The organism is Parachryseolinea silvisoli (assembly GCF_021190955.1).
GTDB lineage: Bacteria > Bacteroidota > Bacteroidia > Cytophagales > Cyclobacteriaceae > Ohtaekwangia > Ohtaekwangia silvisoli.
The window spans coordinates 403,456-461,126 of the sequence record NZ_JAIOAO010000005.1; the positions used below are offsets into that span (position 1 = coordinate 403,456).

Here is a 57,671-nt window from a genome sequence, read left to right on the forward strand (position 1 = left end):
AACCAATTCCGCTTGTTCCGCCGGTTATCAGGATTGTGCTGTTTTTTAATTCCATTTCTTTTAGAATTATTTATGAATGTCCGTTGCAAAAATTCTACCCTTTAAGTTTCCAATGACTGGGCGGCTGCTAAAACACCGAACATGCTTAAGATTGGTGTACGTGTTATATCGTGGTGCCTTTTTACGAATTCCCATCTTTGTGTTTTTGTTGTACAAAGTTGGAATGTATCCAGGCAGCGGACTTAGCCGAATCTACTTTTGTTGTAGCCTAATTTGTTCGTCGTATTTATGCGCCGGCAACACATATTTCACTACCAAAACGCATCGATTTTCACTTAAGTGAAAATTTAGCGTGAGGATTGCACAGACCTTTGATGCGATAAATCAAGTGTCATTTCTTTTAAAAATTATTAAACCATGAATAAAGCTATTCTATATACCACGACATTGCTGCTGATCGCATTAAACGGCTTCGCCCAAAATGAAAAATCAGTCCGTGGTCACGAGAACAATCCGTGGTATTCAACTACAGATACGACCCGGTTGCAGGTAAGCAATACAGAGTGGAAAAAGGTGCTTTCCGCCGATCTGTATGCTGTTGCACGGGAAAAGGATACAGAGCGCCCGTTTACCGGACAATATTGGAAGAGCACAACCCGGGGCACCTACTATTGTGCCGTCTGTGGCAACCTGTTGTTCCGGTCTGATAGCAAGTTTGCCAGTACCTGTGGCTGGCCCAGCTTCTACGAGCCAGGCCGGATAACAGCCGTTCGCTATCAATCGGATGATTCAGAGGGGATGCTGCGAACGGAGGTGTTATGCGGCCGTTGTGATTCCCACCTCGGTCACATCTTTGACGACGGGCCACCGCCTACCCATAAACGGTTTTGTATGAATTCCATTTCACTGGACTTTGAGCCGGATGGCAAAAAGCATTGAGGCCAAGCCGGCGTAACATTTTCCAGCAATTTTAACTTAAGTGAAAATCAGACAACGTGGAAATCGGGAACTTTGCCCCAACAATCAAAATCATCAGATCATGAACACGACGAATGAATTAAATACGATAGAGACCGCTCAATTTGTACAGACGGCAAGGGGCCTTCGGACACTTTATTTCGTGCGTGCCGGCTTTTCGATACTGTGGGTGATCGTAATGACAACGGCTGGCAAAACAAATGCAGCACTGGCCGATGTGCTATTCATTCTTTATCCGGCCTGGGACGCTCTTGCTACCTGGTTTGACATCAGGGCTACTCCTCCTTCAGTACCCAAAACACCGCAGTTCATTAACCTGGCCATCAGCGTTGGCACGACCGTAGCTGTTGCCCTGGCACTGAAAGCAGGTGTACCCACCGCGTTAATGGTATTTGGCGCATGGGCAATCATAACCGGCGTTATCCAACTTATATTAGGGTTGACACGCCGCAAGGCGCTTGGCGGACAATGGCCCATGATCATCAGTGGAGGACAATCGACTATCGCCGGTATATCCTTTATCGCACTAGCCCACGCACCTACAATGGGTATCAGTAGCCTGGTTGGCTATGCAGCGTTCGGCGCTTTTTACTTTGTCCTTTCGGGTATCCGGCTTTCAAAAACGATTAAGGCCTCGCAGGCTTCATAATAACGCTGCTTACGAATGAACTATGCCGGCGGCCGGCATTTTTTAATGTTCCTGCTATCGCACCGGATCAATTCATCCTTTACTATCTATGAAATTTAAAATTATAGTAGTCGTCATGCTGTTAAGCAGCGCCTGCGCCTATGCACAAAATATGTTCAATATGTCCAGCCTTCCTCCGGCTGACACAATGCGGGAAGAAGCTCAGGAACTGGCTATTCGTTACCCCTCTCTCCGTCAGGTCTCGATCACTGCCAGTATTTTTGGTTCTGGGACTTTCGACTCAGACTTACATGAAAAGTCTTTTGCCAGCGGCAAAAGCCAGAACGCACGTATCAGTTCCTTTTTCGCGATACCCATAACCCAGTGGAACGGCAACGTGATCAGCGCCACGATTTACCATAATCAACAGTTTTTTAACGTAAGCGAGGTGAATAATCCGTTACCTGGAACGCCGGTGAGCAATGGTGATTTCAACGAAAGCACACTTGGCTTATCGCTCAACTTTTCGAGAACCGATGCCATTTTCCATACACCAGTAGTATACTCTGCTGTCTTCACCGCCATCTCCGATAATTTGAAAAGCGTAAAACGATTCAACTTTAATGGCAGTATAGTCTTTCCATTAAAGCATACGGCGGATGTTTCTCTTTCTTTGGGGGCATTGGTCCAGATCGATCCTTCTGCTCCGTTTCCGGTACTACCCCTTGTTAACTATTACCGGCGATTGACCAACACCGGGTTACACCTGATACTCGATTTGCCACAAAGCGTGACATTGAAGCAGCCCGTATCAAAAAATGCCTGGATCTATGTTGGAAGTACAGCCAATACCTTCACGTCGTTTTATCGACCGAACAACCCGTCACTGCCTGAGCATTTTAGCTATAATACCATTGAGTTTAAAAGCGGGCCGGGAGTTGAATATCTCTTCGGAAAATTCCTGATGTTGGGCATCAGCGGTGGTATCAATACGATCGCTTCGGCCGCCTTCATTGCAAAAGCGGATCAGTACCATGATGCGTTCGTGAAGAATACAAACAAGGCTTCGCCTTATGGCGAGCTTCGGATCTCACTGTTGCCGTTTTGATATATTTTAATGAACCCGGTAATCGTACGTTTGAATGGTAACAGGACCTAACAACCCTGATGCCTGCAACTCGGAAGAAGCTGTATACGGATTAAAAACTGCCCAGGTTTTCCGTTCTTTTTCGGGCAACTGTTGATCACCAATCAACCGGTTCATCCAATTGTTGACGACTTCTACTTTCAATTTATTCTCTCCCTGCTTCAAAAACGCAGAAATATTCAGCCGGTACGGATATGTCCACACGCCACCTGCATAGTGGTCGTTCACATACACCTTACCCAGCGCCATGACATGACCGAGGTCAATGTACGTTTGTTGCTGCGGTACAGCGGAAATTTGGAGAATGGTCGTATAGGTTGCGGTTCCGGAAAAATATTTGATCGCCGCATCCGAAGAATTTCTCCAGTCATAGAGACTATCAAAACGAACAGTGCCTTCCGGCGCCGATAATCCTTTGAACGTTACTTCCCAGGGCGATGTCACCGTACTGATTACGCGACCGGCGGGAAAATTCCGATCACCTTTTTTCGATTCGACTTTTGCTCCGCTAAACACAATGAATGCGCTTCCGAACGGCTCAAGCTCCAGCGGAACGGTTGTCGTTCTCCCGTCGCGGGTATATTCAGGCAATACACGCATTTCACCGGTGAGCGCATCCCATACTTCCGGATTTCCGTTCACCACGCGGAATGTGGCGTTGAATGTTACTTTTCTTTCCTGCTGATTGGAGATGTAATAGACATCATAGTCGCTTACCGTGCGATGAATGAACCGCACATCCAATGCGTTATTGTCGACGTTGCAATCCGGCAAAACAGACAGTACACTGAAAACACTTTCCAGCGTTGCCTCCTCGCCGAACACGTAGCCCTTACCGAGCTTCTGATAGCCTTTGGGAGCGACATTCTTCCATAGCGCGTCCGACAGCTTCTTTACTTCTCGATCGGCGTGCGGATAGTTTACGAGGCTGGGCGAATATTGTGGGGCGGGTCCCAGAACAACCAGCCCTTGCCGGACCATATCTTTAATTTTATTCACCAGTACGGGACGCATGGTATTAAGTTTAGGTAAGATCAGTACGTTGTATTGCATTCCACTGCGGAGCAAAAGTTTTCCCTCTTTTACAGATGCCTGATTGAGCAATACTTCGCCGTTGATATAATCAAACGAATATCCTTTTGGCAAAACAGGATCGCACACGCCTGTCATCTTAGGCGCATCCTCACCGATGAAATAGGCCACATCGGCACTATATCTCCCCTGCTGAAGCATGAAATTAGTACGTTTGAGGTATGCCGCAAAAACATCAAACTGCTCAAACCACGTATTCTTACGGTTGAACTCATTTCCAAACCATGCGTTCATTCCAGGCCACCGGTCTTCATACGGTTGATGTACATACACATGTAACAATGTGCTGTTGATGCCTTCGGTAAAAAAACGGTCACCACGTTGTTTCATCATGTACGGAGTTCTTCCAAAAGTTCTTCCCGCAGCAGTAAAAGACTCCGCCCAAATTTTACGCTTGCCATAAATATGCCCGCTGGAGGAGGCTGCTTTGTTTTCGATGTCGCCCAACGCACCTTCACTCCAGAACTCCCCGCTGATCTCATCCGACTGTCCGCCGTATTGCAAAAATTCCCCCGGGAATCCCCAGTGCCCATAGTTCTCCAGCCAGGTCCTGAGACCATGTTTATGCGCTACTTCACGCAGGCCGCCAACATAATCGTATGCCACGCGGTCCGCAATCAATCTACGTAAGTCCCAAAGAAAACGATCGGAGATATCAGGGCTGCCCACCACTGTTCCGCTCAACACAGGTAAGTACGGAGTAGGGTCATAACCATATACCTGTTTGAAACGGTCTGCCATATCGTCCGTCCAGTTCTGGCCCCCGGTTTCATAGCTATCTTCTACAATCAGCTTGAAGGATCTTCGATCTTCGGCAGGCACCCTGCGCAGTATCTCGCCGATGAATGCATCAAAATGGTAGGCCGCGTGTTTCTTACTCATCTTATCCACCTCTAAGCCTGTTGCTTCGGGTGATGCCGGAGCATTTGTGACCTGGGTAGTAAGCATCGCCGTGCGCAAAATCTTCCATTTACCAGCAGGTACATCCCATTCCAGTTTTCCGTTTTTGAACCTGGAGGTGATGTCAACTACCTTGTCTGCTGCAACCACCAGAGAAGGATCGGAAACCTTCGCCGGTTTGCCCCACAGGTAATCCTTCCACAACGGTAGCGGCGATTGAAACATCTTCGCCAGTGTTTTCTCCGGATAGCGCTCCACCACCGGCTGGGAGGACAACCGAACATCGATGGTGGCGCTCACCGGATCCACAACAACGAGGCGATAGTTTGTTGTTTTGACCTCCGGCAGGGAAATAACAATGGGTGCCAGCGGATCGAATCCTACGTTTAAGGCCGTATTGCTCCGATTGATGGTAATGTGTGTAAGCAATTTGTATTCCTGACCATCTTTATAATACACATCTGCAGCATTTACGGTGGGTGCATCTACACGGAGCACCAAACTGCGCATGGGATTTTTCCCGCTCACGTCAAAAGTAAATATTCGTTCATGCGTATCGCTTTTTGCAATGCTGGCCTGATAGCTTTCACCGTTCGCCGGAAGCCGCCAGGCAATCACTTTCACATCTTGTGCATGTGCGCCTACCACGGGCAGGTCCTGATTGATTTTTGCAGGACCCTCCACCACCACTTCTGACGATGCCAGGTAACGCATACTCTGCGCCGGTTTGATCCAGGGCCCGCCCGACTGACTCCAACCCGGACAGTTGAACAAGCCTATTTCAATATTCAATTCGGTAGCTCTCTTTAACGCTGCATGAAGGATCTTCCACCATTCGTCCGAAAAAACTTTGTGCGCTCCATAAGGAGTGCCTTCATTCACAATGTTGCTGCCAATAAATGCCCGGTTGATACCGGCTTTTTTCATGGCATCGAGATCCTTGATGACGCCCTCTTTGGAAATATTGTCGGAGATCCAATACCAATAAACACCCAACTGTACGCTATCCGGCACGGTACGAAATCCAGCCCGCACGGCCGTGAACGAAAAGTCCTTTTGGGCCTTAGTATTTGTGTAAAAAAGTAAAAACAGCACGCATGCTAACAATGTCGCTCTATAAATCATATGCACTTATTCTCCCATTAACATCTTCATCGACGTAACCGTGATTTACTTCAACATGATTGTAATTTCATTTGGAGCGTCGCCTGCTTTATACTCAAACACCAAAGTCCCTTCCGGCGTGCTCTTGATCCGTTTTAGCGTTTTATTATTCTGCAGTACGGTGTAATAACTGCTTTGCCTGAGCGAATTGACCTGATACACTAATACGCCAGAACCTCCAACCCGGGACGACTGGATAAAAACCACTTCGCTGGGTTCGCATTTTTTAATATCCAGCGTAAGGTCATTCTTCGGTGACGCCTTCAGCTGTAAGGAAGCCTTGTCGGCATTACCCTTAAAATACGACACCTCATTACCCGTGTTATAAAAACCAAAGTCTGTGTTGGAGACTATCTTAAACTGACCATTCGATATGGCATACCTGTTCACATCCAAATCAATGGTCAGTTGCTGATTACGATAGTTGTATTTTAGCTGCGTTCCGGCCAGGTCCGGAGTAGTATGTGGGTCCAGATAGAACCGGTTGTAAAGCGGGTTGATTCCATAAATTGCCTGGTACAGTCCAACAACCGAAAGAGCATTTCCCGAGAGAATATCGTCTCCGCGCCCATCTTGTTGGGCACGTCCATAGCGCTGAAACGCCAAGCCGTCTTTTGCATATTGCGTCAATACTCTTTTTACATACTTGAGGGCAATCTCAGGCTTATACGACGCATAGGCCCTGGCGGCGACCGATCCCCACGATAAGAAGATGTCGCCATTCTCATAGTTTGGAAACGGAAATTGCCAGTCGTTGCCTTCGCCCGGTGCATAGCTGTACAAGGAGATCGGCCAGAAGAAAAGATTCTCCTTTTGCATTTGCGCCTCTATAGTGTCCAGTATCGTTTTGATCCGCGTTGGGTCGTCACAAATACCGTAGGCAATAGCCATGAAATTTACAGGTGTGACCATGTTCGTACCGTGAATGGAGCCATCCTTATCCCGCCAGTGTATGTAACAATTCCTTTCAGCATCCCAGAAACCTCCGGATGAGGTGGGTTTATTGAAGCTCGCCTTTAGCTTTTCCGCAAACGCCATGTAGTACTTTTCTTTTACGGTGTTGCCCAATTGTTTTTCAACACCCGCCCACAAAACAAGAGCCCGATAAAGTTTGGCATTGACGAAGGCGTTTTCATACGCCGCCCAGATAATATCGATCCAATCGCTCCCTCTTTTCTGTTTATGGCTGTCTGTCATCATCTCTACCAACCCGTTGTCATCGCTGTCGCGGCCCACAATCCAGTCCAATGCTTTTTCGCTGGATTGCTGATGTGTCTTCACCCACTGCAGGTCACCATTCTGATCATACAATTCGGCTACGTTTATCACAAAGTCGGGGTTGGAATCCAACAGGTATCCCCACTGCGCCTCGTAGAAGCCTTTGTCTGTATATCCCTGGGGCATAGCATCCTCATTGGAATATGCCCATCGCGGCCACACTCTCCCGTCGGGCTTTATGGCATTATCGCGATAATAGTCAAGACACTCTCTATAACCGGTTAAATAGTTATCGTCATTGATACCGAGGCCCATTTGCGCAATGTATTGCTCGTGCAAGCAAATGGGGCCATACGGCGTATGCCAGCTATTGCCGCCAAAATGTTTTTTTCCAATCACACCAATGCGGGCAATGGTGTTCAATACGGCGCTGACCTGTTCCTGATCGATGCCGACCAGTTTACCCCTGCCGAATTTCTTGTTAAAATCAAAGTATGATAGCGTGATGCTCTGTGTGCTTTTCCCTGCACCAATCTCCACCGGCGCCCATACATCGGTTGTGTCGCGCACATACATTCTCCTTTTTGTGTCTGGATCAAACCGCGGCTGCATTTCTGTCGACGACACTCCGACTGTGTACACCAACTTATCGTCCACCGCCCGGCTGTAATCCATGGCGATCTGTTTGCCTGGCGCGGATACGGAAACCGTGAGTCCGTTGCCGGTCTTGCTATTCCAAAACTCGGATGTGCTGCTACGCACGCCGTAGGTATCCCGCTTCTTGTTGAAAAGATAGAACCAAGCCAGCCCGCCATAGTCCTGGTAAGCGCCCTCCCACGTATTGATAGCATCGAACCTAAAAACAGGGGACCCGAGATCTTCCGCTATAACTGCTTTCGAGGTGGTCCGGTCTATATCGAACCGAATGTCGTTGGCGCTGATGGTGAATGTCCAGGTTTCCTCTATGGCAAGACCCTGGCCGCCATACGATATTCCTTTCAGTATAATAGTATTACCGGCTATCGTAAGGGAGGGGTCTGCCGGCAACGTCAACGTAGTGTACTGTGAGACCTTTGTTCGAATCAGGGAATAAATACCCGCATCGCCCTGTATGACCTGCTGGCCATTGACGATTGCCTGTGATACGTTTGCTCTTTTGTTATAGTCAAGGGTAAGGGTAATCTTCTCGTTGCCAAAAACAACCTTCTTTGCACGTGCATCGTTGTTGATTTTTGATTGTGCCAAACATTCACTGACTGAGCCAATACAAATAACCAGATAAATAAGACGACGTGTGAATAAATTCCGTTTTGTGATGACGACCATTGCTTTATCAACTTTAGTTTCCTGATCAATATTATTTATTAGCAAACCTGATTTACTTCAATGTTGAGTAGCGCCCCCAGCTTCTTTATTTTAGAAGTGATGTGCCCCACTCCCACAGCGCAATGATGCGCAGGCCCGTAGTTATTCCATTCCTCCACAAATTTTCTCGCACCAATGGAAAACCTGTAGCGACTATTGGTATTTCCGATCTCGAGGATGGGTCCCTTTACGGATTCGCCCTCCGCGCACAGCAGCATGAGTTTTCCATCCACCTTTTCGACCACCGAGAGCAATGTGATCGCCCCGTGCTTCACCGACATTTCCACGGAAAGGCCCTTCCCTACTTTACCGTGATAAACATATAACGGCCTTACCTTTGTTTTGCCTTCCGCTATCTGGATGTGCCCCGGGCCATCGTGCCCCATCAATACAACATCGTCGTGATAGTCCATGGCGTAGTATTCTGTAAATGAACCGCCCACGTGAAAAGCATCCAGAATCTTCATTGCCTGGGCGTTTTTTACCTCATACTCCCCTGCCACCGGAATACCTCTTGCCGTCAACAAAGAATTTCCCAGGATGACGGAGCTCATGGTGTCTTCATTGCCATTGCCTGTCCCCTTATGGTAATACGCCATTGACCCAAGTTTATACCGATCTACCAGTAAATCCAGGGCAAGTGAAGTTTTCGCCGCACGCTCCAGCTCTTCACGCGGACAATCGGACTGAACATCAAATGCTTTCTCAAAATATTTTACGCGTTCTTCAATTTGCGCGGCAGAAACTTTCTCGCGCAGAGAAGACAACTCATCCACTTCGATGATCTCGATGTGCCCGCCAAAGGTGGCACAGTGAAGCGTGAGATTTGAATAAATATCGAGCATACCGCCGTAGTAGTTTCCCATCAGCCCCAGACGGTTGTGGCTCATGGTGTGAACCACACGTGCGGCGTCTATCCAATCCCCTACCTCTTTCCAGGCATAGGGATCATCGTGCAACATTCCGGTAACCTGGAAGAATAAAATATTGGCCCGTCTGAATACGCTGGCAATCTCCGGCACGGGGCACGCCGAGCAGTAGGCCAGCCACTCGCCTGTCATCTTCGTACGGTCTTTGAGGCTGTTGAATTGCTTATAGTCAATGGATGCCTCTGGTGACAGGTTCAAAACAATGACAGGCACTTTAGCACGCTGTATCACCGGCAACACGGTGGACGACAAAGCATAGGTGGTTACATACAAAAAGATCACATCTACATCTTCCCGTCTGAATTGATGTCCGCAATCCACGGCCTTCTCGGGGGTGTCCACCAGGCCGAGATTCACCACTTGTGCGCCGTAGCTTGCTATTTTACTTTCTACAACTTCTACGTAGCCTTCCAGTCGCTCCCGTAAACCTGGAAATTGACACCAATAGGCTTCAAGTCCAATACCAAATAATCCTACTTTAAATGGGTATTCCTTTAATTCCATCATCTCAACGTTCAACTATTAAAAATGGCTTTGTTCAATGGTGACAGGCCCTATAAGTCCTGATTTAAAAAGTGGGTCGTCTTTACTAAAGTGTCTGAAGGTGCTGAATGTATATCGCCCGCTTGTGCGGCGCGCATTGTTCAACAGCCATTCAGGCCATTGATCATGTTGTATTCCATCATCCCGCAGTTGCTCATCGCCGATCAGGCGGTTAGGCCACAGGTTAGCAACTTCTATCTCCAACAAGTTCTGCTGTTCTTTTACAACTTCACTGATATCCACCTTCCAGGGCGCCGTCCACACAGTGCCTACCTCCTTACCGTTGAGTCGGATCCGCGCCAGCGCATTCACCTCCCCTAAGTTCAGGAACAATCGCTCACCTTTCTGCAACTTTGTGTTGACCGGCAAATCAAATGTTTTTGTATATACTGCGATACCCGAATAATACTTGACCCCGTTTTCCGGTCGCAGTGTCCAATCCTCCAAACGATCAAATGACAGCGTTCCCGGTCCTCCCCAGGCCTTATCAAATGACACCGTCCAGCGGCCATCTATAGTTGTCACTACCGTAACGGTGGGAAAGTTCTTAGCCTGCACAGGCTTCTTATTGCTCTTTTCAAAAACAATAAAAAAACTCTGATAGGGTTCAAATTGTAATGGAACGGTAATCTGGTTTTCCTTTTTTGAAAACTCGGGGAGGTCGTATGTTTTCCCCGTTAAGGGATCCCACAACGAAGGAGCTCCTTCAACCGTTCTGAATGTGCCATTGGTTTGGAGCCGCTTGTCCGTGCGATTCGACACAAAGTAAATATCCCACGCGTCAGACGCACGGTGTGTGTACCGGATAGCAGGATCGGATTTGAAATCCGCCGGTATGCCAGCAGCCGCCAACAGTGCTGCCGTCACATCATACAAAGGATAGAGGTTATCCGTTTTAGATGTCACTTCACCTCCCCAAATAATTTTCCCGTTGCCATAGCTACGCATAATCTGCGTGGCAGGTATGTCGGACGATCCCCAAAGTTCATTTGCTAAAGATCTTATCGCTGCATCACACTGCGGATAGCCGGCTAAGCCGGGTGCTTTCTGTGGCGGACTGCCAACAACGGTTGCGCCGGAGTCAACAAGTGACGTAATTTTCTTCAGCAAGGCCGGCGTCATAGTTTCCCAGGCGGGAAGCACCAGTAAGTGATAAGACGCTCCACCCGGAAACGTAACCTTATGATCTTTTACGGAAGCCCTGTATAATTGTCCGGGCGAGCACCCGTCGAAATTGTAGGCTTTTCTATCGGGCAAAAAAGCATCTCCCGACAAGGCAGACGCCGGCGCCCGAAAAATGTGCGGGGCACCTTCCGGTGTCAGGTATAGAATGTCCGCCACGGCTTTACCCTGACGCAATAAATACTGGCATCGTGCTATGTATTGATGATAGGCATCAGCCATGGTCCACCAGGTTTGGTTCCTGTTCCATTGCACGCCATACGGCCCCATCGTCATGCCCGGTTTTAGTTTGTCATCCAGCGGCTGATGTTGAAAGGTATGATAGAAGAATTTGTTTACACCGGCTGCAAACGCCCAGTCACCCTGGTTTTTCATGGAAGCGGGATGTTGCCGCCAGCCGTCTACCGCAGTAAACGCTTCCGCAGCAACAATAGACTGACCGTTGACATGCGCAAGGGAAGCAGCCTGGATACAACTAAAGGAAGCGTTATACCCGCCGGGGCTCCAGAACTCACACATGGGCACGTCGGCAACGGCGCCAAGCTCCAGATCGGCGGTAGGATTCATATCATAGGGCTCTATCGACAACCCCAGACCGTTTCGGTGACTATATCTTCTTAGATGCTTAGCATGGTTCTCCACGATCAATTCCTGCGATGTTTGCCGCAAATCCCACAAGAACCGCTCACTGATCTCCACACTCTCCACGATCTTACCGGCATATACCGGATAAAATAAAAGCGGGTCATAGCCCCTTCGCTTCATAAACTCGTTTCTGAATCCCACGCTCCAGTTTTGCGCGCCCATTTCCCAGCTATCCATGTGCAGCATAGTCAATCCTCCCCGGGTGGATTTGTTTCGCGGGCCGATCTTTTGAAGAAGCGTGCCGGTGAATTCTTTCAGGTGAGCATTAAACGCCGTGGTATCGAACTTGTCGCACTCAAAGCCCAGACCTGGCAGCGGCGCCGGACGGGTAGCAGCGCCGTTATTCCTGCGCCCAAAACGCATCACGACCCACTTGCCGGGTGGCGCTTGCCACAACAGCCTTCCATCAGCGTCTAATTTGCCGGTGAGGTCTATGATACGGTTCTTTTCAATCACCGCGCCCGCGGCCGAAATGGGGTAATTTGCTTTAGAGGGAAGATATTCTTTTACGCCGGCCTGCGAAGTATACGGTGCCCGGTAATACAGCGCTTTTTCGTCAACGTCTGCCAGCGTATAACGATCCGGCGACGGGAACGCCAGCACGGCGACATCTTCATAAAAATCCATCCATTCCTTTTTCAATTCCGGTGTAAAGACATCTTCACCAAAAAATGGGCGCTTCGGCAGGGATACCGGCAACACGATTGGTTTCTTCACCGATCCGTCAACTTCCACGCTACTGCTTACCAGATGCTGCATGGATTGCGATGGCTTTACCCAGGGGCCTCCGCTGCCTGTCCAACCGGGACCAACCCCCAATGTCATTTCTATTCCCAGACGTTCGGACTCGTGCACCGCATGTGCAAATAATGTCTTCCACTCTTCACTTAGAAAGTCAACTTTGCCGCGGGGGATGCCAACATTTACTTCCAGGAACAAAACACTGCCAATCCCCTCCTTCTTCATCGATTCGAGATCAGCCGTCATGCCTTCTTTCGACAGGTTACCATCCATAAAATACCAATACACTCCGGGCCGGGCATCCTCCGGCGGATGGAGGAATTGCTCTTTCATCCTCCGGAGGTCATCATGACGTTCTCGTCCGCCAAAACCGAGCAGTAAAAGGAATATCACGAGGACGGCGCTCTTCACCAGGTAGAGCATCTTTCTATAAATTAATTTAATCATAATTCAACGACGGCCACTGAGAATGGCTCCAGTACAATTTTCCCATCTGATACCATGGCGCTACCGGGAGGGTTTTCGCCCGTAGTTATGTCTACATAATTGATCTTCGCTGCACCGGTTGCTTGCGGTAGCGTCATCTCCACACGTGTATTCTTCTTGTTGATCAGTAAGATTTTTTTACTGTTCAATCCGACAAATCCCTGGGTAGCGACACCCGGCACATTGGAATTCGTTTGTACAAGTTTGTCGCCGGGATGAAAGTTATCGATCAACAGTTTCAACACCCAGTACCTGGCATTGCCGTTGCCGTTTTGCCAGTTTACCATGCTTACGTCCGGAAATTGGGATGGATAGCCCACCAGTTGCGACTCCCCCACTACATCAATGCCCATTTTTGTCAACTCCAGGAAAAGATGGGCATACAGGGCACCCGCGAGGTTCCAATAGTTATTGTCGATTGGACCAGACACTTCGGGGCCACGCAGAATAACACCCAATTCGTTTATCATGGTAAAACACTGTGGGGACAGTCGCTTCCGGATGTTCTCAATATAACGCACCCGGTCTAAAAAAGCATCGGCCTTTTCAAAGAACGTATATTGATAGGATTCGAGTGTTTGTCCTTCAAATGACGGAGTGGAGTAATGATGGTACGAGATTCCTTCCACGGTAACACCGCGTTTGTGGTTTTTGGCATTCAGGAAGTATTCAAAATATTCCGGGCTGTTACTGAAAGCGACGGAGATTCCTACAAATTTTGTTTCCGGAGAGATCTTTTTAAGCTCCGAGACAATGGCATCATACATCGCGGTGTACAACGGTGGTGAGATGTTGTGCTCCAGGTCCGGTTCATTCAGTACTTCCCAGTAAGGTATTTTATAGTAATGTCCCGATTTATGAAATTTCCCCAACTCATCTGTGAACCCACCCTGGGTGTACCAACGGAAGACCCGCACATAGTAGTCCGCCAGTTCTTTCATCGAAGGATCTCTAAGTTTTGTTCCCTGGTTGTAGCTCCAGGTGGTTTTATAGGGATCTTCAGGATACGGCACCTTGTTCTCTGTCTCCCACATCCATGCAGGCGTTGTACTAAAATTAATGACAACGGGATGTCCCTTGGTCGCTTCTATCACAGCCTGCATGGTACTATCCAGATATGTAAAGTCCCAAAATGTTTCTGTCCTGGTGGGCGGACGCAATTCGGCGACAGCCATTTTAGGATAGGGAAACCACGGAACATAACGCAGATAATCGGCCTGGAGATCTTTCAATGCTTTGAACACGCTTTTGTGGATCGGTGAACCAGGCCTTACCATCGGGTTCTCTACCAATTGAAGCGTGGGAGTAGTTTTAGAGATTAGCTGTGTCTTACCCCAATCTGCGGTAACAGTATGCTGTGCATGACTATGCGCAGGAAACAAACCAATCGCCAACAGCACCGGCAAAATAATCTTGTTACTATTTTTTCTCATGGTCTTGATGTGAAGCTCAATCTTATCAATTATAACCTGTATTCTGGCTCAACTTCGTATTGATCCTTCTTTCACTGGCTGGGATGGGAAACAATACCTCATACGGACTAAACTGATAGTCGCCGGGGGTAAAGGGAATGCCGCCCCGGTCGGTAGTGGGGTTGCTCTTCTCTATCGCAGCATAAGCATTCAGAAAGGTTGCCATCGCTTCCGGTGTTTTGGTTCTCTTCAAATCAAACCACCGATGATTCTCAAAGGCTAGCTCAACCCTTCTCTCTTTCAGAACGGCCTCGCGGAATGACACTTCATCCAAGCCGCTTAATTCCTCCAGATCGGCACGATCGCGAATAATATTCACATAACCATACGCCTCTGTGCTGGGTCCTTTCTCTTCTTCATTGATCGCTTCGGCCAACATCAACAAAACATCGGCATACCGTAACACCGGCCAATTGTCGTTGGTGATGCCACGAATGGTGTGCGGATGGTTGTATTTATTTATAAACGGAACGGATACCCATTCATTTGCCTGATTCAAGTATCCCTCCTTTAACGACACCTCTTTGCGGAGGTCGCCGGGCTCATAGGCGGCAATCATATCGCGTGATGGTATATTCCATCCCGCACCATTTTGCCCGGGAAAATTGATGACCGATCCATCGGAATAGAGGGGCGCAAAAGTATAGATAAAATTACTCCCTTCTCCCTGTGTATTGTCGCCCTGAAACTGAACATCGAAAACAGACTCAGCATGATTCTTATTCTGAGGATCAAAAACATCAGCGTAATTAGGTAATAATGAATACCCCAATGACAAAACCTGGCGGAGTGTGGCGATGGCGTCACCATATTCTTTTAGGGTCAGTTGCACTTTCCCCAACAGTGTCAGGGCCGCACCTTTGCTGGCTCTTCCTTTGTTCGTTGCATTATAGCTCGCGGGCAGGGCGTTCACGGCAAAGTCAAGATCACTTCGGATCAGCTCATACACGTTATCGACTGGCTGCCGCTCAAACGCGTACGCCTCTGCGGGAGTTTGCAACGGTTCGGTGATAATGATGACTTCTCCAAAATACTGGACCAACAGAAAATAATAATACGCCCGGATGAATCGAAGCTCGCCTTCATATTGCGCTTTGAGCGTCGCATCAAATGTTGCTTCGGGAAGTTTTACCAGCGTCGTATTAATATTTACCATGGACAGATATATGCTGCTATACAGGGTGGAAATAGTGGGTGTGCCTGAATTGACCTGCCAGAACTCCAGTGCTTCGATATCGGGTCCTTGCCCGCGATCACCGGTATTAAAATGAAGTGTTGTATTATCGGTAATAAACTCGTTGTACCGCCATTGACTCAGGATGATCCCCTGAAGTTGTCCATAGACACCGTTCACGGCTTGCTGCACCTGCGCTTCGGTTTTATAGAAACCGGACGCTACCAACGTGGCCGGATCGGTCTTATTAAGAAAGTCGTCACCGCACGATAGCAGGCAAAGCACGACGAGTATACACGCTATATATTTCATATCTCTTTGGAGTTAAAATATTAATTTAGAATTTAATACTGGCACCCATGGAAAGTGTACGGGGCAATGGATAAGCCTCCTCGTCAAAGCCGGGTTGTGTGCCTTCCCGGATGTTAACCTCCGGGTTTCCTCCGGGATAGTCCGAAATCAAGGCCAGGTTTTCGGTATTGAGAAACACTCTGACGCTGCTTAACATCGCGATCTTTGAAAAGGTATATCCAATGCTGACATTCCGTACCCACATGTGGCTCGCGTCGTGAACATAGCGTGAATTGGATTCACGCTCCCATTTCCAGGTGTTTGAGGTGGGCCCTACTCCATCGCCACGGTCAGTAGCAGATCGCCACCGGTTTACCCCGGATTGCAAAACATTAAAGACGCCATCCATATTCATGGTTGTCGACTCGATGTTCCGATAGAGGTCGTAGTTTTGCGCCCCGGTAAAAAGAATGTTCATATCAAATCCCTTGAAGTCTCCGCCCAGGGTCAGACCCCAGGTAAAATCAGGGTTTGGATTACCGATCTCTACCATATCCCGGTCGTCGGCAGCATAGGATATGGCGCCATCGTTATCGTGATCCAGGTATCTGTAAACGCCCGGGATGGCGCCGTCCTGCGTAGGTGATGTAGCAATCTCTTCTTCCGTATTAAATATGCCGAGCACCTTGTAACCGGTGATCATGCCGATCGGTCTTCCCACCCGCGATACGCTCAGGCCATCATAAAAGGTGCCTTGCCAGATCGCATCGTTTCCGCCCCGGATGGCCAGAACCTTGTTACGATTAAAGGAGATATTAAAGCTGCTATGGAAATTGATCTCGTTAATCCTGGTTCGGTAGTCGAGTGCCAGCTCCAGTCCTTTGTTTTCCACTTTTCCAATATTTGAGAAAGCGTTGTTGAAGCCGGCAATAGCGGGAATCTGAACGGACAAGAGCATGTTGTCTGTCGTGCGATGATAATATTCCGCCAGAAGCGTCAGCTTATTGTCGAATAAAGACAGGTCCATCCCTATGTCTGTTTGCCTGGACTGCTCCCATCCCAGGTCGGCATTGGCAAACGATCCCAGTATTTTTCCATTCACCAGGTTATTTCCTATAACATAATTGGAGGAGACCATCGCCGCCAGGCTTGGGTAATTTCCGATGTTGTTGTTACCCGTGACGCCAAAGCTTGCGCGCAGTTTTAGATCTGTGAGCCAGGATACGTCAGGCATAAACGATTCTTCGCTGATTCGCCAGCCGACCGAGGCTGCGGGAAAGCTCCCCCATTTGCTATTGATACCAAAGCGTGAGCTTCCTTCTCTGCGAAAAGAACCGGAGAATAGATATTTATCCTTAAAAGAATAGTTCACGCGACCAAAGTAGGCCAATAAGCTCCAGCTTGCTTCGTCTGATGAAACATCGCGGGTTTTCGCCCCATCCAGGATCTGCACAATATCGTCAGCAAACGTATTTCCTGTTCCCGTTATAATTTTCTCCGTATACTCTTGCGCGGTATATCCCAGCAGGGCCTCAAAAGAATGATTACCGATTTTATGGGAGTATGTTAAAAGCTGATCGGCTGCAATGTTGTTGGATTTGAAATACTCCTCCAGCTTCGAAGCCGGCTGTGGTGGCGGCTGACTGAATCCGGTACCGGCCAGCGTAGAGGGCCTGAATTCCATCCGTTCGTTATTGACCAGGGTCGCACTAACCGACGACTTGAATTTGAAGTGTTTCAGGAATGACAGCTGCACATAACCATTCGTCAGTACGTTGGTTTGAGTAAGGTGCCTGTCCATTTCATGCAGTTCCTGAACAGGGTTGGCCGTTCCGAAAACACCATTGGTTCCGCCAATGTAAGCGTTGAAAGAACCGTCATCCTTATACACCGGATACCGGGGGTCTGCCCAGAGCGCACGGCCGATCAAACCATCGCGGTAATTCGTGCTGGCATAGCGGTCTGTGAAGTTAGCCCCGGCGATGTTCCATCCTACCGAAATAAAATCATTTATCGTTCCGTCCATGTTGGCCCGAACGTTGTAACGTTTCAGACCTGTCTTGATAATAAGACCCTCCTGATTCAAATACCCAGCTGAAATCAACGACCTGAACTTTCCGCCGCCGACAGCAGCGGACATATTGTAATTCTGAAATGCAGCATTCTTATTGGTGATCTCCTTCAACCAATTCGTAGAATACCGGGTCTCTTCCGGATTTCGAAACTCTTCAGGAATTTCTCCGGGATCCGGCTCCCGGTTTTCATTATACCGGATCCGGTCGATAAAGCTCTCCTTCTTAAATTGCGCAAACTCCACGCCGTTCATCATTTTCGTGCTCCTCGAATCAGGGAGACTCTGAATGCCCGTATTGACATCAAACGTTAAACTCACCTGGCCGCTCCTGGCCGATTTGGTAGTGATCAGAATAACGCCATTCGAGCCTCTTGCTCCGTAAATAGCCGTTGAGGCAGCATCTTTCAACACCGTAATGCTTTCAATATCCGAGGGATTCAGGCTTTGGCCGATAGCGGTTCCAACGGGAAATCCGTCCACCACATACAACGGTGCACTTCCCGCACCCAGGGAGCCAACACCACGGATGGTTACTTCCAGTTCCGCACCAGGCCTTCCCTGGGTTTGCCTGACCTGCACACCGGGAGCCTGTCCCATCAGCAAACGCCCGGCATTGGAAACAGGCGGATTACCAATAGCGCGCATGTCGATGACGGATACGGCAGAAGTAATCTCGGCCTTCCGTGAAGTACCATAACCGACAACGACGATCTCTGCGAGGGTTTTCTCGTCGACGGAAAGACTTATGTCAAGGACTGTTCTTCCGCCAACATTCACTTCCCGGGAAGCATATCCAATAGCGGAAAAAATCAGGATACTGTTTGCGTCCGGAACTTCAATGGAGTACCTGCCATCACTATCCGTCGTGGCTCCGGCGGTAGTTCCTTTAATAAGAATATTGACGCCAGGCATGGACACCGCATCGGTAGAATCGCTGACGGTTCCCGTTACGACAACCTGGGCCTGCGATGCAAAGGGAAAATAAAGCGCCGCGATAAGTAAGAAAGGTACTCCGTGCTTCCTGAGTGTAGCCAGTAAAATTTCTATTTCCATAGGTCGTTTGGTTTATCTTTTTTGATCTTGGTTGGAGCGCGTCTTAGAGGATCGGATAAAAGGGATATCAATACCGTTGCCTGCAGGGTACTTTATAATTATTAGCGATAAAACCGCTTGCCGTATAGTTTCAATCGATATAAGTATATATTTTCATGCAACCGTTATTAAATTCAATGATGTAAATTGAGCGTAACGTAACGTCACAAAACATGAATATTTTGATTATCCATTTATCCTTTTTGCTTAACGACCATGCCTGAGATCTATCGCAAATACCTGAACGAAGGGGAACATGGAACGGAGGACCAGACCGACTGGGGAATCTCCGTGCTTACCGTGGGACACAATATTCATAAGGCCAATACGCACTATCCGGATAAATCGCACCCCAATTCCTATTACTTCAATTGGGAGGAAGGCAGAACCTTAAAAGAGTTTCAATTAGTGTACATCTCCAACGGGAATGGGGTCTTTGAGTCAGAACTGTCCGGCACAACTATGGTAGAAGCTGGAACTGCGTTTCTTTTATTTCCCGGTGTCTGGCACCGCTTCAGACCATCGGAAGAAACCGGCTGGGAAGAATTTTGGGTAGGCTATCGGGGCAGCTATGTGGATTATTTAATGGGGCAACCTTGTTTTAAACCCACTGCACCTTTCATTCAGATCGGGATGAGCGCTGAGCTGATGAGTGTGTTCATCAAGCTTATCGAAACGGTAAAATACGAAGGCGTGGCATATCGCCAGTTTTCTTCGTGCCTCATTAGCCAATTACTCGCTATTGTATATGCTTCTGCCATTAACAGCGATGCACAACGTCAAAATCAGAATAAGATAATTCATCAGGCAAGATTCAGGATCCACGAAAATGTTGATAAGAATGTTAACCTGGAACAGCTCGCGAAAGAGCTCGGGGTAAGTTACCCCTGGTTCCGACGGGTCTTCAAGGAGATAATGGGGGTCTCGCCGGGGCAATACCATATTAATCTGCGCGTTGAAAAAGCCTGTACGCTACTAAAGGAAACAGATCTTACGGTCGCAGAAATTGCGTTTCATCTGGGTTTCGAATCAGAATTCTATTTTTCGCGTATTTTCAAGAAAAAGGTCGGGCTTCCGCCTAAAAAATACAAGCTCAGTATCAGGCCGAATGCAAAATAGTGCGTGTCTATCATTAGAAAAACTACCGGCAATCGTACGTATAACCACCGATCGGAAAACCCTGTTCATTATAGTCGTACGTCGGGGAGGTATTCGTATCGGCTTCGTTGCCCCGAAAAAGCGAGAAGTGTATCGTCACTGGATTATTCTCGCTCAACGAAATAATAATCGCCTGCCAATTACTATTAATGACATACCCCCAATCCTCCTGCACAAATTTCCAGTATTTCGACATAACGCTGTAAGGAGAAGGCTTATCGTCATAGGTGACGTCTATCTCCGTCTGAACATCCTGTTTATAAACAAAATAGCTTTCAGAAGGCACGTTGACGTTATACACCCCCTCGCGGAATAGTAAATATTGTTTTAAGTGGGTTACATTGTCGTTCGCATCATAGGTAAGTTCAAGTACGGTGTGATACAGTTGCCGGCTATAAATTTCCTGCACCGAGCCGCCGATCAGGTCATGGTGGTACGTTATGACGTTTAACCTTTTTTTATCGTCGTACCCAAAACTCAAGAGGGTATCCGCCGTTGAATTGTAATCTGGTCTGCCATCGCCATACTCCTGGTGCTCATCCCTAACCATCCATTCGGGTTGTCCGTCATAAAAATTTCCCGTGCCCCCTTGAAAATGATTTGTTATTTCAACCAGGTTTCCGGAGTGGGTATACGCATAGTGCGTTTTATCACGATCAACGGTTTGCGTAAACGGCCCATAGCCCGGATAACCAAACTCATATTTGCGCGTTGTCAGCTCACCGGACTGATTGTATTCAAAGGTTTGCGTCGTCCCGAAATAGCTGGGCGCGCTCGTAATGATGCACGGCGAGGTGGTTGCCGGATTAGGGGTATCATCGTCACCATTGCAGCCGTGCAGCAACACAACACCGCCGATCACCACGGCACATTTCAGAATAGACAAATGTTTGATTCTCATGTTCGGCTTTTGAGCATAAAATACGGGCTTAGATGGTACACCCGCAATTACCCTTTTGGGTAATAATGATACAGTCCTCGTTCACGCCGCCACCTTCCCGTGCCCGGAGCGCCCACCTAAAGCAAAAAAAAAGTGAACAGCACGTGCCATTCACTTCCAACTAACTCAATAACCGGACCTATCTTCAGACAATCATTTCAATATCAGCTCCAAAGCAACCCGTCTATTCTGGGCCCTGCCCGCTGCCGTACCATTAGTGGCAATGGGTTGTTCTTCGCCATAACCGACTGCTTCAATACGATCTTCCGAAACGCCTTTACTAACAAGGTATGCTTTTACGGATTCTACACGTGCCTGTGAAAGTGTCAGATTCGTGGCATTGCTTCCGCTGGCGTCTGTATGTCCACCCATCTTCAGCTTGTAGTCTTTATACTCCTCCAATATACTCACGACTTCATTAAGCATGGGAAAAGATGACGGTTTCAGAACCGCTTTTCCGTTTTCAAACGCAATGCCACGGGTAGCAAAATTCAATCTCTTTTTTACTTCTTCCTTTATCTCGGGGCAACCATTGGCGGAGCCTTCACCCTTCGATGTGGGGCATGCGTCCAGATTATCCGTTACACCATCACCATCCGTGTCGGCCGGGCAGCCAACTTCATCTACTTTAATTCCTTTCTCCGTATTGGGACATTTATCCGCAGAGTCTTGTACACCATCGCTATCGCTATCGGCACAGCCCTGGAATATATCAAGTCCAGCGAGATTAGGACATTTATCCTTCGAATCTTCTATGCCGTCGCCATCCGTATCGGGACAACCGGCAAAACGTGTGACGCCAGGCACGTCGGGACAAGTATCATCTCCGTCCGCTACGCCATCGCTGTCCTTGTCAGGACACCCGGCAAGCGCCGTTGTGCCGGCGAGCATTGGACATTTGTCGAGGTAGTCGGCCACGCCGTCGGTATCAGTATCTACGGGACATCCTTTTGAGTCTACTTTCGCCGTGGTGGGGGTATCGGCGCATTTATCCTTGCGATCCGCTACGCCGTCATTGTCGACGTCCAGCGGCTTACGGAGGTTAAATATAAGCCCCGCGCTGTGCTGCAGGTACAAGTCATTTCCGCCACGGTCAACGCCGTCCCAGGCGTCGTAGAGCGGTGCATTTATAGTGTTGGCCACTTCGAGGCCCACCCGGTCGTTGAACTGAAACAGAATACCGACACCTGCGGCGACGTTAGCCTTTATTTCGCCGTCGGTAATGGGCGATGAGCTTGACTCCATAAATTGTTTGGAATCGATATACGTACCTCCGATGCCCGCCACCAGAAATGGCGCAATAGCGGCCTCTTCTTTTAGCAGATAGCCGTTATTCAGTTTGTATTTCAATTTCAGATTGACCGTGTAGAAATCCGCATCCACACCAACCGTTGCTAAATCATTTTGATGACGCACCTGATTGAACGAAACCTTCTCCACTAAATTGAACGAAGGGTTGAGGTATTGTTGTAACGATACGGCACCACCTACCTGTTTGTAGTTAAAATCATAAAAATGATGTTGATTGTCATTTAGGTCGCCATCATATTCAGACATGGTGACGTGGAACCCTATAGCGCCGCTTTGCGCTCGCGCGTGATGGCAGGTGATGAATAAGATCACACTGCCGATCAGTAGTAATTTTTTTCTCATATGTTGTTTGTTTATCCTAGTGATGACGCGTTCTCATCGCTCAGGGCTTGCGGGCCTACTCCGCATCAATCCGCTTAGAACTCTCGTCATTACAAAGATTGCAACTATGCCCGGGAAAACGATTATACAATGATAGTGGATTGTTATATGAATCACGTTTCGTATACCATCCATCTGTAAACTATGCAAATCGCGCCAATCGTTCTATAACTGACACAACCAGTACGTACTCTACTTTAGCATATTGCGCGGCATACAAAACTTTGAATCACCATTCTTGTCCCGGCCACCAATTTTACTATAGCAATTCAGCAACAATTTCACGATTCACGACTATGAACAAAGAAGAAATTGAAAGGGGCGACCGCTTTATGCTGGCCGATGCAGTGGAGTACGCCACCGATTCCATTACCTCCCGACCAATTCTCAAAAAGCTGTCCGGAACGATTGTTGCAACTGCTTTCGACGCCGGCAAGAACCTACTGGAAAGAACCTCGCCGTTTGACACGTTGATCCAGATAACCGAGGGTACCGCACAAGTTTTCATTGAGTCCAGAGCCATCACGTTGAAGGTCGGCGAAGCGATAGTCATTCCCGCCCATATGCGTAGCTCCATGGCGGCGATCGCACGCTTTAAAATGGTTGTAACAACTATCAAGAGCGGATATGAAGACGTCTCCTGATATGGGGAGCCTTACAAAATATTGGGGTTGGAATGATTTTTACGTGAACGAACGATAAACAAGATCGGGCTGTTGTAATAGACAGGTAGCATAGAAACCCCACTGGAATGACTTATTCTTTTGACAAAACACAAAGCCAATTTTTCAGCGTATTGCGAAAACGCGTAGATGACTATTTTACTGAAAACAAAATTCATCCTACTGGGAACAAGATGTTGTTGATCAAAAGCGCATTGCTGCTTTTTACAGCGGTGACGCTGTATGGTACGCTAGTATTTTTTACACCTGTCGCCTGGGTGGCAATCGTTCTTTGTGTTCTGCTGGGATTGAACCTCGCGCTGATAGGATTCAACGTGATGCACGATGGCGGACACCAAAGTTTCTCAAGACATCGCTGGGTTAATATCCTTGCAGCTCATTTCCTCAATGCCCTGGGTGGCAATGCCTATTTCTGGCAGGTAAAGCACAATGTCAATCATCATACGTTCACGAATGTCGAGGGAATGGATTCGGATATAGATGTCAAGCCGTTTATGCGCATGCATGACGGTCAGCCCCTACGTTCGTACCACCGTCTACAGCATATTTACTGGATATTTCTATATGGCATTTCTTATCTGGCGTGGGTATTCTACGAAGACTTTCAAAAATATTTCGATGGCCGGATCTCGCCAAACTCGCCTCGAAAAAGATTACCAGTAGGGCAGCATGTTATCTTCTGGGCAACAAAGGTGCTTTATGTGCTATTCTATATAGCATTTCCAATTTTCTGGTTAGGTTGGCTGCCGTGGCTGATAGGTTTTTTAGTCATAACGTTTGTTTGTGGCGCCGGTATCAGCATCGTGTTTCAGCTGGCGCATGTTGTTAAAGGAACTCAGTTTTTCTCTGCCGGGGCAGAAGGCCAGCGGTACGATTGGGCTGTCCATCAGGTACGTTCAACTGCTAATTTTGCTACCGGCAACAGGTTTCTCTACTGGATACTGGGAGGGCTTAATTTCCAGGTGGAGCATCACCTTTTTCCGCGCATCAGTCATGTTCATTACCCGGTCATCGCCGGTTATGTGAGGCAAACCTGCCTCGAATACGGCATTGCTTATCAGGAGTACAAGACTATGTGGTCGGCATTCGTCTCCCACATCACCCACTTGTATAGCCTGGGGCGACCTGCAGTGCAATAGTGCACCCTGTAGAAATATTGGTAACGTGCATAAATTTATATCATGAAATTGTACATCAAGTACATGGTCAGCTTGCGTTGTAAGTTGGTGGTAAAGGAGGAGTTGAAGCGGCTCGGACTGCACGAGGTGGCCGTCGACCTTGGTGTAGTAGAGATTTCAGAAGATATCACAGACCAACAACGGCTGGAATTACGAGAACGACTGCTAAAAACCGGACTGGAGTTGCTTGACGATACTAAAACCCTTTTGATCGAGCGCATAAAAAACGTAATCATCGAATTAATCCATTATTCCGACGGGCAGCTTACTGTAAATAACTACCCGGAGTACCTGGGCGAGAAACTTCAATGTGATTACACGTATTTATCCACTATTTTCTCGGAGATCAAAGGCATTACTATCCAGCAATTCGTTATTTTACATAAGATCGAGCGCGTAAAAGAGCTACTTTTGTACGACAAACTGAACCTGACCGAAATATCCTACAGGCTAAATTATAGCAGCGTAGCGCATTTATCGAACCAGTTTAAAAGCGTCACCGGCCTTACACCATCGTACTTTAAGAAGATGGAAAAGGCCAGGAGCAGCAATCTTGAAAAGGCCAATCTCTACCCTGCCCGGCCTGAAAAAAAGCAAAAATAAAGTCGCCGGCCTGGTCGCCCAATATTAGCCCGGGAACGTATAGGAATACTGTAATGAACCCTGTCTATAAGCACCCCCGGAACATTCCGGCGGGTGCTTTTTTACTATTGCCTACAGTCCCATGTTGACAGCTTGTTCTACCTCCGCGCGAAGAGAACTCTCGTCATGTGATTTTACTATAAAGGTTTTCGCGCCGTTCTTCAGTGCTTCTTCACGCTTCTCCAAAGATGAGCTCAGCACGGCCACGGGAACATTTTTAATCAACGGATATTTGGCTTTTTCTTTTAAGAAGTCCAGACCATCCATGATAGGCATATAATAGTTCACGAAAATAATAGAAGGAAGCACCGGCATGAAACGAAGCTTTTCAATGGCCTCTCTGCCATTAACGGCAACATCGGATAGCCAAACGTCATCAATGTTCCGGAGGGCAGCCATGAAAAACTCCAGATCGTCCTGATCATCTTCTATGAGAAAAATGTTCCGTACTTTTGGCATAGGAGTAGTATACCGTTAAAAAGGCACTACAAAGATATAGGCTAATATAGCCCACGCGGTTACAGCCGGACGGGAGATCATTACATAGTTCACGCACGGACCAACGCTACAAATTTTCCAGATTTTGTTGTCGCGTGTGTGTCACTTTCTTAAAATAAGAAGGCGTAATACCGGTAACTTTCTTAAATTGGCTGGATAAATGTGCCACGCTGCTATAATGCATCTGATAAGAAATCTCTGTCAGGTTCATTTCATCATATAATAACAACTCTTTCACCCGTTCAACTTTATTAAGAATGATAAACTGCTGAATGGTCACACCATTAACCGCTGAAAATACATTCGAAAGGTATGTGTAGTCATATTGCAACTTTTCGCTAATGTAATCTGAATAATTTTGTAGTGGCAGCTCTTTAGAGTAGTGGATCAATTCGGTAATCACGTTTTTGATCCGTTCCACCAGTATGCTTTTGGGATCCTCCAGCAACTCCAGGCCCGACGTCAGTAGATTGTTGCCCAGCCTTGACCGTTGATCTTCTGTAATATCGCCTACTACCTCCGCTACACCCAGGTCGACCACCACGTCACGAATCCCCAGCCGCCTCAGCTCTGCCATCACAATTAGCTTGCATCGGGGACTGACCATATATTTGATATATAATTTCATACGCAATGTTATGTTCTTCCTACCCAACAGTAAATTGATCTGCGTGCTACAATGAGGTAAATAATGATGCCCGTCAATTGCACAAAATATATGCGTGAAATATGTAACAGTTATCCATTCCGCTGTAATATCTATTCCAACAAATCCGTGCATATTACGACAACAATCGCCCCGTTATGAATGACCACGTGAACGCTCATCAGAAGTTGGAGATTGGTACATTTAGTGCTGCTGAATTTCCGGCGCTTGCGCGGGAATTAGCCGGAATAAAAGCACGGATGAGCAATATATCCTGTGTAGACAAGGCCGTAATGATAAGTTCCTTTGCCCGGCACCATCAGATTCAGGCCAGTTTGGTTCACCTAAATCCGGAAGTTGCAAAGATTATTTCCTCAAAAGGCGCTTGTCACCAGCTGGAGGCCGTTTATGCTGATTACAAGGAACAAACTGACTTTGTGTTGTCGCTTGACCAATACCTGGTGACACACTTTAACAAATAAACGAGATTATGAATACGTCCAGTAAAGACAACATCTACCCGGTCGGCACCTTCGTCACAGCCAAGATTAATCCCAGCCTGCCGCTGGTGATCCATCAGTACTATCAGCGTATTTACTACTGCGCCGTAGTAAATGACCCGGCGCATAAACAGTTCGCGTACTTTGAGCGCGAGCTTACCCAGTCTTAAATTACGGCCGTGAACGTCATGCCAGGCTCAATTTGCCCTGGCAACCGGTACCCGCGCAGGAACTATAAAAAGATCGGCCTAAAGCAGGCCGATCGTTGTTATCTCAGTTCTATTAACCCAAATAGGATTTTAATTTCCCACTTTTGGCTGTATGTCTTAATCTTCTGGTTGCCGATTCTTTTATCTGTCGTACACGCTCGCGCGTGATATTAAATTTATCGCCGATCTCTTCCAGGGTTAGAGATTCTCTACGGTTCAATCCGAAATACAAACTAATCACTTCTGCTTCCCGTGTAGTCAGCGTCGCCAGTGATCGCTGTACTTCCTGAATAAGCGACTCCGCCATCATCGCCGATTCGGGATTCGATTCGTTCACATCCGAAAGGACATCGAGCAAACTACCCTCCTCGCCCTGGAAAAACGGCGCGTCGACCGATACCTGGCGACCCGCTATTCTTAAGCTATCTGTAATTTCATCGGTGGTGACACCGATAGTCTCGGCCACTTCCTCTGTGGAGGGTTCACGCTGAAATTTCTGCTCAAGATGGGCAAAAGTTTGGGATATTTTCGTGAGTGAACTAATACGGTTTAATGGCAATCTTACGATTCGTGACTGTTCCGCAAGTGCCTGCATAATGGATTGGCGAATCCACCAGACTGCGTAGGAGATAAACTTGAATCCCCTTTTTTCATCAAACCTGCCTGCCGCCTTGATCAGACCAAGATTACCTTCGTTGATAAGATCCCCCAGCGAGAGTCCATTGTTTTGGTATTGTTTAGCCACGGACACCACAAAGCGAAGATTTGCTTTGGTCAGTTTTTCCAACGCCGCCTGGTCACCCTCTCTTATTCTCTTGGCAAGCTCCACCTCAACCTCAGCCGTAATCAGATCTACTTTCCCTATTTCTTGTAAATATTTATCCAGAGATTGACTCTCCCGGTTTGTAATCTGTTTACTGATCTTAAGTTGTCGCATGTAAATTGATTTGATGAATAATACGTAGACAGCCTTGATTCGGCAACCTGCTTATCAAGGTGAATTAAGGAAAAACAAAAAATTCTGGGGAGAATAAATTGATTGAAAATCCAGTTTCGTTTGAAAGATAGTCATTATAAGTGAGAAACTTACTAATATTCTCAATAAGGGTTGCCCATCGAAACGAATAACACATCTTGAGTTTGGTTATGGCAATGGAAATTTGTATCTTGAGAGACTATTAATAAAGGCACGAGTACATCCTACCATGTCAACACGCTCTTAGCACGCTGGAGACGTTCGCAATCCGGTTACCCCCGGGCACTCTTTTATTTTCCATTTATTATAATCTACTAAATCCACTTCCATCTATGCTTGTTGTCAACAAGGTCATTTCCGTGTTCAAAAAATTCTCCTGGTTCAAAAGGTTCAATGCTAAAGTGACGTATGAAGTCCTGGCAAAATATATTCCTGCTGCCGACTGGCATTTTATGAATTATGGCTACATCCCCGATACCAAAGAAACTGAAATCAACATCGCTCCTTTTGAAGTAAAAGACCAGCAGCACTCCGCCAATATGTACCATTACCTTGCCTGTAAAGCTACTTTGACTGGAAAAACAGTTTTAGAGATCGGTAGCGGTCGGGGCGGTGGCGCCCGATATACCGCCGGCAACTTCAATCCAGTTCGGTACGTCGGACTTGATATTGCCAAAAATGCAGTTCATTTGGCGCGCAAACTTCACATACTCCCGAACCTGTCATTTGTACAAGGTAGTGGCGAGTCATTGGCCGTAGAGAACAACTCCATTGATGTTGTCATGAACGTCGAGTCCTGCCACGGCTATGGCAATGTGAAAACCTTTTTAAGCGAAGTTCTCCGAACACTCAAGCCGGGTGGACACCTTCTGCTGGTTGATTTCAGAAACTCGGTGGAGAATATGGATTTATTTAAGCAAGAATTAAAAGACTCGGGGTTGACCCTATTAAGTGCGGAGAACATCAGCGCCAACGTGGTTGCCGCCATTGAATCAGACGATGGATCTAAGAGAGCCAAAATTGAGTCACTTGTGCCTCGCCGATACCAGAAGTTATTTTGTGACTTTGCAGGTGTGGTGGGATCAAGATTCTATACCACGTTAAAAGATGGAACAAGACCGTACTACAGGTTTGTTTTGGTAAAGCCATCCTGATCGTGAGCTTTTTTAAACACCACCATCTAATCGATATCCCATTGTTTGTCTTTGGAACCTGCCGCGTTCAACGCGGTTCCCAGGCACAAGAACCATCTATTGCCGGATCAGTTTATAGGTTTGCTGAACTTGCCACGGTCCACCGTCGACCTGTTCAATAAGCGAAATGGCGTCAAATCGTATGACCTTCGGTAATTCATAGGAACGGATCTCCTCAAAGATCGCATCGTTACAGGTTGAATTTCGCGGGTGCATGAGCGTAATATGTGGTTCCATTTCCCGTGGATTATTTGTTATATCCTGCAATAGTATTTGTCGCACACGATGAAACTCTTCGCGGCCCGCGACGGCCGGAAGCAATACACCCTTCCCCCCTTCTGAAGGTGCTATATCACCGAACCTGATCGTAAGCGGTGGTTGCTGGAGCGTAGTGAGTTTTTGCAAAACCTGATCGAGCGATGTAAGCTCGTCTTCACGGCAGAGTGTGACGTGGCTGTCTATTATTGCCCGCTGCGCGGGGTTATAGTGACTACGAATCGATTCGATAACAGTCGCATCGGGATGAGGCACAAACATGGTAAGCTGTCGGCGAATCGATGGAAGCATATATGCGTAAGATTACATCCACAAGATAGGACATCGGCAGCAAACCATCGTATGCAGCCTGTTTACCGGCGCCCGTCATGGAAAAGACAGGCGCCGATACTCATTACCGAGCTTCTGCAACTTTCTCCCACGGCCTGAGCACATCGGCCGGCGTGCGAAAGGAGATGTTAAACCGGTTATACGTATTGGTGGTCGTGATCGTCAGCGTGAGGTCGATCAATTCCTCTTCCGAGAAGTGGTTGGTGGCCGTTTCATATACCTCATCAGGAACGTGTCCGTCGCGGATATTGGTCACGGCTTCGGCCCAGGCCAGCGCGGCGCGCTCGCGTTCCGTGTAAAAAGGAGCCTCACGCCAGGCGTTCAGAACGTACAGCCGTTGTTCAGTTTCGCCGCTGGCGCGCAACATCGCGGTGTCGGCATTCAGGCAGAAGGCGCAGCCGTTTAGTTGCGATACACGGAAGTTCACCAGCTGCAGTAGCGACGGCTCTACCGTGGACTTTGACAGGTAGCCGGAGAGGTTGAATAACAGTTTGACGACGTTGGGGCTTTTCTGATAGAAATTTGTTCTTTGTTTCATGGTATTATGAGATTATATACATCACCATAATGACCCGACATGGTGGAATTGGACATTGCTGTTGCTTTTTTCTCGCCATACACCGCCCGTACCTGACAGCCCGTATTAAACAAGCTACCCGCCTGCCTATGCTTGTGCGGGAAATCACAATAATTTTTTACGTTAACAGTCACTTTGCGATGGAATTCTGTATTCACGACCGGTTTTTACTCGATGCGCTATGGACATTGGAATTGTCGGTCTGATCATTATTCTTATAACCATTATCGTCTCGTACAAAGGGTTAAAAGACGATCATTTCTTTACTACCTATGCCTTCAATACCAGCCATATTCTCGTCCAGAAGGACTATAAAGGCTTGGTAACATCGGGCTTCCTGCACGGCAGCTGGAAACACCTGCTGTTTAACATGTTTTCGCTTTATTCGTTTTCAAGTCTTGAATATGCTGTCGGCCCTGTAGATTTCCTGCTGCTCTACATGACCAGTCTCATCGGTGGAAACCTGCTGTCGCTTTATATGAACCGCCTCAATAGCCAATATACCGCCGTGGGGGCGTCGGGGGCTGTTTGCGGTATAATCTTCGCTTCCGTTGCCTATGACCCGGGCATCGAACTGGGACTGATCATGGTTCCGGGGGTATCTATTCCAGGGTGGCTTTTTGGACTGATCTATGTAGTTATCACAATCTACGGTATCGGTGCCAAGAACGACAACGTCGGCCACGAGGCCCATCTCGGTGGAGCAATAACCGGTGAATTGTTGTTGATCGGTCTCTACCCTGAAAAGATGTTCAACAACACCCTGCCGATTTTGCTAACGCTGGTTCCTGCACTCATTTTTTTATTCCTGGTCCACCGACGACCAGCCTATGTCGTAACCGGAAGCTTTGTACACCGCAACTTCGGCGAAACGAAAGACGACCTTTACAACCGTCAGAAGCGGCAACGGCAAGCCGAGCTTGATAGTATCTTGGAGAAAATACACACCTCTGGTTTTGACAGCCTTACTATAAAAGAAAAAAACCGACTGGATAAGCTCTCCCGCTAACATCACCACAAACCCTTTTTCTCTATCTCCGTCGTGAAAACCATACTCACCCTGGGTTCGGCAAAGCCATGAAAACGACAGATAAGAAGAACAGAAACGGCTTGCAAGATCTGTGCAACAAAATCACATCCTTCATTAAGCCCTAATCGAAACCGCCCTTGGACGAATGTTCTCTGGGCCACCATCTTGGCCGTACAAGTATTGAAGGGCGGGGGGAAAGTATCTGCGCAATAAGTTAAGGTGAATGGTAACAATGACATGTTAAAAAAACCTACTCACGAGGCGCTCCTATGCGAACTGACGTCATGTTCAGCGATCCGGCAACGAGCGCATCGTTGAAAAAACTGACATCGTCGTCCTTCTCCTGGAGCGCTAATGTATAGAGCAGCGGCAAGTAATGTTCTGGCGTTGGAATGGATAAATCAAAAGCCTTACCCTGTTTACGGAATTGCACAAGTGAGGTATGATCACCCTCGAGGATAAACTGCTTCATCTTCGCATTTGCCTCCTGGGCCCAGTCATATCCATAGCCAGGCACATCCATTTTGTCCCACGCTACCATGCGCAGGTTGTGCACCATGTTGCCGCTACCGAGGATCAGCACCCCTTTGCGGCGCAGTGCCGTCAGCTCTTTGGCCAGGGCATAGTGGTACTCCGCCGGTTTGCTGTAGTCCAGGCTAAGCTGGATCACGGGCACGTCGGCTGCCGGATACAGGTGCTTCAGCACGCTCCAGGCGCCGTGGTCGAGGCCCCACTGCTGGTCCAGGCCGACCGTTGTTTGGGTAATAGTTTTCTGTGTTTCAACGGCCAGTGCGGGACTGCCGGGCGCAGGGTACTGCACGTCAAAGAGTGCCTGCGGAAACCCACCGAAGTCGTGGATCGTCTGGGGTTTGTCCATGGCAGTAACAAATGTGCCTCGGGTCTCCCAGTGCGCCGACACACATACAATCGCGCGCGGGCGGGGCAATGTGCGGGCGATGTTCCGGAAGCCCTGTACAAATGTATTTTCTTCAATGGCATTCATGGGCGAACCGTGGCCCAGGAATGCGACCGGCATTTTTTCCGTGGGACCGAAGTTTTCGGTCAGCGTGTGTAGTACATTCGTTTTCATTGCTGCGCCCGTCAGGGGCCATAAAGCCAGCGTTCGTAAAAAGTCTTTTCTGTCCATACCCAATAGGTTTGTACAACCCCCCGGCACATAGGCCAGGCGGGTACTCAAAGGTCGTAGAAAACAATGGGTGGCAGGTACAGGTTTTCGGAAGTTCTGTTGCACTTTCCGGAAAGGACGCCCTGACATCAGGCCATCAGCCGGCGCATATCCTCCCGAAAGTCGGTCGGCGTCTGGCCCGCCTTTTTCTTAAAGGCACGTGTAAAGTAGGCCTTGTCGTTGTAGCCCAATTCAAATCCGATTTCGGCCACGGTCTTGTCGGTGGTGACCAACAAGTTCTTGGCTTCGATCAGCTTACGGGTTTCGATGATCTCCGAAATGCTTTGCTGTAAGATCTGCTGACAGATAAGGTTAAGATTGCGCGCGCTCATAAATAACTTCTCTGCATAGAAGTTCACGCCTTCGGGTCGGCGAAAGTTCTCTTCCAGGATAGCCAGGAAGTTTCGAAAGGTTTGACTGTGACTGGTTTGCCATTGCACTTCTTCCGGCAACTGCTTCCGCCGCTCGGACTCGATCATGGTAAACAACGTGCTGAGCAACTGGCGCACTACGGCCAGGTCGGGCGACGGCCGGGTCATCTCTCCTACCATCATTTCGCACAAGGTTACCAGCCGCGCGAAGCAGTGATCGCGCGTGAAGCACAGGTTGGCATTGTCATGGTAGAATGAATAAAGCTGAAAGATCGTCTCGGGTATAAATTCGCTGCGAAAGCGTATTACCCACATCGTGCACGCACCGTTCTGCAACCCCGGCACCACACGGTGTATCTTGCCTTTGGTAACAAAACTCACGAAGGGTGCTTCCATGATCTTTTCGTGGAAATCGATAAAGTGCTTCAGCGTGCCTTCCGCACCAACCAGTAGCTCTTCGTAATCGTGCCCATGAGGCTCGTTGCGTGAAGCCTCTATATGACTGATCTCCGACGGGTTGAATTTGTATATTTTAAAGAGGTCTGTCACAGCCGGTTCATATCTACTTATGCTAATTATTGTCCCAACACCTGCGTCAGGTCGATCATCCCACCTATTTGCGCCGAATTATTGGTCACTCCCAATTTCACCGCGATAATCGTAGCCATGCGGTGAATGGTCTCGTGCAGCCGAATGGCCATCTGGTTGCCTTCCAGCGCCGCCACGACCTCTGCCGGCGAAATCCGTACCTTCTGGTATGAGCTGACCTGCTGTTGCCAGCCTTCGGTGGTTTTCGTGTGGAGCAAATCGGTCACGCGCACGGTCTCGGGTTCGTAGTCGAGCACGCATGTCAGTATGCGGGTGTCGTCGCTTTTGACGGGAATGAAGCGGCTGTCGCCGGTAAGCGGCGTGGTGTAGTCGCGAAAGGAAAGCATGAGCAGGCCGCCGGGAACGAGCATAGAGCAGGCACTTTGAAGTAGCGTGGTGATGTCGTCGCAGCTGTCGAGGTGTGTGAGGGTGTCGCCCCAGCAAATGATCAGCTCGGGCTGCAAGTGGGCAAAGCGGTGTACCTGGCGAAGATCCTCTTTTACGATCCCGACTGTAAGACCCTGTGTGTTGTGCGCAAGTGCCTGTAACAGTTGATCGTTAAAATCAATGGCCGTTACAGCAAAACCCTGCCGCGCCAACGACACCGCTTGCAGTCCGTGGCCGGCGCCCAAATCCAGGGCGATACCCGTTGAGACGGGCACGATCTGGTGGTCGACCAGAAAATCCTGGAACGCTTGCTGGCGGCCGGCAAAGTCGCCGACCATCCAGGCGTAAAAATTCCCGAGATGATTGTCGTAATGCTCGCGTACGGTCATGAAGCCAAGATACGGAATGTCGCCGGGAACGCGCAAGGGCGCTGCCTCTGACATGCCGGAGGGTTCCGGATCAGTCCGGGGGGCGGCACTTAACCGTTACGAGGTGCCCCGGTTTCTGCTACGATCTTCGACAGCCGTTCTCGTTCCACCGAGAGAATCGACTTGCCAGGGATTTCCACATTGTAGACAGTCTTGGAACGATTCACAACTTTCAACGCGATAACGTCAGTCTTGCCATCCAGCAGGTAGTGCTGGCCAAGTTCAATTTCGAAATTCATGTACGATTAAGGATGCTGAGTGAATAAGTTAAACGAGGGTAGTCTTTTAAAAGGCGAGCGTCTTGCTGTTAGTATACTGTATCATTGTCGGAGACGTGTGCGCTGCGACGAACGGTCTGGGTTTTGTCGTAAGGCTTGCAATAATACGGGAATCGGTTCAAAAAAATCAAGTCCCGGCCAGGATTTTGTTGGAACACAAAAAAAAGGAGGACCATGTGGATGGCCCTCCTACCCCAAACCTAAACAACCTAAGTCAATTTCTTTACCAGCGTACAATGCGGTGACTATTTGTTCCAACGGTTAACGACCTCGGCGAACACTGGTTCGGTTCCCGAGTTGAAGCGCCCCCGAATTCTTAGAGGGCGGTTTGTCGAATTGTCGTTTTGGCCGTTGCCATCGTATACAAAATCAAAGCGCATAACACCTGTCTTCTTATCGTGATCGTAGCGGGTGATCTTCAGATCACTCGAATAGTTTCGTCCGTAGTACTCGGCATACAGATAGAGCTGCATGGTAGCCGACAGTGCCTTGCTAAACTCAAATACCAGATAGACCGGCACAAGCATTTCTTGTTGCGTGCCACGGTGCTGAATGGCTACATCCAGCTGCAGGTATGGCGCGTGCGCTTCATTGCTCAGACGGCGGTTTAATTTCAGAGAGTCGCCCCCTATCCATACATTCGGGCGGTAGGCATATTGAAACGTTTCCGAAAACGGTGTACCATCAACACCTATACCTTCAATAACACCTTCAAAGTAGCCCGACGTAGGGTTATCTTGTAGATGTTCAGTTCGCTGCTGCCCGACGGGGCCATCATCGCCAGAGCAAGATGCTACTGATAGCAGCAGACATGTAAAAAATGTATGACTGGCCCCCTGAAAAATCCGACATGTACGTGTCATATCCGGAGGGGTTTTTTCTTTACACACTACAAAGGTAGCATGTCAAAGATGCCGCATACATCTGTATATCTACGTAATATATACGTAGATTTCCTATGTACCTGTATTATCAGGGTGGTAATCGTTATAACGACTATTCTGTGAATTTCTTTCCACACAACAGTATATAAACAAAGCCGGGCCGATCGAGGGACGAGCAGCCCATCATCAACTATACGCAGACAGCGACTACGTTGTAACCGCGGGTAGCTGTATTCTGCCTCGGAAAGACGGCACTTTTCGAGAAGCGGCACCCATTCCCTGAAAACTGGATATTGAAACCCACAAATAAAACAGGCACCCGGTGCCCGTTCGGATGGAACGTTACCGGCATGCCTGCTTACCCTCAACCTAATTCTCTATTCGATCAGTCGCGCACCACTTTGAAGACTTTTGTTGTGCCGTCTGTGTGCGCCAGCGTAACAATATAAATTCCTTTGTGGAAGCTTGCTATGCTAAAGCTATACTCCTTGCTCTTCACGTTTTTCACTTCGTTGATCACCTTTCCTTCTGCTGACAACACTTTTAGTGTGCGGATGGTCTTCGCGCTCTGGATCTTGACAATGTCCGTTGCCGGATTGGGAGAAAGTGTGGCCGTATCATTGGCGCTTTCAGTTAATGCGCCTGTAACGGTACCGGGTGTCAGGCGAAAGATAGCAGCATCACTCGCCGGCATTTCACGTAAAAGATTGGAACCCTGCAAACTTGTTACCTTACCGGTAAAGAGCTCTTTTACGACATACTCACCCGGCGCAATGCCCAGACGGCTCAGGCTCAGGTCGTATGTTTTCTTATCCTTATAATTGACGATCGCCACATACTGGCTCGATCCGATAGTCTGTACAAATACCTCGCTCGCGCTCTGCTCAGCATTTCCCTCCACCGGTGTAAACGCCACGCCGTTCCGGGCGATGGCAAGCAAGTCCTCGTTTTGCAGCAGCAGACGCGCCGTCGACGTCCAGGCGCCGGAAGTCGAATAATCATCGCCGGTAATAAGTGATCCCGTAATCAGCCCCGAGGTGAATCGCGCCCGATTCACACCGATGGCTTCGTTTTTAAACACGAGGTGGTCGGCATCGATGTAATTATATACATGGGTCTGCCACCAGCCATAGGTTGTGCTGTTAAGCGTATATTCCGTCGCATTCATGTCGGAATATGCATCACAGGCAATCCGACGCATGTGTCCATAGCGCCCGGTGGCCAGGTTTGGCGAAATCGCCACGTATACCAGCATCTTGCTATCGAGTCGATCGATCAAGTACTCCATCCCTTTGCGGAAGGCCTGCATACCGGTCTTGATCGTTGGATCATAATAGCTATCGGCTTCGACTGCTGCGTGACCGATAAAATCTATCTTGATCATCGTAAAACCACATTCTTTAAATTTATTGATCACCAATTCAATACGCTTTTTCGTAGCCGGGTGCGTGGGGTCCATGGCACGCGTACCGTCCAGATCGTGGTAGGCGCCATTTGCCTTCGTCCAGACCTGGCTATAGGTGTACTGACCACCGGTACCTTCTACTCCCGCACCACCATTCTTGCCCCAGTCGACAAACGGTGCCCAGTAGACACCGGGTTGCAGGCCCTTTTCCTTACAGTAATTGGCAAAGATCTTTAGCTGGCTGAAGTCGCCCGCCAGACCTCCGCTGGCAAGCATATCCCAATACGAATCGAGATCAATATAGGCTGTGCCTCCACTGCGATACGCCGGCACGCTGGACGCAAAGAAATTCGCCACAGCCTTGCCTTTATCGAGGTTAATATTGGTCTGAATGGCACCCCAGCTGTTCCAGCCAAAAGGCGTGGGTTTATCCCAGTTAAAAATATACCGAGGCTCAGCCAACACATTGGCTTTACCGTACTCGTCCAGGCCTTTGCGCCAATCGGTAAACAGCCCGACGAAAATCTTCGGCGATTTTACCTCCGTGCCGCTCAGCATACCATGCGCACGCACGTCGCGGGTAACGCCCACCTCCGTATAACCACCCCACACGGCAAACTCTTTCAGTTGACCACCCGTGCCGACAGTTCTCACACCGGTCTTCCACGTCATGTGTTCAACGGACCCCGTCACCAGGCCGGTGCGGCCAATGTTGTCGTAATACGCCGTCACTTCCGAGCTCGTGTTGGTAACTTCTTTCGACAGCGAGAAGGACTGGTAGCGAATAAACGTATCGTTGTCAAAAGGCACCTTCAATACACGGTTGTCGCCGGTAGCGCCCAACGCCACGTTGGACGACACAAGCGGGGCCATGTAGTTGCTGCTGACCGAAGCCCCGCGCAGGTATACTTCCGTGAGAAAATATTCCTTCCCCGTATAGGCATAAAAAATCTGCTGCAGATCGGGCAGGCCGCTGCCGGAAAGGCTTACCACCAGTTTACGCCCTGTGCCAAACGCGTCGCTGATATCGCTCTGCTCGGCATTCCGGTTGGTATAGTCCGTGCTGCTGATTTCAGCAGCACCGTTGTGCACCACGGCCCGGGCGTCGGTTATAAAGGCACGGTCGCCGGCAAAGACCGTGACCTGGCCGGTTTGCAGGTTATAGACAATCCTGCCGTCAGTACCAAACGGCAGCGTTTCCTGTGCCGCGAGCAATCCGGGCAAGGCAAGCGCAAAAAGAAAAAGTATATACTTCATGTGGTCGTAAATGATTCAAACGTCTGAAAATAGAAAAAGCGATGCCTCTACATGCACCGCTTTTTCTGTTTATGTTACCGATAACCTTCGTTCTGGTCTTTTTCGTCGATATCGTCGTTCACTTTGATCTCGGTATCAGGGATCGGGAAACGATAGTGGTGGTCGTCGATGCTCGTCGCCCAGGGGTTACGTTCCTTCACCAGTGACACCAGCTTGCCTGTACGGATGAGGTCCATGCGACGCCATCCTTCAAACGCCAGCTCGCGCATACGCTCGTCGAGAATGTTGACCTTAAAGTCGGCCTGCGACATGCCAGCCGACCAGGTCTGCTCTTCGGTAAGCGATCCGCCGAAGGCGCGCGTACGCACGGTCGTGTTAACCAGTTCTACCGCCGCGCTGGTCTGGCCTAGCTCGTTCAGACACTCGGCCTTGCACAACAGGATGTCCGCCAGGCGCAAGTAGGGCATAGGGAAACCACCATTCCAGAAACCGATCACACCTTGTGTACGGATATCTTCAAACTTACGGGTGTGCGGACCCAACTCATCTGCCTGGCCTGTCCAGGTCATCTGCGGCACACGGCCGTCGGGCAATGTCAGATCATACCGGATGCTGGCGTTCTTACGTGTATCGCCAGGTTCCCAGACACCACCATCGGCTTTGTCCTTGTAGTAATATGCCGTCGGCAAGGCCAGGTCGTATCCGCCGAAATAGGTCTTTCCATCAAGATCGGCTACAGGGCGTGAGCCTGCATGGTGCTGGGCCATGCTGTTGTCGGGTTGTATGTTCCGGAATTGAAACGAGTAGATCGACTCCGACAGGTTTTGGTTTGCCTCTGCGTTAAAGATCGTGGCATAGTTCGGCACCAGTGTAAAGTGCGGAATGACCGCGTCGAACTGTTCGATGGCCTTGGCATAGTCGCGTACATTCGCGGCTTCCGGCGCATACATATATACTTTACCCAGCAGGGCCTGCGCAACATAGCGGGTGGGCCGCTTCAGATCAGTCTGTGTTTCGGGTAGATTCTCAGCAGCAAACGTCAGGTCTTTGATGACCTGCGCATAGACGTCGGGTATCGGCTGCCGACCCAAGCGCGGGTTGTCCGCGTCGATGAGAGGCACTTCACCCCAAAACATCGCCACTTCAAACGTCATGGCTCCGCGTAGGAAAGCGCCGTATGCCTTGAGCTCGTTGGCGGTGGCATAACGGTATATCTGGCTGGCAGAGAAGATAATCGGCCACCGTGCATTCCACATGCCGGCAATCGTGGTGTTGGGTGCATTCAGGGCGCCATCATATTTATCCAGCGCTCCCTGGTCTGTGCTTTCCTTCACCTGTTGTCCGCCCTGCTGTGTTTCGTCGGTACCCAGGCTCAGGTAGAGCGCACCACGATCCTGACGGGTGTTGCGCCACTGCGTAAGCGCACCGTCAACCGCCAGGCCGATACGCTTATCGTCGGAAAACAAATCTTCTGCAATCAATTGGGTCTTGGGCTTTTCGTCCAGGAAATCTGAACACGACGCCAGGACAGCCAGTGTCACAAGTATATAAAGTATCTTAATCTTTTTCATAATACATGTTTTTGGATCCACGATACATCTCTTAGAAACCAAGGTTTACACCTACCACGAACATCCGGGCGGTCGGGTAACCATCGCCGTTCTCGGGATCATAGCCTTTGTATTTTGTCCACGTCTTCAGGTTGTTGCCCGTAACATAGATTCGGGCGTCTGACAGGCCGGTGCGGCCGATGACCGTTTTCGGGAGCGTATACGCCAGGGTCACAGTCGACAACCGCAGATACGATGCGTTCTGTACACCCCACGAAGTCTCACCGCTGGAATAACGCTCGTTGGTATCGAATGTAGCACGGGGTATGTTGGTGTCCGTGTTCTCAGGCGTCCAACGGTCCAGCATGTCTTTATGCGCCGCCGTATAGCCCGTACCATTGGTCAACTGTTCGTAGTACCAGCTGAGCGCCTTGGCACCATAGGAATAGGTGAACAACGCGTTAAGTGAAAAACCTCTCCACGATACGTTCGAAGAGAACCCGCCGTAGAATTTCGGATCTTTTTTGCCGATCACTACTTTATCATCCTGATCGATGATGCCATAACCGGGTTCGCCCGGTTTCTGCTGATCCCTTGGCAGGATATCACCGGGTTGCAAGTGTTTGCCGTTTGTCTGCAGACCTGCTACATAGTCCTTGTCTCCCGTCTGCATGATGCGGTCGAACTGCAACATATAGATAGTATTGATCGACTGGCCCACAAAGTAATTGCCTTCGCGTTGGATCTCGTTGTTGTTATACCCACCGAGCTTGTAAATCGCGTCTACGTCGCCGTAAAGCCGTGTCACTTTGTTTTTGTCGGCCGAGATATTAGCCGATACGTTCCACAGAACAGCGTCTGTCTGAACGACCGCGGCATTGACCGAAGCCTCTACACCACGGTTGGTCATCTCGCCGATGTTCTCGATTGTCTTCGCAAAACCAGAGGTTGTCGACAATGACCGCTCCATGAGCAGATTGGAGTTTTTGATGTGGAAATAATCCAGGCTCACCTGGATGCGGTTGTTTAACACCGCCAGGTCTGTACCAATGTTCAGCTGGTCTTGCTTTTCCCAGGTAAGGTCGCGGTTGCCACGTGTGTCACTCGGACGGAACTCGACAGCACCGTTGGAATAGGCCGCGTTGTATTTGGTATAGTAAGCATAGTCGGGAATATTCTGATTACCCGCACGGCCCCAGCCCGCACGCAGCTTGATCACGTCAAACAGTTCCTGATCGGCCAGGAAACCTTCGTTGGCAATATTCCAGGCCAGGGAGATAGACGGGAACCAACCCCAGCGATTCTCCGGAGCAAATTTCGACGAGCCGTCGTAGCGGGCCGTGATCGTAGCCATATAACGGTCGCCATACTCGTAGTTTACACGTCCCAGATAGGACATGAGCGAAGACCGGGTATAGTCCGATCCGATCGCAAAATTCGCTTTGTCATAAGCAGCGCCAAGATTATCGTAACCAAAGTCGTTGATCGGGAAACCACGGCCCATGGTGTTGGTCCATTTGAACTGATTCCGGCTTACACTCGTAGAAGCCAGGAAGGTAAGTGCGTGCTCGCCAAACTGTTTAGCATAGGTAATCGAATTGTCCCACTGGAAGTTGAAGACATGATCGGCATTTTGTTTTGCCTGACCTTGCCAGTTGTCCCGTATGGACTGCTGTATATCATTCGGAATATACTCGTAGAATTGCTGGTCGATGAAATCGACAGTCAGGTTGGTGCGAACCGTCAGACTTTTGATCGGATTTACGCTGAGGTAGTTCGAAGAAAAGAAACGATTCTTAGAACGATCTTGCGCAATGCGAAGCGAATTAACCGGGTTTTCGTTATCCTGGTTCCAGTTGTCGCCCCACGCCAGTCTCAGGGAAGTCGTATCGCTATTCAGCATCGGGTTGGCGCCACGCGCCTCTTCGAATACCTGACCGTCGACCAAATCTTCTTCTGTGCGGCTGAACGATGTGTTCGTGCCAACCTTAAGCCACGGCTTAATCGACTGCTCGGCGTTGATGCGGCCTGTGTATCGCTTAAAGCCGGAGCTTTGCACCAGGCCTTGTTGATTGAGGTAGCCCAGACTGATGTAATAGTTGCCTTTGTCGGTACCACCCGAAAAGCCCAGCACGTGGTTCTGCTGTACAGCCGACGAGCGGGTTACTTTGTCAAGCCAGTTATAGCTACGGCCCTGCGCAATGGTGCGCAACTCGTAGGGAGCAAACCGACCACCGCCGATAACCACGTCATTGACAAAGTTCTGGTGGGTGGCGTTGGGATTGGCCGCATAATACGCACCTCCGATGGAGGGCGCATTTTCCAGCGCGTCGATACGCAGATTGTACATATCCTGGGCGCCTAACGTCAGGTTTTCATTCAGAAAATCCTGAACACCCATCCAGCCATCGTACGTCACCTTTCCTTCTCCGTTCTTGCCCTTCTTGGTCGTGATGATCACTACGCCATTGGCACCGCGTGATCCGTATAGCGCCGTAGAAGAAGCATCTTTCAGTACGTTGATCGAAGCAACGTCACTGAGGTTTATCATGTTGAAGTCACGTTCCATCACCACACCGTCTACCACGTAGATAGGGCTGGCACCGTATTGCATAGAGTTGTTACCCCGCACGCGGATGGAAGCATTGCCGCCCGGTTCGGGGCTATTGCGAATGTATACACCCGTAGCGCGACCCTGCAGGGCTTCGTTGATCGTTCCTACCGGTCGCTCGCTGAGCGTAGATTGGTTGACGCTTACCACCGCACCCGTCAGGTCTTTTTCTTTCAGGGAAGCTCCTACGACCACAACCTCTTCCAACGAGCGAATGTCGGGTATCATCTGGATGTCCAGCTGTGTACGCTCGGAGAGTTGTATTTCTTGCGTGGCATAGCCGATGAACGACACCAACAGCACGTCGTTTTCATACGCAGTCGGGATGGACAGTGTATACTTGCCGTCGGCGTCCGTTACAGTACCGATGGACGTGCCCTTCACCAGCACGCTTACCCCCGGCAGTGCGGCGTTCGTCTCATCGGTGACCGTACCCGTTATCGTGCGATCGACGGGCTGTAAAGGCGGTGCGGGAACTACTGCACGCAGTACCTCTTTGCGCAATACGATCTGATCTTCGACCGCTTCAAATGCGATGGCGTACGGCGAAAATAATCGCTGCAGCACCTCGTCGAGCTCGTCGTTCGTGGCTTTCAGGCTTACCTTTTCGTGCACGGGCACTACTTCGGGGCTATAGATAAACCGTACGCCGGCAGCTTCTTCGATTTTGTTCAGGAGCGTGATCATCTCCTGGTTTTCAACATCAAGCGAAATTCGGCGATTTAGGGCTTCTTGTCCGTGGGTCTCGGTGGCCAATGCCATTCCTGAGCACGTCAGGACGATTAGAACCGGAATCATGGCTACTCTCATAATGAACATGAAAAATGAGCGATGGACATGTAAAGATTTTTCCATACATTGGATAGTTTTTTATTATTATTTATTACACCGGACCGGTGGTGCTGCGAACATCATCGGTCCTCTTGTTTGTAGGGTATTACAGTTATTTCATAGGCGTGGGGTTGGTTAGCTTGGGTTAGTTTCTACAGCCATGTCCTTCGATGGCCACGCGGTCGTTCGCCAACGTGTAGCGCACACCGATGGACCGGCAGATAAGATCAAGTTTAAGGGCGAAAGGCTCGTCGGTAAAACGGGCCGTTACCGAGCATCCTGCGACCTGTTGAGGGTCGTAGGCAATCGTCACGCCATACGCTTTCTCCAATGCCTTGAATGCCGCCGCGACGGGCGTTCCGGTGAACTGCAAATACGTATCGGGCACGTCGAGGGCATCGACCGCCGCCGCTTCCAGTCGAGTATGCTGCAGCTGTTTGCTCACTTCGCCATAAGTTAGTTGCTCGTTTTGCGTCAGTACCACATTGGGCTTCTGTTGAGGGTCCTGCGGCGAAGCAGCCCCGTCGGTATAAATTCCCACTGTACCGGTTCGTACGAGCACCCGTACCTGACGTCCGGGCGCCTGGGTGTTGATCTCGAAGCTCGTGCCCAACACTTTGGCAACGAGGTGGCCCGCGTTGACATAGAAAGGCTTTTTCGCATTCTTCGTTACTTCAAAAAATGCCTGTCCTTCTAAGACAACTTCGCGCGTGTTGCCATCAAATGCCTTCGGGTATAGGATTCGACTATTCTGCGAAAGCAACACGGAACTATTGTCGGGCAAGGTGATGAGGATGGGCTCCTCGCTTTCGTTTACGCGCTCGATGCGATAGTTGTCGGCAGTATACGTTGCTTGTTCAGTGTCTGATGATGTGAGCGTGGTAAAAAGATACCAGCTGGCGATAAACAATACAGCAGCCGATGCAGCGATCGTTAACCAGTATAAGGGCCGGCGCGAAGTTTTCTCTTCCAGTACAAGTTGGTGTTCTTCTTCATCGAGGATGTTGAGTATCTGCGCTACTTCCTGGCGAATTTCCGCATCGCTGATCGTTTCGGTATGTACGGGATGCACCGCAAGCACCATCGCCCGCGCACGTTCTACCGTCACGCGCTGTTGCGGGTTCTCATCCATCCACCGCCGCCAGGCCAGGTCTTCGCTGGCGCTGGGGTGCCGCACCCAGGCTCGAAACCGGCTGTCTTCGATGAAGTTCTCTACTGTATATTGTCTATAATGATCCATTGACCGCAATCGTGTGTATAATGAGGATAGACAACGATTGCATTTTTCTACTCTTCTTCCTGAAAAAGATTTTTCTAAAAACTTTTAAAACAAGGGCGACAGCCCTAAAAACGATGTTTTGGCTATCAAAAAACGTTTGCACATCGGACCTACACTTTTATATCCCACAAAAAAGTCCAACCTTTAAGCCACTTAATACAGGCTTAATATCGAGTACGCTTGAAATCACAACCATCCACGGATCAAGACGGTAGTCTTTGGGAGGAGTTTAGAAGGGGAAGTAAGGCTAGCTTTGAGACGCTCATTACGACGCATTATCGAAGCTTATTCAGCTACGGAACCAAATTCTCCAGAGATGCCGAGTTTGTAAAAGATTGCTTGCAAGAGCTGTTCCTGGAGCTTTGGCGTAACCGCCAAACGATTGGCGCTACTGACTATGTGAAGTCATACCTCTTTAAAAGCGTGCGGCACAAGATCTTCCGCGAGCTGCACAAGAATCGGTGGCACCTGAACGTCGAAACCATCGAAGACAACTATTACTTCGACGTGGAATTCTCCATCGAGCACCACCTCATTCGCGAACAAACGCTGCGCGAGACGTCCAACAAATTTGCCGAATTACTCAACACGCTCCCCAAGCGACAGAAAGAAATCATCTACCTGCGTTTTTACCAGGACCTCGAAGTATCCGAGATCGTACAGATCATGGAGATCAACGCGCAGTCTGTTTATAATCTGCTACACAAAGCCCTCGCCAACCTGCGTGAACCCTTCCAGGCCCGTAGGATAGTGTGAGAGCGAGAACGAAGAGAGAAGACAGAATCCCGTATTCGCTTTCACGCTCACACTCACACTGTCTCCTTCTCTCCCATCACACGCTGGATCTTCAACACCAACCCAATCTGCCCCAGGTGGTATATATCATGTTGAATCGTTCCGGCAACGGCCTGCTCATAGGTATATCCCGGCTGGTATTCTTCCGCCAGGTATCGATCGTCTTTCTGCAAAAGTATTGTTCGTAGGGTGCTTTGTGTATTTTGCAATTCGCGGCGAAGTGCTTCCCAGCCTCTTTCTTTTAGTGCATCGACCGGCAGAAAGTTAAGGCGCTCGCGTGTTTCGTCACGGTAGCGGTTGTCGCCCTGCAACCAATGGATCAATACGGTGCGCCAGTAAATGCAATGCCATACAATCTCGGCCACGCTGTGTACGCCAGGGACGGGCGTAGCAAAGGCCTGTTCCACAGTAAGTCCGTTCAGCTTGCCCAGCAGGCTCTCGTCGAGCCAGTTGCCGCCGTGGTATGTTTGCTCCAGCTGGTATAGATAGTGATGGATCTTCGTGCGCGATACATCAAAACACTCGTAGTGCCGGACATGCTCTTCGAATTCCAGCAAGATGCCCTGGTCGTCCGGATAATATTTTGCCCGCTGGAAATCGTCGCCCGCGAAGGCTTTTATGGAGGGTAGATCCTCCCATTCTGTAACAGTCCAGAAGTGACAGCCGTCATCCTCCTGCTTGCGCCATATTTTGGCCGACAGGTTGCCGGGCGTCTGCCGGTATTCTTCTGTGCCTGCGACCACAAGTTGTTCCAGGTACCGGTCGCCGTCCTCCGCGCGTGTTCGTCCATGCCAGATGCGTGTGATCATAAAGTGCGTTTTCCAAATCAATATCGCTAAAAAACGGTGCCGACCAATGCGCTGAAATGCACGACAAAATGCCCGCCACCAAGCCGTTTTCAAACAACCATTCGAACCTTTCGACGCTTTCCGGTGTCTAAGATTTTGTAAGCCCATCAGCGGCGGAGGATTGTAGCGATTGATAAAACTTTTACTCTAGCGTATTACCAGATGCCCGACTGTGCTGGAAACAGTACTGGAAGCTCCTTGTCTTCTGGCGTAGCGCTGTATTGATTCAAGTAAAAACAACCAACACAAATGATGAAGACCAGAAAAACGTTTCGGATGGGAATGGTGGGTTTGATAGCCGCCGTGTCCCTGGTGGTAGGAGGCTGTTTAGATGACGACTCCAACAACAATATCGTAAACATACCCGTGTCGTATGTCTCGTTGTACAATGCATCGCCGAACGCGCCGGCGTTGAACATCGTCGTTGACAATCGGCTGATCAACGGCAATGCCCCGCTGCGATATGCAGACTACACCGGCTACCTGCGATTTTATACCGGCGAACGCACGCTGGAAGTGGGCCCGTACGGTGCCAACAATGTAACCCTGGACACGGCCATTACGCTGGTGAACGACCGAGCCTACTCAATTTTTGTCGTCGACAACTATGAGAACGCCGAGTTGCTGGTGCTGAACGACTCATCGGCTGCCGAGCCGGCCACAGGCAAAGCCATGATACGTTTTGTCAACCTGTCGCCGGATGCCGCTCCGCTGACATTAAAAGTAAAAGATGCAGCAGGCAACCTGACGGATGCGCAGTCTTTCAAGGGCGCGACGCCGTTCCAGGAGGTGGATGCCCAGTCGTACAACTTTGAAGTTGTCGCGGGCGGCGAGTCAGTATTGAGCATTCCCAACGTATCGCTGCCGGCCAGGGCTTACAAAACGGTGCTGGTGCGCGGGTACAAAACACCCCCTGCCGGCAACACCAATGTGCTGAGCGGCGAAGTGATCGTACATTAAAAAAAACAATCCGGGCGCTTGTGTTTTATATACAAGCCCCGGTTATTTCTACGGCGCCCGCCATCGGTATTCTCTTCCATCTGTTATTCTCCACCTCTTGCTTACGAGGTAATGTTTTGCTCGATTTTACGGCCTTTCCAACCCTCTTTTTACGACGCCTACCGTATCTTGTCAGCTTTTACGCCGCATGAAATACATTCTCCTCTCCTTGTTTTTCCTGCTCGCGCCGACACTATACGCGCAGTGGACGGTCGAGTCGGTTCCCAACCAAAAGCTCGTCAACGGCAGCTACGTGTCAAACCCCGACGGCATTCTAACCGAGGCCACAACGGCCAACCTCGATGCCCTGCTTAAGAGCCTGGAAGACAGCACGACAGTGCAGGTAGCCGTCGTGGCAGTAAACTCCATTGGAGGCGTCGACATCTTTTCTTTTTCACAGGATCTTTTCACGCATTGGGGCGTCGGCCAGAAGACCAACGACAACGGCCTGCTCATCCTGCTCGTGGAAGACACTCACACCATCCGTTTTCACACGGGCTACGGACTGGAAGGGGTGCTGACCGATGCACGTTGCAAGCGCATTCAACAGGAATACATGGTACCCCTATTTAAGGAGGGTGATTACAACGGCGGCATGCTGGCGGGCATCGAGGCGGTTGTAAAGGTCATCAACGATCCGGCGTATGCCGATGAATTGGAAGCCGAGGAAACCAACAACGCCGTGGGCGATTACGCCGGCGCGGTCGCCTTTCTGTGTTTCTTTGTATTACCCGTCCTGCTGGTGTCGTTTGTCATCAAGCTGGTTAATAAATCTTTCAGCAATTCGAAAAACCCATCCCATACCGACTATCCCGAAATGCGGGTAACCAAGCTCGCATGGGTCGCGGAGTTCCTGCTGGCGCCTGCGCTGATCGTTGCCCTCATTGGCGTGAGCGGCACCGACCAGCCCTTTATCATTGCCATGCTTGGGTTGTATCTGTACTTCCTGATAACGTTGCTGCACCGCCAGTGGCGCATGAAGCGCGTCATGCGACGGTTGGTGAAAGACGGTGACTATCACGGCGTGGTCGGGTTCCTACGCAGCAACCAGGTCTATTGGTTCTTTATGGGACTGATATTTCCCCTGCCCTTCTTACCTTACTTCTTCTACCACCTCGTCCGTAAACGCCGCTATCGCAACCATCCACGCACCTGCGCCGGCTGCCAGGGGAATATGATCAAGCTCGACGAGAAGGCCGACGACGCATACCTGTCAAAAGCCCAGCTGATCGAAGAGAACATTCGTTCGGTGGACTACGACGTATGGCAATGCACAGCCTGCCAGAACACCGAAGCCTGGAATTATCCAAATCGTTCATCCCGGTATAAAAACTGCTCGTACTGCGGTTCACAGACGTCATACCTCATTAGCCGGAAAACATTGCGGGCAGCGACCTACTCGTCGTCAGGACAGGGTGAAGAGATCTATGGCTGCGTCCATTGCGGAAAACGCAAGCGCAGTACCTATAGCATTGCCCGGTTGGAGCGCTCGTCCAGCAGTAGCAGCAGCTCAGGCGGAAGCAGCTCCTCGTCCAGCGGCGGTAGCTGGGGTGGTGGCAGCTCGGGGGGTGGTGGGGCCAGCAGCAGCTGGTAAACGCTCCCCGGCAAAAACAGCAATTTCAACAGAATACTTACGCGGTCGAAGGACTAACCGGCGATCCTGCTATATTTCGTTGTATATAGTATATACCCTTCTATGAAAGTAATGCTGCTTTTGTTTATCCTGCCCTTCCTGACGACGGTCACCGTCAGGGCAGCGATGCGCGCCAAGGACATCAGCCCACTGGCCATCGAGTACTTTGTTTCGTCCGACCTCAAGGCCCTCCTCCGCCGCCTGGACGCCAGCCTTCAGAAAAACGATCCAACCCTTTACGCCACACTCCAGGCACCCCTCACCGACGCGGAGATACAAGCCCTCGAGAAAAAATACGACACAAAAGTGCCAGCCGAGCTGCGGGAGCTCTACCGTTGGAAGAACGGCCAGCGCGTTGACGGCAAGACACGAAGCCTTTTTGGCAGTAAGACTTTTATGACGCTGGAGGAAGCGCTCCTCAACCGCGACGAGTTGAACGACCTCACGACCTCTGAACAAACCGAAGATCAATTCAAGATCAGGAATTGGTGGCGGGTAAGCTGGATTCCCATTTTTGAAAACGGCGGCGGTGACTATCTGTGTTATGACACGGAAGGAACCTTTACCGGCAAGCCCAACCAGATCGTAGACTACTATCACGGCGAAAATTACCGCCGCGTTGTCGCGCCTACCCTGACGGCCATGTTGGAAGCCATCACAACCATAGTCGACAAACAGATCGAAGACGAAGACGACTACACCCGCGCGCACCACCCCGGCTACCCACGCCGCTTCGACCTGACCGAATAACACCTCTCCCTCCGATCAACGCCTACCGTGCTGTGCGGTAGGCAATACGGCTTATCGCCGACGCGCGTTCGCATACCCGTGTTAACGTTTCGATTATTGTTTATGCGACGTGTCTACAATTATGTGCACACGATTTCAACTTATCAATTATTCTCTTATCTTCATTACGTTATTCCATTTCTGTTGATGGGCCGAGATTGTCGGCTGCCATTTGTTTGTTTGCTTTCTGGTTTTTACGAGACGATATACGATCGGTATATCGCACAGCTTTGTATTGCCTTTTTTTCCGGCTCTCTGTGCAGATTGTTCTGTGAGATGGGGTATTTCCGTAGGTAGTTCTATAGGGGTTTTGCTATCGGTAAACATGTATATGTATTGCTATACCTGACTATGTCCGCTATGAATCTTTCTATCAATATAACCCCTAAACACTATGCGCATACCACTACACAACCACTGGTGCGGTATGGCCCTGGTGGCAGGCCTTTGCCTGTCGCCGGCCCACGCCTTTGCCCATGCGGCAACACCTCCTTCAAATGCTAACCACATTCATGCCCGGCTGCCGATCGACATCACGATCACGGGCCGTGTAACCGACGACACAAACAGCCCGTTGCCCGGCGTAAACGTTCTGGTAAAAGGTACCGCGAATGGTACGACCTCGGATGCCGATGGGAACTACCGTATCTCGGCTCCGGAAACCGCTACGCTGGTTTTCTCTTTCATTGGCTATACTGTCCAGGAGGTTCCGGTCAACAACCAAACGATCATCAACGTATCCCTGGTACCCGACGTTGTATCCCTCTCCGAAGTGGTCGTTACCGGCTACGGCTCCCAATCGAAGCGCGACATCACCGGTGCCGTGGCGACCATTGATGCCAACCGGTTATTAACGACACCCTCCACAAACTTCGGGCAGGCCATGCAAGGAAAAGTGGCCGGTGTAACAGTCGGCAACGAGAACAGTCCGGGTGGCGGCGTGATGGTCCGTATCCGCGGCTTTGGTACCATCAATGACAACTCGCCCCTCTATGTCGTCGACGGTGTGCCGACCAAGGGCAACATCAATACACTCAATCCCAACGACATCGAGTCCATGCAGATCCTGAAAGATGCTTCCGCCGCGTCGATCTATGGTTCGCGTGCCGGCAACGGTGTAATCATCATCACCACGAAGAAAGGCAAAGTGGGCAAGCCGGTCTTTACGTACGACATGTACATTGGCACACAACGACCGGGCAAATTGCTCGACTTGCTTAACACACAGGAGTACGCCCAGCTGACGTGGGAATCCCGCATCAATGCCGGCGTAGTATCGGATGTGAACGGCTACCCCAGGCACGCGCAGTTTGGCAATGGCCCCACGCCCGTTATACCCGACTACATTTTCCCCGCGGGCGCCATGGAAGGTGATCCGCGTGTGGCGCAGGATGCTAACGGCAACTACATCAATTACAGTCGTGACATCGACAACGCCAGCTTTAACCGCGACAAGTGGCTGATCACCAAAGCCAACAAACAAGGCACCGATTGGCTGAATGAAATCTTCGACCCGGCGCCCATTCAAAACCATCAAATCGGTGTGTCGGGTGGTAATGAGAGCGGCCGGTATGCCATGTCGGTAAACTACTTCAACCAGGAAGGCATCATGATCTATACCAACTACAAACGCTACTCGCTTCGCGCCAACACAGAATTCAACATCAACAAGCGCGTGCGTGTGGGTGAGAACTTACAAGTGGCCTTTGGCCAACGCGTAAACCAACCCAACGGCAACAGCAACGAAAGCAACCCGACCTCCTTTGCTTTCCGCATTCAGCCTATTGTGCCGGTATACGATGTATCGGGCATCACCTTTGCCGGTACGCGCGGCACCGACCTCGACAACTCGCGCAACCCCGTCGCGGACCTCTGGCGTAACAAGGACAATATGCAAAAAGAGCTGCGCCTGTTTGGTAATATCTATACCGAAGTCGATATTCTCGACAACCTCACGGCCAAGACCAGCTTCGGCGTAGACTACAATACCTTCAACTTCCGCGATTATATCATCCGTGACATCGAGTCGTCGGAAGCGCGCGGCTCCAATTCTCTCAAGACCACGAACAACTACGAGTGGACCTGGACCTGGTTTAATACGCTAACGTATAATGTTACTGTTAACGACATCCACCGCCTCAACTTCATCATCGGTACCGAGTCCATTAAAGATTACTACGAAACGTTTGACGCCAGCCGCACGAACTTCTCGTCTGACGATCTCGAAAACCGGTATCTCAGCAGCGGCACAGGCGCACAAACCAACAACGGCGGCGCCAGCGACTGGATGCTGGCGTCCGAGTTCGCGAAGATCAATTACACCCTCTCGGACAGATATCTGCTGGAGGGCACGTTGCGTCGCGACCGCTCCTCGCGGTTCTCCGCGAACAACCTGGTGGCCTACTTCCCGGCAGCAAGCGCCGGGTGGATATTTTCGGAAGAGCGTTTTGCGCAAGGCGCGAGTAACTGGCTCGACCGGGCGAAGCTGCGGATAGGCTGGGGCCAAACCGGCAACCAGGAGATTGGCTACTATAACTCGTCTACAATCTTCTCTACCAGCCCGGCAGCATCAGGTTACGACCTCAGCGGCTCGCGTACGTCGGTAATCCCGGGGTATGAAATAACACAGTTCGGTAACCCCAACGCCAAGTGGGAAACTACTACGTCCACCAACGTGGGGCTTGATCTTACGCTGTTGGGCAATAAGCTGGATATTAACCTCGACTGGTATAATCGTGTTACGTCGGACATGCTGTTTCCGGTGGCCAGTCCGCTTACATCGGGCGTAGCGATAGTGCCTTTCCGCAACATCGGCTCGATGCGCAACCGCGGCATCGACCTGGCGGTGGCCTACCACGGCCAAGCCATGGGCGGCGAAGTTTTCTACGACGTCGAAGGTAATTTCAGCACGTATCGCAACGTCGTAACGAAAACTACCGGCGATGCCAACACGCAATACTTCGGCATCAACGACGAGCGCATTCAGAACTTCGTCGTGACGCAACAGGACTACCCCATCTCATCGTTCTTTGGCTACATCATCGATGGCATCTTCCAGAGCGATGACCAGGCGGCAGCCGCCCCCAAGAACAACCTGGGCACAAACCAAAATCGCGCCGGTCGATTTATCTTCCGCGACGTAAGCGGCCCGGATGGCGTACCCGACGGTGTGATCAACACACGCGACCTGACGATCATCGGCAATCCACACCCTGACTTTACGTATGGCATTAACCTGAATGTGCGGTATAAAAACTTTGGCTTGACGCTCTTCGGTCAGGGTGTCGCGGGCAATGACATTTTCAACTATGTCAAATACTGGACGGACTTCCCCACGTTCGCGGGTAACCGCAGCAAGCGGATGTTATACGAATCGTGGCGTCCGGGTAAAACAGACGCGGTATTGCCGCAGCTCACCTCCAGTGACCAGGTGAGCATTTCCCCCTCGACATACTATATTGAATCAGGTTCGTACTTCCGGTTTAAGAATATCCAACTTACCTATTCCCTGCCGCAGACGCTGGTGTCTAAGATCGGACTGTCGTCAGTGCGTGTTTATGTCCAGGGACAGAACCTGATCACGCTCACCAACTACTCCGGCATGGACCCGGAGATCAACCTGCGGAACTATGTTGCGGGCAACGACCGCGTAGCGGGAACCTATACCTATACGTCTGGCACGGACCGTCAACTGGGTGTGGACGGTGGCGCATATCCCGCTGCTAAACAATACCTGGTTGGCCTTAATCTCACCTTCTAACCGACATGCCTTATGAAAACCAAGATCATCATACTTTGCTGCATAGCACTGATCAGCCTCTGGACAGGCTGTTCTGACTCTTTCCTGGAAACCAAGCCCAAGGCCGCGCTGCTCACGCCCTCCTTACGCAGCTATTCCGGGGCCAACGCGCTCCTGACCGGGGCGTATGCCCTGCTCGACGGCTGGGCTACAACCGAAGGAGCGTATCGCTCCTATCAGGTCGGCGCCGACAACTGGGTGTACGGTAGCGTCGCGTCCGATGACGCCTATAAAGGCACGATTGCCGGCGACCAGCCGCCCATTTCACTGATTGAGCAAGCCAACATCTCATCCGACAATATATACTTCCGCGGCAAGTGGCGGGGCATGTATGACGGCATTGCGCGCTGCAACGACTTGCTGCAGCTGTTACCCCAGATTACCGAGAATATTACCGACGATCAGCGCACGCAATTGATAGCCGAAGCGCGATTCCTGCGCGGCCACTATCACTTCGAGCTGAAAAAGATGTTCAACATGGTGCCCTACATCGATGAAACGATCTACAATCCGAACGACCTGGAAAGCACCAAAGTACCGAACGACGAAGACATCTGGCCCCGTATTGAAGAAGACCTGCAGGCCGCCTACAACGCCTTGCCTGCTACACAACGCCAGCGTGGCCGCGCCACTAAGTGGGCTGCCGCCGCTACACTGGCGAAAGCGTACCTGTTCCAGGAAAAATATCCCGAAGCCAAAGTACTGCTGGACGCGATCGTCGCCAGCAATCAGTATCAACTTGTTGACCGCTTCCACGATAACTTCCGCGCGGTGACCAACAACAACCAGGAGTCAATCTTTGAAGTACAATACTCGGTGAACGATGGTGCACCCGGGGGTGAGAATGGTAACATTGGCTCTACGCTCAACTACCCCTACGGCGGTGGGGGTGTGACAACGTGCTGTGGTTTCTTCCAACCGTCCCAGAACTTAGTAAACGCTTTTAAGACGGACGCCAACGGGCTACCCTTGCTCGACGATTTTAATGACGAAGATGTCGAGAATGATCAGGGCATTGAAGCCACCGCTGCCTTTACTCCCTATGCAGGCACACTGGACCCGCGGCTCGACTGGACCGTCGGCCGCCGTGGTATACCGTATCTCGATTGGGGCGTACATCCCGGCAAGACGTATGTTCGTGACCAGTCATACGCGGGTCCTTATTCTCCCAAAAAGCACGTCATGTATCGCTCGGATGTTGGTACCTATACATTTGTTGGCAACCCACGTCTGAACGCTAACAACTATCGCATGATTCGATATGCGCATGTGTTGCTCTGGCTGGCAGAGATTGCCGTGCGGCAAGCCGACCTGGAGACAGCCCGCGATTATGTAAATCAGGTACGAGCCCGTGCCGCCAATCCGGACGGATGGGTAAAAAATGCGGATGGGACACCCGCGGCCAACTATGTCATTAACGAATATACCGATCCCTGGACAGACGCCGATATGGCATTGAAGGCTGTACAATTCGAGCAACGGCTGGAATTTGCGATGGAGGGACATCGTCGATTTGATTTAGTGCGCTGGAAAATTGCAGAGGAGACACTGAATGCATACTACGAGGTCGAAGGAACAAAACGAGCTTATTTGAACGGTGTGCGATTCGTGCCAAATAAGCATGAATATTTTCCGATTCCCCTGCAAGAAATATTAAATACGCAGGTGAATGGAAAAGCTACGCTGGAGCAGAATCAGAACTACTGATACCGATAGCGGCAGACTTAAGAAATAAACCCTATCGCAGGACCGGCGCGCGTGCATACCGTGTAACCTAAACTAACCCGGGGAGCGTTTCCCCCGCGGCCGTGTCCTGCGATAGGATCTAAATGTCTTTACTTGAAATAGATGTTACCGGGTACGTTGGATGATCCAGTCCGAGACAATATTCAGCACCTCGGGTGAAATGGTTTCGGTCAGTTTCGTATACTCTTGTTGGGTACAGGTCTCGCAGTGCTGGAACATGTGGTTGAGGCCGGGCATCTTGCGTTCGGTATGGTCAGCATTGCCCACCAGGTTTACGCGGAACGCCTCCAGGTTGGAGTCGGCATCGACCATCACATCGCGATCGCCATTCAGAGCCAATACCGGCACGCGTATACGCCGGATGTCGGCCGATGGGTCAAGCATAATCATGTGCCGATACCACGGCGCCTGCGGCAGGATCAGGAAGCGGGCGATATACCGGTCGCCGATATAGTCGTCGAAGCGCATCTTGTGAAGCAGCGCAGTGGACTGCTCTTTTTTCCATGCACGGAATTCGCGCATCATCAAGGTATCCACCCGCGGATCGTCCACGTGATCGTGAATAATACGGAACAATCGGCGGTTCAACGAGTTGTAGGCGGTCATTTCGTCCGGCGTAATCGGCGACTGGTTGACGATGCCCTCGTTCTGCAGGGTGACACTCTGCAGGCCATCGATCGCCACGCCTGCCAGGCTTACCAGAAAGGCAACGTCTGCACAATTCGCCGTGGCAATGCTGGCCATGGTACCGCCTTCGCTATGCCCGATAATGCCGATATGGCGACGGTCGACCTGCTTCATGGTCTGGAGAAACTTTACACCTGCGATCACGTCATGGGCAAAGTCGGTGGTCGTTGCAGAATCGAAGCTGCCGGTCGACTCGCCTACCCCGCGGTCGTCGGCCCACAGCACAGCCACCCCGTGGCGGCACAGGTGGTCGACGATCACGTTGTAGTACGGGTGCCGACCCATCGTGGAAGTACGGTCCTGTCTGCCCGTGCCCGGCACCAGGATCGCCACGGGCGGCTTTTTAACTCCGGCAGGTAGGTACAGCGTGGCGGCCAGGGTCACGCCTGTCGCCCCACCCGGATAGAGTACCTCCTGCTGTATACAGGGAAGCGGAAGCCGGGGCGCTTGCGCCACCGACTCCGCAGCAGACGGGCTGCCCTCCTCGCGGTACGTTTGGCCCAGAACCGACCCCACGAGCAGGCTCATCAGGACCAGAATGAAATATACCGTCTTGCTCATATCGCTTTACGCGTAAGCTCTACCATCGTCGCGATCTCGTCGGCCAGCTCCGTCGGGCTGCCCATATACCCCACGGTAATAAAGCGCAGGTTTCCGTTGGCGTCGATGATCAGTTTTTGCGGTATACCCGAGATCGTAAAATCCTCGCAAATCTTGGTGAATACGGCGTCATTATACTTGCCGCTGCCTTTTACATCAAACAGGATGTTGAAGGGATAGTTGTTCTTCGTAATATAGCTCATCACGTTTTCCTTGTAACCAGCGTTACGCTCCTGCGTGTCGACGAAATAGAACACCACGTCGGGATCATTCTTATACTTCTCTACCGCCAGCTTCATGCCCGGGAACGACGCCTTGCAGGGCGTACACCACGTGGCCCAAAAGTCGAGGATCACGATCTTGCCTTTGAGCGACGCCAGCGTCACCGGCTTGCCCTTGGCGTCCACCAGCTTGAAGTCGGTCATCTTGCGGTTGATCATCGTCTTGCCGATCCGGTCGTGCTCGGCCTGCACCTCGGTCGCATTCTTCAGCGACTGGATATACGCATCGAAGCCCCCGTCGTTGCCGTGCTGCTTCACATAACCTTCGCGCAGCTTGTCAAGTATCCAGGGCGTACTCTGATTTTCATGCACGCTGGCGAGCATCACACGATCACGCTTCTCGGTCTGGCCGGCATTGTCCAGCAGGAAGGCATGAGCCCCGTTCAGCTCGGCATGCTTATAGTGCAGCGCCTCTTGCGCAACATTGGCATACCGAAGCGCCTCGGCATTGTTGCCGGTCTTCTTCAGAATATCGACATACGTAACCACATACCCGATGTAGCTGCGCCGGGTGTCTGCCAGCCATTCCGACGGCGCCAGATGCCGGTGCGACGCTGGACGCTCAGTCTGCAAAACCTCCATGCGCTGAATGATCTGGATAGCGTACGGCAACAATTGCTCGTCGGTCATAAAACCCGTATTGTGCCCGATCTGAATGGCCTTGTAATACATCAGCACCAGCATGTCGTACGACGCGTTGGGCACCAACGGAATCAGTGCCGCGTAGTTCTTCTTAGGAAGCTCGACGCCAAAAATGGGCGCGTAGATACGGCTATAGTTAACCATATTC

The 57,671-nt window shown here is 50.1% G+C and carries 44 protein-coding genes (2 of these 44 only partly in view); 17 read left to right on the plus strand and 27 right to left on the minus strand.

Annotated features, from left to right (window positions below; all coding sequences use genetic code 11):
- Nucleotides 1-55 carry the 5' end (the start) of an SDR family oxidoreductase gene (locus K7P01_RS27005; protein ID WP_267297715.1) on the minus strand. 731 nt of this gene lie to the left of the window's left edge, so the window shows 55 of its 786 coding nt (coding positions 1-55); its start codon is at nt 53-55; its stop codon lies beyond the left edge, outside the window.
- Between the two features lie 362 nt (nt 56-417).
- On the opposite strand from K7P01_RS27005, the gene msrB reads away from it, so the two are divergent.
- The 3 genes from msrB (at nt 418) to K7P01_RS27020 (ending at nt 2,714) form a co-directional block, all read left to right on the plus strand.
- The gene (gene msrB, locus K7P01_RS27010; protein ID WP_267297716.1) at nt 418-939 is read left to right on the plus strand and encodes a peptide-methionine (R)-S-oxide reductase MsrB; all 522 of its coding nucleotides are present in this window, start codon (nt 418-420) and stop codon (nt 937-939) included.
- 100 nt (nt 940-1,039) lie between these two features.
- On the plus strand, nt 1,040-1,627 hold the full coding sequence (locus K7P01_RS27015; RefSeq protein WP_267297717.1) for a DUF308 domain-containing protein: 588 nt from the start codon (nt 1,040-1,042) through the stop codon (nt 1,625-1,627).
- Nucleotides 1,628-1,715: 88 nt separating this feature from the next.
- Nucleotides 1,716-2,714, plus strand: coding sequence for a BamA/TamA family outer membrane protein (locus tag K7P01_RS27020; protein WP_267297718.1), 999 nt, complete (start codon nt 1,716-1,718; stop codon nt 2,712-2,714).
- 6 nt (nt 2,715-2,720) lie between these two features.
- Here the strand turns inward: K7P01_RS27020 and K7P01_RS27025 are convergent, their stop codons facing one another.
- The 7 genes from K7P01_RS27025 to K7P01_RS27055 form a co-directional block, all read right to left on the minus strand.
- The gene (locus tag K7P01_RS27025) at nt 2,721-5,780 is read right to left on the minus strand and encodes a glycosyl hydrolase (protein WP_267297719.1); all 3,060 of its coding nucleotides are present in this window, start codon (nt 5,778-5,780) and stop codon (nt 2,721-2,723) included.
- 135 nt (nt 5,781-5,915) lie between these two features.
- A complete protein-coding gene (locus K7P01_RS27030) occupies nt 5,916-8,372 on the minus strand; it encodes a glucosidase family protein (RefSeq protein WP_267297720.1) in 2,457 nt (818 codons plus the stop codon).
- Nucleotides 8,373-8,491: 119 nt separating this feature from the next.
- Complete coding sequence (locus tag K7P01_RS27035; RefSeq protein ID WP_267297721.1) at nt 8,492-9,928, minus strand: arabinose isomerase; 1,437 nt, start codon at nt 9,926-9,928, stop codon at nt 8,492-8,494.
- Nucleotides 9,929-9,943: 15 nt separating this feature from the next.
- Complete coding sequence (locus tag K7P01_RS27040) at nt 9,944-12,979, minus strand: glycosyl hydrolase (protein WP_267297722.1); 3,036 nt, start codon at nt 12,977-12,979, stop codon at nt 9,944-9,946.
- Nucleotides 12,976-14,451: a hypothetical protein gene (locus K7P01_RS27045; RefSeq protein WP_267297723.1), complete on the minus strand. Its 1,476-nt coding sequence runs from the start codon at nt 14,449-14,451 to the stop codon at nt 12,976-12,978. Before K7P01_RS27045 ends, K7P01_RS27040 begins: the two co-directional genes overlap by 4 nt.
- 25 nt (nt 14,452-14,476) lie before the next feature.
- Nucleotides 14,477-15,976 (minus strand): RagB/SusD family nutrient uptake outer membrane protein, encoded by a 1,500-nt coding sequence (locus tag K7P01_RS27050; protein WP_267297724.1) that lies wholly within the window; start codon nt 15,974-15,976, stop codon nt 14,477-14,479.
- A gap of 25 nt (nt 15,977-16,001) precedes the next feature.
- The gene (locus K7P01_RS27055) at nt 16,002-19,082 is read right to left on the minus strand and encodes a SusC/RagA family TonB-linked outer membrane protein (protein ID WP_267297725.1); all 3,081 of its coding nucleotides are present in this window, start codon (nt 19,080-19,082) and stop codon (nt 16,002-16,004) included.
- Between the two features lie 255 nt (nt 19,083-19,337).
- Between K7P01_RS27055 and K7P01_RS27060 the strand changes: the two genes are divergently transcribed.
- Nucleotides 19,338-20,240: an AraC family transcriptional regulator gene (locus tag K7P01_RS27060; RefSeq protein ID WP_267297726.1), complete on the plus strand. Its 903-nt coding sequence runs from the start codon at nt 19,338-19,340 to the stop codon at nt 20,238-20,240.
- A 22-nt stretch (nt 20,241-20,262) separates the two neighbouring features.
- On the opposite strand, the gene K7P01_RS27065 is transcribed toward K7P01_RS27060, so the two are convergent.
- On the minus strand, nt 20,263-21,180 hold the full coding sequence (locus K7P01_RS27065) for a hypothetical protein (protein ID WP_267297727.1): 918 nt from the start codon (nt 21,178-21,180) through the stop codon (nt 20,263-20,265).
- Nucleotides 21,181-21,372: 192 nt separating this feature from the next.
- A complete protein-coding gene (locus K7P01_RS27070) occupies nt 21,373-22,872 on the minus strand; it encodes an OmpA family protein (protein WP_267297728.1) in 1,500 nt (499 codons plus the stop codon).
- A gap of 335 nt (nt 22,873-23,207) precedes the next feature.
- On the opposite strand from K7P01_RS27070, the gene K7P01_RS27075 reads away from it, so the two are divergent.
- The 3 genes from K7P01_RS27075 (at nt 23,208) to K7P01_RS27085 (ending at nt 25,375) form a co-directional block, all read left to right on the plus strand.
- Complete coding sequence (locus tag K7P01_RS27075; RefSeq protein ID WP_267297729.1) at nt 23,208-23,555, plus strand: cupin domain-containing protein; 348 nt, start codon at nt 23,208-23,210, stop codon at nt 23,553-23,555.
- A gap of 107 nt (nt 23,556-23,662) precedes the next feature.
- A complete protein-coding gene (locus tag K7P01_RS27080; protein WP_267297730.1) occupies nt 23,663-24,733 on the plus strand; it encodes a fatty acid desaturase family protein in 1,071 nt (356 codons plus the stop codon).
- 42 nt (nt 24,734-24,775) lie between these two features.
- The gene (locus tag K7P01_RS27085) at nt 24,776-25,375 is read left to right on the plus strand and encodes a helix-turn-helix domain-containing protein (protein WP_267297731.1); all 600 of its coding nucleotides are present in this window, start codon (nt 24,776-24,778) and stop codon (nt 25,373-25,375) included.
- A 111-nt stretch (nt 25,376-25,486) separates the two neighbouring features.
- Here the strand turns inward: K7P01_RS27085 and K7P01_RS27090 are convergent, their stop codons facing one another.
- The gene (locus K7P01_RS27090) at nt 25,487-25,873 is read right to left on the minus strand and encodes a response regulator (protein WP_267297732.1); all 387 of its coding nucleotides are present in this window, start codon (nt 25,871-25,873) and stop codon (nt 25,487-25,489) included.
- 106 nt (nt 25,874-25,979) lie between these two features.
- Entirely contained in the window at nt 25,980-26,540 is a 561-nt protein-coding gene (locus K7P01_RS27095) for a helix-turn-helix domain-containing protein (RefSeq protein WP_267297733.1), read from the minus strand.
- A gap of 176 nt (nt 26,541-26,716) precedes the next feature.
- On the opposite strand from K7P01_RS27095, the gene K7P01_RS27100 reads away from it, so the two are divergent.
- Both K7P01_RS27100 and K7P01_RS27105 read left to right on the plus strand, forming a co-directional pair.
- Nucleotides 26,717-27,040: a hypothetical protein gene (locus K7P01_RS27100; protein ID WP_267297734.1), complete on the plus strand. Its 324-nt coding sequence runs from the start codon at nt 26,717-26,719 to the stop codon at nt 27,038-27,040.
- An 8-nt stretch (nt 27,041-27,048) separates the two neighbouring features.
- The gene (locus K7P01_RS27105; protein WP_267297735.1) at nt 27,049-27,228 is read left to right on the plus strand and encodes a hypothetical protein; all 180 of its coding nucleotides are present in this window, start codon (nt 27,049-27,051) and stop codon (nt 27,226-27,228) included.
- A 112-nt stretch (nt 27,229-27,340) separates the two neighbouring features.
- Here the strand turns inward: K7P01_RS27105 and K7P01_RS27110 are convergent, their stop codons facing one another.
- Nucleotides 27,341-28,204, minus strand: coding sequence for a sigma-70 family RNA polymerase sigma factor (locus K7P01_RS27110; RefSeq protein ID WP_267297736.1), 864 nt, complete (start codon nt 28,202-28,204; stop codon nt 27,341-27,343).
- Between the two features lie 371 nt (nt 28,205-28,575).
- Between K7P01_RS27110 and K7P01_RS27115 the strand changes: the two genes are divergently transcribed.
- Nucleotides 28,576-29,397, plus strand: a complete 822-nt coding sequence (locus tag K7P01_RS27115) for a class I SAM-dependent methyltransferase (RefSeq protein WP_267297737.1) — start codon at nt 28,576-28,578, stop codon at nt 29,395-29,397.
- A gap of 96 nt (nt 29,398-29,493) precedes the next feature.
- On the opposite strand, the gene K7P01_RS27120 is transcribed toward K7P01_RS27115, so the two are convergent.
- Both K7P01_RS27120 and K7P01_RS27125 read right to left on the minus strand, forming a co-directional pair.
- Nucleotides 29,494-30,003: a 2'-5' RNA ligase family protein gene (locus tag K7P01_RS27120; RefSeq protein WP_267297738.1), complete on the minus strand. Its 510-nt coding sequence runs from the start codon at nt 30,001-30,003 to the stop codon at nt 29,494-29,496.
- 103 nt (nt 30,004-30,106) lie between these two features.
- Entirely contained in the window at nt 30,107-30,580 is a 474-nt protein-coding gene (locus K7P01_RS27125) for a carboxymuconolactone decarboxylase family protein (RefSeq protein WP_267297739.1), read from the minus strand.
- A 220-nt stretch (nt 30,581-30,800) separates the two neighbouring features.
- Between K7P01_RS27125 and K7P01_RS27130 the strand changes: the two genes are divergently transcribed.
- Nucleotides 30,801-31,628, plus strand: a complete 828-nt coding sequence (locus K7P01_RS27130; RefSeq protein WP_267297740.1) for a rhomboid family intramembrane serine protease — start codon at nt 30,801-30,803, stop codon at nt 31,626-31,628.
- Nucleotides 31,629-31,899: 271 nt separating this feature from the next.
- Here the strand turns inward: K7P01_RS27130 and ygiD are convergent, their stop codons facing one another.
- The 9 genes from ygiD to K7P01_RS27175 all read right to left on the minus strand — a co-directional run bounded on the left by ygiD (nt 31,900) and on the right by K7P01_RS27175 (nt 44,665).
- On the minus strand, nt 31,900-32,739 hold the full coding sequence (gene ygiD / locus K7P01_RS27135) for a 4,5-DOPA-extradiol-dioxygenase (protein ID WP_450091444.1): 840 nt from the start codon (nt 32,737-32,739) through the stop codon (nt 31,900-31,902).
- Between the two features lie 185 nt (nt 32,740-32,924).
- Nucleotides 32,925-33,755: a helix-turn-helix transcriptional regulator gene (locus K7P01_RS27140; protein ID WP_267297742.1), complete on the minus strand. Its 831-nt coding sequence runs from the start codon at nt 33,753-33,755 to the stop codon at nt 32,925-32,927.
- Between the two features lie 26 nt (nt 33,756-33,781).
- Nucleotides 33,782-34,624, minus strand: a complete 843-nt coding sequence (locus tag K7P01_RS27145) for a class I SAM-dependent methyltransferase (protein WP_267297743.1) — start codon at nt 34,622-34,624, stop codon at nt 33,782-33,784.
- A gap of 35 nt (nt 34,625-34,659) precedes the next feature.
- Entirely contained in the window at nt 34,660-34,848 is a 189-nt protein-coding gene (locus K7P01_RS27150) for a hypothetical protein (protein ID WP_267297744.1), read from the minus strand.
- 284 nt (nt 34,849-35,132) lie between these two features.
- Nucleotides 35,133-35,750, minus strand: coding sequence for a hypothetical protein (locus K7P01_RS27155; RefSeq protein WP_267297745.1), 618 nt, complete (start codon nt 35,748-35,750; stop codon nt 35,133-35,135).
- Nucleotides 35,751-36,156: 406 nt separating this feature from the next.
- A complete protein-coding gene (locus tag K7P01_RS27160) occupies nt 36,157-38,433 on the minus strand; it encodes a T9SS type A sorting domain-containing protein (protein WP_267297746.1) in 2,277 nt (758 codons plus the stop codon).
- Nucleotides 38,434-38,507: 74 nt separating this feature from the next.
- Complete coding sequence (locus K7P01_RS27165) at nt 38,508-40,004, minus strand: RagB/SusD family nutrient uptake outer membrane protein (RefSeq protein WP_267297747.1); 1,497 nt, start codon at nt 40,002-40,004, stop codon at nt 38,508-38,510.
- 31 nt (nt 40,005-40,035) lie between these two features.
- Complete coding sequence (locus K7P01_RS27170) at nt 40,036-43,449, minus strand: TonB-dependent receptor (protein ID WP_267297748.1); 3,414 nt, start codon at nt 43,447-43,449, stop codon at nt 40,036-40,038.
- Nucleotides 43,450-43,570: 121 nt separating this feature from the next.
- On the minus strand, nt 43,571-44,665 hold the full coding sequence (locus K7P01_RS27175) for a FecR family protein (protein ID WP_267297749.1): 1,095 nt from the start codon (nt 44,663-44,665) through the stop codon (nt 43,571-43,573).
- Between the two features lie 219 nt (nt 44,666-44,884).
- Between K7P01_RS27175 and K7P01_RS27180 the strand changes: the two genes are divergently transcribed.
- On the plus strand, nt 44,885-45,460 hold the full coding sequence (locus K7P01_RS27180; protein WP_267297750.1) for an RNA polymerase sigma factor: 576 nt from the start codon (nt 44,885-44,887) through the stop codon (nt 45,458-45,460).
- Between the two features lie 53 nt (nt 45,461-45,513).
- Here K7P01_RS27180 and K7P01_RS27185 read toward each other — a convergent pair whose 3' ends face one another.
- Complete coding sequence (locus K7P01_RS27185) at nt 45,514-46,308, minus strand: DinB family protein (RefSeq protein ID WP_267297751.1); 795 nt, start codon at nt 46,306-46,308, stop codon at nt 45,514-45,516.
- Between the two features lie 288 nt (nt 46,309-46,596).
- On the opposite strand from K7P01_RS27185, the gene K7P01_RS27190 reads away from it, so the two are divergent.
- The 5 genes from K7P01_RS27190 to K7P01_RS27210 all read left to right on the plus strand — a co-directional run bounded on the left by K7P01_RS27190 (nt 46,597) and on the right by K7P01_RS27210 (nt 55,274).
- On the plus strand, nt 46,597-47,307 hold the full coding sequence (locus tag K7P01_RS27190; RefSeq protein ID WP_267297752.1) for a DUF4397 domain-containing protein: 711 nt from the start codon (nt 46,597-46,599) through the stop codon (nt 47,305-47,307).
- 187 nt (nt 47,308-47,494) lie between these two features.
- Nucleotides 47,495-48,940, plus strand: coding sequence for a TPM domain-containing protein (locus K7P01_RS27195; protein WP_267297753.1), 1,446 nt, complete (start codon nt 47,495-47,497; stop codon nt 48,938-48,940).
- 102 nt (nt 48,941-49,042) lie between these two features.
- Nucleotides 49,043-49,729 carry an SMI1/KNR4 family protein gene (locus K7P01_RS27200; protein WP_267297754.1) on the plus strand — a complete coding sequence of 229 codons (687 nt, stop codon included), beginning with the start codon at nt 49,043-49,045 and terminating at the stop codon, nt 49,727-49,729.
- Nucleotides 49,730-50,162: 433 nt separating this feature from the next.
- The gene (locus K7P01_RS27205) at nt 50,163-53,528 is read left to right on the plus strand and encodes a SusC/RagA family TonB-linked outer membrane protein (protein WP_267297755.1); all 3,366 of its coding nucleotides are present in this window, start codon (nt 50,163-50,165) and stop codon (nt 53,526-53,528) included.
- 12 nt (nt 53,529-53,540) lie between these two features.
- Nucleotides 53,541-55,274, plus strand: coding sequence for a RagB/SusD family nutrient uptake outer membrane protein (locus K7P01_RS27210; RefSeq protein WP_267297756.1), 1,734 nt, complete (start codon nt 53,541-53,543; stop codon nt 55,272-55,274).
- 144 nt (nt 55,275-55,418) lie between these two features.
- Here the strand turns inward: K7P01_RS27210 and K7P01_RS27215 are convergent, their stop codons facing one another.
- Nucleotides 55,419-56,561 carry an alpha/beta hydrolase family protein gene (locus K7P01_RS27215; protein ID WP_267297757.1) on the minus strand — a complete coding sequence of 381 codons (1,143 nt, stop codon included), beginning with the start codon at nt 56,559-56,561 and terminating at the stop codon, nt 55,419-55,421.
- Nucleotides 56,558-57,671, minus strand: partial view of a TlpA family protein disulfide reductase gene (locus tag K7P01_RS27220; protein ID WP_267297758.1) — the 3' portion only. Its footprint extends 878 nt past the window's final position; only the last 1,114 of its 1,992 coding nucleotides appear in the window; its start codon lies beyond the right edge, outside the window — the gene reads right to left on this strand; it ends in the stop codon at nt 56,558-56,560. The genes K7P01_RS27215 and K7P01_RS27220 overlap by 4 nt, the downstream gene beginning before the upstream one ends.

Bases quoted from the DNA above. Each gene is read 5' to 3' on its own strand.
- K7P01_RS27015 (WP_267297717.1), top strand. From the start codon at position 1,040: ATGAACACGACGAATGAATTAAATACGATAGAGACCGCTCAATTTGTA.
- K7P01_RS27145 (WP_267297743.1), bottom strand. From the start codon at position 34,624: ATGTCAGAGGCAGCGCCCTTGCGCGTTCCCGGCGACATTCCGTATCTT.
- K7P01_RS27065 (WP_267297727.1), bottom strand. From the start codon at position 21,180: ATGAGAATCAAACATTTGTCTATTCTGAAATGTGCCGTGGTGATCGGC.
- K7P01_RS27205 (WP_267297755.1), top strand. From the start codon at position 50,163: ATGCGCATACCACTACACAACCACTGGTGCGGTATGGCCCTGGTGGCA.
- K7P01_RS27130 (WP_267297740.1), top strand. From the start codon at position 30,801: ATGGACATTGGAATTGTCGGTCTGATCATTATTCTTATAACCATTATC.
- K7P01_RS27120 (WP_267297738.1), bottom strand. From the start codon at position 30,003: ATGCTTCCATCGATTCGCCGACAGCTTACCATGTTTGTGCCTCATCCC.
- K7P01_RS27035 (WP_267297721.1), bottom strand. From the start codon at position 9,928: ATGATGGAATTAAAGGAATACCCATTTAAAGTAGGATTATTTGGTATT.
- K7P01_RS27020 (WP_267297718.1), top strand. From the start codon at position 1,716: ATGAAATTTAAAATTATAGTAGTCGTCATGCTGTTAAGCAGCGCCTGC.
- K7P01_RS27060 (WP_267297726.1), top strand. From the start codon at position 19,338: ATGCCTGAGATCTATCGCAAATACCTGAACGAAGGGGAACATGGAACG.
- K7P01_RS27045 (WP_267297723.1), bottom strand. From the start codon at position 14,451: ATGAGAAAAAATAGTAACAAGATTATTTTGCCGGTGCTGTTGGCGATT.
- K7P01_RS27160 (WP_267297746.1), bottom strand. From the start codon at position 38,433: ATGAAGTATATACTTTTTCTTTTTGCGCTTGCCTTGCCCGGATTGCTC.
- K7P01_RS27055 (WP_267297725.1), bottom strand. From the start codon at position 19,082: ATGGAAATAGAAATTTTACTGGCTACACTCAGGAAGCACGGAGTACCT.
- K7P01_RS27200 (WP_267297754.1), top strand. From the start codon at position 49,043: ATGAAAGTAATGCTGCTTTTGTTTATCCTGCCCTTCCTGACGACGGTC.
- K7P01_RS27210 (WP_267297756.1), top strand. From the start codon at position 53,541: ATGAAAACCAAGATCATCATACTTTGCTGCATAGCACTGATCAGCCTC.
- K7P01_RS27165 (WP_267297747.1), bottom strand. From the start codon at position 40,004: ATGAAAAAGATTAAGATACTTTATATACTTGTGACACTGGCTGTCCTG.
- msrB (WP_267297716.1), top strand. From the start codon at position 418: ATGAATAAAGCTATTCTATATACCACGACATTGCTGCTGATCGCATTA.
- K7P01_RS27150 (WP_267297744.1), bottom strand. From the start codon at position 34,848: ATGAATTTCGAAATTGAACTTGGCCAGCACTACCTGCTGGATGGCAAG.
- K7P01_RS27075 (WP_267297729.1), top strand. From the start codon at position 23,208: ATGAACAAAGAAGAAATTGAAAGGGGCGACCGCTTTATGCTGGCCGAT.
- K7P01_RS27085 (WP_267297731.1), top strand. From the start codon at position 24,776: ATGAAATTGTACATCAAGTACATGGTCAGCTTGCGTTGTAAGTTGGTG.
- K7P01_RS27090 (WP_267297732.1), bottom strand. From the start codon at position 25,873: ATGCCAAAAGTACGGAACATTTTTCTCATAGAAGATGATCAGGACGAT.
- K7P01_RS27040 (WP_267297722.1), bottom strand. From the start codon at position 12,979: ATGATTAAATTAATTTATAGAAAGATGCTCTACCTGGTGAAGAGCGCC.
- K7P01_RS27095 (WP_267297733.1), bottom strand. From the start codon at position 26,540: ATGAAATTATATATCAAATATATGGTCAGTCCCCGATGCAAGCTAATT.
- K7P01_RS27050 (WP_267297724.1), bottom strand. From the start codon at position 15,976: ATGAAATATATAGCGTGTATACTCGTCGTGCTTTGCCTGCTATCGTGC.
- K7P01_RS27125 (WP_267297739.1), bottom strand. From the start codon at position 30,580: ATGAAACAAAGAACAAATTTCTATCAGAAAAGCCCCAACGTCGTCAAA.
- K7P01_RS27195 (WP_267297753.1), top strand. From the start codon at position 47,495: ATGAAATACATTCTCCTCTCCTTGTTTTTCCTGCTCGCGCCGACACTA.
- K7P01_RS27155 (WP_267297745.1), bottom strand. From the start codon at position 35,750: ATGACACGTACATGTCGGATTTTTCAGGGGGCCAGTCATACATTTTTT.
- K7P01_RS27100 (WP_267297734.1), top strand. From the start codon at position 26,717: ATGAATGACCACGTGAACGCTCATCAGAAGTTGGAGATTGGTACATTT.
- ygiD (WP_450091444.1), bottom strand. From the start codon at position 32,739: ATGAAAACGAATGTACTACACACGCTGACCGAAAACTTCGGTCCCACG.
- K7P01_RS27190 (WP_267297752.1), top strand. From the start codon at position 46,597: ATGATGAAGACCAGAAAAACGTTTCGGATGGGAATGGTGGGTTTGATA.
- K7P01_RS27170 (WP_267297748.1), bottom strand. From the start codon at position 43,449: ATGGAAAAATCTTTACATGTCCATCGCTCATTTTTCATGTTCATTATG.
- K7P01_RS27110 (WP_267297736.1), bottom strand. From the start codon at position 28,204: ATGCGACAACTTAAGATCAGTAAACAGATTACAAACCGGGAGAGTCAA.
- K7P01_RS27185 (WP_267297751.1), bottom strand. From the start codon at position 46,308: ATGATCACACGCATCTGGCATGGACGAACACGCGCGGAGGACGGCGAC.
- K7P01_RS27175 (WP_267297749.1), bottom strand. From the start codon at position 44,665: ATGGATCATTATAGACAATATACAGTAGAGAACTTCATCGAAGACAGC.
- K7P01_RS27105 (WP_267297735.1), top strand. From the start codon at position 27,049: ATGAATACGTCCAGTAAAGACAACATCTACCCGGTCGGCACCTTCGTC.
- K7P01_RS27215 (WP_267297757.1), bottom strand. From the start codon at position 56,561: ATGAGCAAGACGGTATATTTCATTCTGGTCCTGATGAGCCTGCTCGTG.
- K7P01_RS27070 (WP_267297728.1), bottom strand. From the start codon at position 22,872: ATGAGAAAAAAATTACTACTGATCGGCAGTGTGATCTTATTCATCACC.
- K7P01_RS27115 (WP_267297737.1), top strand. From the start codon at position 28,576: ATGCTTGTTGTCAACAAGGTCATTTCCGTGTTCAAAAAATTCTCCTGG.
- K7P01_RS27080 (WP_267297730.1), top strand. From the start codon at position 23,663: ATGACTTATTCTTTTGACAAAACACAAAGCCAATTTTTCAGCGTATTG.